Origin of the sequence: Pseudoflavonifractor sp. An44 (genome assembly GCF_002161675.1) — a bacterium.
Classification (GTDB): Bacteria; Bacillota; Clostridia; order Oscillospirales; family Oscillospiraceae; genus Enterenecus; species Enterenecus faecium.
In genome coordinates this window covers 1-56,929 of record NZ_NFIH01000015.1, presented here as the reverse complement: position 1 = coordinate 56,929, position 56,929 = coordinate 1, and the positions used below count along the sequence as shown (strand labels likewise).

General features: G+C 56.2%; 56 protein-coding genes (1 of these 56 cut by a window edge). 39 read left to right on the top strand and 17 right to left on the bottom strand.

Annotated elements, in window-relative coordinates; translation table 11 throughout:
• The 18 genes from pyrH to B5F98_RS08340 form a co-directional block, all read left to right on the top strand.
• On the top strand, positions 1-68 hold the end of the coding sequence (pyrH, locus tag B5F98_RS08425; protein ID WP_087231804.1) for a UMP kinase. The gene continues 649 nt to the left of window position 1, outside the view; the window shows 68 of its 717 coding nt (coding positions 650-717); its start codon lies beyond the left edge, outside the window; its stop codon occupies positions 66-68.
• Between the two features lie 12 nt (positions 69-80).
• Positions 81-635 carry a ribosome recycling factor gene (frr, locus tag B5F98_RS08420; RefSeq protein WP_087231801.1) on the top strand — a complete coding sequence of 185 codons (555 nt, stop codon included), beginning with the start codon at positions 81-83 and terminating at the stop codon, positions 633-635.
• Positions 636-743: 108 nt separating this feature from the next.
• Positions 744-1,487: an isoprenyl transferase gene (locus B5F98_RS08415; RefSeq protein ID WP_087371411.1), complete on the top strand. Its 744-nt coding sequence runs from the start codon at positions 744-746 to the stop codon at positions 1,485-1,487.
• A 3-nt stretch (positions 1,488-1,490) separates the two neighbouring features.
• Complete coding sequence (locus tag B5F98_RS08410) at positions 1,491-2,315, top strand: phosphatidate cytidylyltransferase (protein ID WP_087231794.1); 825 nt, start codon at positions 1,491-1,493, stop codon at positions 2,313-2,315.
• A 37-nt stretch (positions 2,316-2,352) separates the two neighbouring features.
• On the top strand, positions 2,353-3,501 hold the full coding sequence (locus tag B5F98_RS08405) for a 1-deoxy-D-xylulose-5-phosphate reductoisomerase (protein WP_087371408.1): 1,149 nt from the start codon (positions 2,353-2,355) through the stop codon (positions 3,499-3,501).
• Between the two features lie 35 nt (positions 3,502-3,536).
• The gene (locus tag B5F98_RS08400; RefSeq protein WP_242961633.1) at positions 3,537-4,583 is read left to right on the top strand and encodes a M50 family metallopeptidase; all 1,047 of its coding nucleotides are present in this window, start codon (positions 3,537-3,539) and stop codon (positions 4,581-4,583) included.
• A 24-nt stretch (positions 4,584-4,607) separates the two neighbouring features.
• Complete coding sequence (gene ispG / locus B5F98_RS08395; RefSeq protein WP_087371405.1) at positions 4,608-5,645, top strand: flavodoxin-dependent (E)-4-hydroxy-3-methylbut-2-enyl-diphosphate synthase; 1,038 nt, start codon at positions 4,608-4,610, stop codon at positions 5,643-5,645.
• A gap of 15 nt (positions 5,646-5,660) precedes the next feature.
• On the top strand, positions 5,661-9,779 hold the full coding sequence (locus B5F98_RS08390; RefSeq protein ID WP_087371403.1) for a PolC-type DNA polymerase III: 4,119 nt from the start codon (positions 5,661-5,663) through the stop codon (positions 9,777-9,779).
• A gap of 113 nt (positions 9,780-9,892) precedes the next feature.
• On the top strand, positions 9,893-11,059 hold the full coding sequence (gene hisZ / locus B5F98_RS08385) for an ATP phosphoribosyltransferase regulatory subunit (protein WP_087371400.1): 1,167 nt from the start codon (positions 9,893-9,895) through the stop codon (positions 11,057-11,059).
• Positions 11,056-11,694, top strand: coding sequence for an ATP phosphoribosyltransferase (gene hisG / locus B5F98_RS08380; protein WP_087371397.1), 639 nt, complete (start codon positions 11,056-11,058; stop codon positions 11,692-11,694). The genes hisZ and hisG overlap by 4 nt, the downstream gene beginning before the upstream one ends.
• A 19-nt stretch (positions 11,695-11,713) precedes the next feature.
• Complete coding sequence (gene hisD, locus B5F98_RS08375) at positions 11,714-13,009, top strand: histidinol dehydrogenase (RefSeq protein ID WP_087371394.1); 1,296 nt, start codon at positions 11,714-11,716, stop codon at positions 13,007-13,009.
• Positions 13,010-13,012: 3 nt separating this feature from the next.
• Positions 13,013-13,588, top strand: a complete 576-nt coding sequence (gene hisB / locus B5F98_RS08370; RefSeq protein ID WP_087371391.1) for an imidazoleglycerol-phosphate dehydratase HisB — start codon at positions 13,013-13,015, stop codon at positions 13,586-13,588.
• A 17-nt stretch (positions 13,589-13,605) separates the two neighbouring features.
• Positions 13,606-14,214, top strand: a complete 609-nt coding sequence (gene hisH, locus B5F98_RS08365) for an imidazole glycerol phosphate synthase subunit HisH (protein ID WP_087371389.1) — start codon at positions 13,606-13,608, stop codon at positions 14,212-14,214.
• Complete coding sequence (hisA, locus tag B5F98_RS08360) at positions 14,211-14,933, top strand: 1-(5-phosphoribosyl)-5-[(5-phosphoribosylamino)methylideneamino]imidazole-4-carboxamide isomerase (RefSeq protein ID WP_087371386.1); 723 nt, start codon at positions 14,211-14,213, stop codon at positions 14,931-14,933. Before hisH ends, hisA begins: the two co-directional genes overlap by 4 nt.
• Positions 14,927-15,703: an imidazole glycerol phosphate synthase subunit HisF gene (gene hisF / locus B5F98_RS08355; protein ID WP_087371383.1), complete on the top strand. Its 777-nt coding sequence runs from the start codon at positions 14,927-14,929 to the stop codon at positions 15,701-15,703. Before hisA ends, hisF begins: the two co-directional genes overlap by 7 nt.
• The gene (gene hisI, locus B5F98_RS08350) at positions 15,696-16,016 is read left to right on the top strand and encodes a phosphoribosyl-AMP cyclohydrolase (protein ID WP_087231761.1); all 321 of its coding nucleotides are present in this window, start codon (positions 15,696-15,698) and stop codon (positions 16,014-16,016) included. Before hisF ends, hisI begins: the two co-directional genes overlap by 8 nt.
• Before the next feature lie 39 nt (positions 16,017-16,055).
• Positions 16,056-16,382, top strand: a complete 327-nt coding sequence (gene hisE, locus B5F98_RS08345; protein ID WP_087371380.1) for a phosphoribosyl-ATP diphosphatase — start codon at positions 16,056-16,058, stop codon at positions 16,380-16,382.
• Position 16,383: 1 nt separating this feature from the next.
• Positions 16,384-17,112, top strand: coding sequence for a Bax inhibitor-1/YccA family protein (locus B5F98_RS08340; RefSeq protein WP_087371377.1), 729 nt, complete (start codon positions 16,384-16,386; stop codon positions 17,110-17,112).
• A 1-nt stretch (position 17,113) separates the two neighbouring features.
• Here the strand turns inward: B5F98_RS08340 and B5F98_RS08335 are convergent, their stop codons facing one another.
• Genes B5F98_RS08335 through B5F98_RS08310 form a run of 6 tightly spaced genes read right to left on the bottom strand, consistent with a single transcriptional unit; the run spans position 17,114 to position 22,956 of the window.
• Positions 17,114-17,419 (bottom strand): hypothetical protein, encoded by a 306-nt coding sequence (locus B5F98_RS08335; RefSeq protein ID WP_087371374.1) that lies wholly within the window; start codon positions 17,417-17,419, stop codon positions 17,114-17,116.
• Between the two features lie 42 nt (positions 17,420-17,461).
• On the bottom strand, positions 17,462-18,421 hold the full coding sequence (locus tag B5F98_RS08330) for an SGNH/GDSL hydrolase family protein (RefSeq protein WP_087371371.1): 960 nt from the start codon (positions 18,419-18,421) through the stop codon (positions 17,462-17,464).
• A gap of 14 nt (positions 18,422-18,435) precedes the next feature.
• Complete coding sequence (locus B5F98_RS08325) at positions 18,436-20,028, bottom strand: MBOAT family O-acyltransferase (RefSeq protein WP_087371368.1); 1,593 nt, start codon at positions 20,026-20,028, stop codon at positions 18,436-18,438.
• A gap of 1 nt (position 20,029) precedes the next feature.
• A complete protein-coding gene (locus B5F98_RS08320; RefSeq protein ID WP_087231748.1) occupies positions 20,030-20,260 on the bottom strand; it encodes a phosphopantetheine-binding protein in 231 nt (76 codons plus the stop codon).
• A gap of 10 nt (positions 20,261-20,270) precedes the next feature.
• A complete protein-coding gene (locus B5F98_RS08315) occupies positions 20,271-21,449 on the bottom strand; it encodes an alanine racemase (protein ID WP_242961632.1) in 1,179 nt (392 codons plus the stop codon).
• Positions 21,442-22,956, bottom strand: coding sequence for an amino acid adenylation domain-containing protein (locus B5F98_RS08310; RefSeq protein WP_087371365.1), 1,515 nt, complete (start codon positions 22,954-22,956; stop codon positions 21,442-21,444). The genes B5F98_RS08315 and B5F98_RS08310 overlap by 8 nt, the downstream gene beginning before the upstream one ends.
• A gap of 263 nt (positions 22,957-23,219) precedes the next feature.
• Between B5F98_RS08310 and trpS the strand changes: the two genes are divergently transcribed.
• Entirely contained in the window at positions 23,220-24,233 is a 1,014-nt protein-coding gene (gene trpS, locus B5F98_RS08305; RefSeq protein ID WP_087371362.1) for a tryptophan--tRNA ligase, read from the top strand.
• Positions 24,234-24,237: 4 nt separating this feature from the next.
• Here the strand turns inward: trpS and B5F98_RS08300 are convergent, their stop codons facing one another.
• From B5F98_RS08300 to B5F98_RS08290, 3 genes are read right to left on the bottom strand one after another with little or no spacing between them, the layout of a single operon-like run.
• Positions 24,238-24,558, bottom strand: a complete 321-nt coding sequence (locus B5F98_RS08300) for a hypothetical protein (protein WP_087371359.1) — start codon at positions 24,556-24,558, stop codon at positions 24,238-24,240.
• Entirely contained in the window at positions 24,551-24,949 is a 399-nt protein-coding gene (locus B5F98_RS08295; protein ID WP_087231734.1) for a hypothetical protein, read from the bottom strand. The genes B5F98_RS08300 and B5F98_RS08295 overlap by 8 nt, the downstream gene beginning before the upstream one ends.
• 22 nt (positions 24,950-24,971) lie before the next feature.
• On the bottom strand, positions 24,972-25,238 hold the full coding sequence (locus tag B5F98_RS08290) for a hypothetical protein (RefSeq protein WP_087371356.1): 267 nt from the start codon (positions 25,236-25,238) through the stop codon (positions 24,972-24,974).
• Positions 25,239-25,319: 81 nt separating this feature from the next.
• On the opposite strand from B5F98_RS08290, the gene B5F98_RS08285 reads away from it, so the two are divergent.
• Positions 25,320-25,778, top strand: a complete 459-nt coding sequence (locus B5F98_RS08285; protein ID WP_087371353.1) for a YfcE family phosphodiesterase — start codon at positions 25,320-25,322, stop codon at positions 25,776-25,778.
• Positions 25,779-25,828: 50 nt separating this feature from the next.
• Here B5F98_RS08285 and B5F98_RS08280 read toward each other — a convergent pair whose 3' ends face one another.
• From B5F98_RS08280 to B5F98_RS08265, 4 genes are read right to left on the bottom strand one after another with little or no spacing between them, the layout of a single operon-like run.
• Positions 25,829-26,053: a DUF378 domain-containing protein gene (locus tag B5F98_RS08280; protein WP_087231725.1), complete on the bottom strand. Its 225-nt coding sequence runs from the start codon at positions 26,051-26,053 to the stop codon at positions 25,829-25,831.
• Between the two features lie 60 nt (positions 26,054-26,113).
• A complete protein-coding gene (gene cdd, locus B5F98_RS08275; RefSeq protein WP_087371349.1) occupies positions 26,114-26,515 on the bottom strand; it encodes a cytidine deaminase in 402 nt (133 codons plus the stop codon).
• Between the two features lie 17 nt (positions 26,516-26,532).
• Positions 26,533-27,330: a ZIP family metal transporter gene (locus B5F98_RS08270; protein WP_087371346.1), complete on the bottom strand. Its 798-nt coding sequence runs from the start codon at positions 27,328-27,330 to the stop codon at positions 26,533-26,535.
• A 43-nt stretch (positions 27,331-27,373) separates the two neighbouring features.
• Positions 27,374-28,288, bottom strand: a complete 915-nt coding sequence (locus B5F98_RS08265; RefSeq protein WP_087371344.1) for a LysR family transcriptional regulator — start codon at positions 28,286-28,288, stop codon at positions 27,374-27,376.
• Positions 28,289-28,366: 78 nt separating this feature from the next.
• Between B5F98_RS08265 and B5F98_RS08260 the strand changes: the two genes are divergently transcribed.
• Together B5F98_RS08260 and B5F98_RS08255 are read left to right on the top strand one after the other, a co-directional pair.
• Positions 28,367-29,467 (top strand): YeiH family protein, encoded by a 1,101-nt coding sequence (locus B5F98_RS08260; RefSeq protein ID WP_143482134.1) that lies wholly within the window; start codon positions 28,367-28,369, stop codon positions 29,465-29,467.
• Between the two features lie 19 nt (positions 29,468-29,486).
• Positions 29,487-30,386, top strand: coding sequence for an FAD-dependent oxidoreductase (locus B5F98_RS08255; protein WP_087371337.1), 900 nt, complete (start codon positions 29,487-29,489; stop codon positions 30,384-30,386).
• Between the two features lie 122 nt (positions 30,387-30,508).
• Here B5F98_RS08255 and B5F98_RS08250 read toward each other — a convergent pair whose 3' ends face one another.
• Both B5F98_RS08250 and B5F98_RS08245 read right to left on the bottom strand, forming a co-directional pair.
• The gene (locus tag B5F98_RS08250; protein WP_087231707.1) at positions 30,509-30,781 is read right to left on the bottom strand and encodes a DUF6110 family protein; all 273 of its coding nucleotides are present in this window, start codon (positions 30,779-30,781) and stop codon (positions 30,509-30,511) included.
• Positions 30,782-30,956: 175 nt separating this feature from the next.
• Complete coding sequence (locus B5F98_RS08245; protein ID WP_087371333.1) at positions 30,957-31,526, bottom strand: AraC family transcriptional regulator; 570 nt, start codon at positions 31,524-31,526, stop codon at positions 30,957-30,959.
• Positions 31,527-32,414: 888 nt separating this feature from the next.
• Here B5F98_RS08245 and B5F98_RS12995 point away from each other — a divergent pair.
• The 16 genes from B5F98_RS12995 to pflA all read left to right on the top strand — a co-directional run bounded on the left by B5F98_RS12995 (position 32,415) and on the right by pflA (position 55,372).
• On the top strand, positions 32,415-32,606 hold the full coding sequence (locus tag B5F98_RS12995) for a hypothetical protein (protein WP_087371330.1): 192 nt from the start codon (positions 32,415-32,417) through the stop codon (positions 32,604-32,606).
• Positions 32,607-32,802: 196 nt separating this feature from the next.
• Entirely contained in the window at positions 32,803-33,585 is a 783-nt protein-coding gene (locus B5F98_RS08230) for a ZIP family metal transporter (protein ID WP_087371327.1), read from the top strand.
• Positions 33,586-33,613: 28 nt separating this feature from the next.
• Positions 33,614-34,420, top strand: coding sequence for a class I SAM-dependent methyltransferase (locus B5F98_RS08225; RefSeq protein WP_087371325.1), 807 nt, complete (start codon positions 33,614-33,616; stop codon positions 34,418-34,420).
• Positions 34,421-34,678: 258 nt separating this feature from the next.
• Positions 34,679-35,296, top strand: a complete 618-nt coding sequence (locus tag B5F98_RS08220) for a TetR/AcrR family transcriptional regulator (RefSeq protein ID WP_087231692.1) — start codon at positions 34,679-34,681, stop codon at positions 35,294-35,296.
• Between the two features lie 93 nt (positions 35,297-35,389).
• The gene (locus tag B5F98_RS08215; RefSeq protein ID WP_087371323.1) at positions 35,390-37,192 is read left to right on the top strand and encodes an ABC transporter ATP-binding protein; all 1,803 of its coding nucleotides are present in this window, start codon (positions 35,390-35,392) and stop codon (positions 37,190-37,192) included.
• Positions 37,193-38,947 carry an ABC transporter ATP-binding protein gene (locus B5F98_RS08210; protein ID WP_087371321.1) on the top strand — a complete coding sequence of 585 codons (1,755 nt, stop codon included), beginning with the start codon at positions 37,193-37,195 and terminating at the stop codon, positions 38,945-38,947.
• 265 nt (positions 38,948-39,212) lie between these two features.
• Positions 39,213-40,052 carry a hypothetical protein gene (locus B5F98_RS08205; RefSeq protein ID WP_087371319.1) on the top strand — a complete coding sequence of 280 codons (840 nt, stop codon included), beginning with the start codon at positions 39,213-39,215 and terminating at the stop codon, positions 40,050-40,052.
• 475 nt (positions 40,053-40,527) lie between these two features.
• Positions 40,528-43,107, top strand: coding sequence for an NEAT domain-containing protein (locus B5F98_RS08200; protein ID WP_158099818.1), 2,580 nt, complete (start codon positions 40,528-40,530; stop codon positions 43,105-43,107).
• Positions 43,108-43,125: 18 nt separating this feature from the next.
• Positions 43,126-44,028 carry a heme-binding Shp domain-containing protein gene (locus B5F98_RS08195; protein ID WP_087371312.1) on the top strand — a complete coding sequence of 301 codons (903 nt, stop codon included), beginning with the start codon at positions 43,126-43,128 and terminating at the stop codon, positions 44,026-44,028.
• Between the two features lie 15 nt (positions 44,029-44,043).
• Positions 44,044-44,949: a heme ABC transporter substrate-binding protein IsdE gene (gene isdE, locus B5F98_RS08190; protein WP_087371308.1), complete on the top strand. Its 906-nt coding sequence runs from the start codon at positions 44,044-44,046 to the stop codon at positions 44,947-44,949.
• Between the two features lie 13 nt (positions 44,950-44,962).
• Positions 44,963-49,837 carry a chitobiase/beta-hexosaminidase C-terminal domain-containing protein gene (locus tag B5F98_RS08185; RefSeq protein WP_087371305.1) on the top strand — a complete coding sequence of 1,625 codons (4,875 nt, stop codon included), beginning with the start codon at positions 44,963-44,965 and terminating at the stop codon, positions 49,835-49,837.
• 59 nt (positions 49,838-49,896) lie between these two features.
• Positions 49,897-50,910: an iron ABC transporter permease gene (locus B5F98_RS08180; RefSeq protein WP_087371302.1), complete on the top strand. Its 1,014-nt coding sequence runs from the start codon at positions 49,897-49,899 to the stop codon at positions 50,908-50,910.
• Positions 50,900-51,676 carry an ABC transporter ATP-binding protein gene (locus B5F98_RS08175; protein ID WP_087371299.1) on the top strand — a complete coding sequence of 259 codons (777 nt, stop codon included), beginning with the start codon at positions 50,900-50,902 and terminating at the stop codon, positions 51,674-51,676. Before B5F98_RS08180 ends, B5F98_RS08175 begins: the two co-directional genes overlap by 11 nt.
• A gap of 21 nt (positions 51,677-51,697) precedes the next feature.
• A complete protein-coding gene (locus B5F98_RS08170) occupies positions 51,698-52,099 on the top strand; it encodes a YbaN family protein (RefSeq protein ID WP_087371296.1) in 402 nt (133 codons plus the stop codon).
• Between the two features lie 167 nt (positions 52,100-52,266).
• Positions 52,267-54,519 (top strand): formate C-acetyltransferase, encoded by a 2,253-nt coding sequence (gene pflB / locus B5F98_RS08165; RefSeq protein ID WP_087371293.1) that lies wholly within the window; start codon positions 52,267-52,269, stop codon positions 54,517-54,519.
• Positions 54,520-54,604: 85 nt separating this feature from the next.
• Entirely contained in the window at positions 54,605-55,372 is a 768-nt protein-coding gene (gene pflA, locus B5F98_RS08160) for a pyruvate formate-lyase-activating protein (protein WP_087371289.1), read from the top strand.
• Positions 55,373-55,533: 161 nt separating this feature from the next.
• On the opposite strand, the gene B5F98_RS08155 is transcribed toward pflA, so the two are convergent.
• Both B5F98_RS08155 and B5F98_RS08150 read right to left on the bottom strand, forming a co-directional pair.
• A complete protein-coding gene (locus B5F98_RS08155) occupies positions 55,534-55,659 on the bottom strand; it encodes a helix-turn-helix domain-containing protein (RefSeq protein WP_087371286.1) in 126 nt (41 codons plus the stop codon).
• A complete protein-coding gene (locus tag B5F98_RS08150; protein ID WP_158099817.1) occupies positions 55,619-56,212 on the bottom strand; it encodes a zinc ribbon domain-containing protein in 594 nt (197 codons plus the stop codon). The genes B5F98_RS08155 and B5F98_RS08150 overlap by 41 nt, the downstream gene beginning before the upstream one ends.
• Before the next feature lie 212 nt (positions 56,213-56,424).
• Here B5F98_RS08150 and B5F98_RS08145 point away from each other — a divergent pair, with 212 nt between their 5' ends.
• On the top strand, positions 56,425-56,718 hold the full coding sequence (locus B5F98_RS08145; RefSeq protein ID WP_087371280.1) for an NUDIX domain-containing protein: 294 nt from the start codon (positions 56,425-56,427) through the stop codon (positions 56,716-56,718).
• Positions 56,719-56,929: the final 211 nt, after the last annotated feature.

Here is a 56,929-nt window from a genome sequence, read left to right as displayed (position 1 = left end):
TGAAGGACCCGGAGAACATTCTCCGCGTGGCCCGTGGTGAGAAGATTGGTACCATTGTAAAGGATTAAGGAGGAAGAACCATGACGGAACTGTGCAAGCCCTTTGACGGAAAGATGGTCAAGACCATTGAGGTGGTCAAGAGCGATTTCGCCGGTGTCCGCGCTGGCCGTGCCAACGCGGGTGTTCTGGACCGCATCCAGGTGGAATACTATGGTACTCCCACCCCCATTCAGCAGGTGGCCAGCATTTCCACCCCGGACCCCCGCACCCTGGCCATCCAGCCCTGGGACGGCTCCCTGCTTAAGGAGATTGAGCGGGCCATTCTGTGCTCCGATCTGGGCATCAACCCCCAGAACGACGGCCGTGTCATCCGCCTGTCCTTCCCCCAGCTTACCGAGGAGCGCCGTATGGAGTTGACCCGCCAGGTGCGCAAGTATGGCGAGAGCGGTAAGGTTGCCATCCGCAACATCCGCCGGGACGCCATGGAGCACTTCAAGGATTTGAAGAAGAAGTCTGAGATCACCGAGGACCAGTACAAGGACTACGAGGATGAGATTCAGACCATCACCGACAAGCGGTGCAAGGAGATCGACGCTCTCACCGCAGAGAAGGAAAAGGAGCTCATGGCGGTGTAATTGACACCGTTGTACCATACAATACCAGCGGGGCGAAGGTACGCCCCGCTTGTGTTGTATTTTTGGGATGGAATGTCCATACTTTGAAATAGATTAGGATGCGTGAATATGGCGTTATTTAATCGTAAAACCCAGGCGCCCCAGGTAGATATGAGCCATTTGCCCAGGCATATTGCCATCATCATGGACGGCAACGGCCGTTGGGCCAAAAAGCGGGGCCTGCCCCGCAAGGCGGGACACGCCGCCGGGGCGGAGACCTTCCGCACCATTGCCACCTATGCCAAGGAGCTGGGGCTGGAGTACCTGACGGTGTATGCCTTTTCCACGGAGAACTGGAAGCGGCCGGAGGATGAGGTGTCCTCCATCATGGGCCTGTTGGAGCGGTATCTCAAAGAGGCCATTGAGACCATGGCCAAGGACAAGGTGAAAATGGCCTTTTTCGGAGACCTGTCCCCGCTGAGTCCGAAACTCCAAGAGCTGTGTCATCAGACGGAGGAGATTTCCAAGGGCTATGACGGCTGCCAGGTGAACATCTGCTTCAACTACGGCGGCCGGGCGGAGATCATCCGGGCGGCGACGGAGTTTGCCCGTCGGTGCCAGCAGGGGCAGGCGAATCCTGAGGATCTCACCGAGGATGCTCTGGGCGATCTGCTCTATTCGGCTGGCGTGCCCGACCCGGACCTTGTGATTCGTCCCAGCGGCGAGGTGCGCATTTCCAACTTCCTGCTGTGGCAGTCCGCCTACTCTGAGTTTTACTTTACCGACGTGCTGTGGCCCGACTTCACCAAAGAGGAGTTGCTGCGGGCAATTGCCGATTTTCAGAATCGCTCCCGGCGATTTGGAGGGGTGTAAGGGATGCTGGTACGAATTGCGGTTGCAGTGGTGTTGGTCCCTCTGCTGTTGCTGGCCATGCTGCCCAGCTCGCCCCTGATTTGGTCCATTGTGGTGGCAGCCATTGCCGCCGCTGCTTCTTTTGAGCTGCTGCGGGCGGCCGGGGAGGATAAAGTCTCCCCCTGGATGACCTGTGTTGCGGTGCTCTCTGCCGCTCTGATCCCCCTGGGTTGCTGGATGGGGAAGGGAACCACCACAGTAAGCGTGTGTACCTTTGTGGTGATGGCCGTGTCCTTTTGGTGCGCCATTCGGGCCTATGACGAGGGGACGGCACCCATTGGCTTTTACCATGTGATGCTCACCCTGTTCTCCGGTGTCCTCATTCCTCTGGGCCTGTCCGCTCTGGTCTTGCTGAAAATGATGGACCATGGAGAGTATTGGGTGCTCTTTGCGGTGCTTATGGCCTTTGTCACCGATGCAGGGGCCTACTTTGTGGGCGTGTTTTTTGGCAAACACCGGGGCATCACCAAGGTCAGCCCCAACAAGAGTCTGGAGGGCTACATCGGGGGGTTCGTCTTTGGTGTGCTCTATGCGCTGGCCTATGGCGGTGTCATTCAGGCCATCAGCCACAATCCGGTCAACTTCCTGCCCTTGGTGCTCTCTGGACTGGTGGGCGCTCTGGCCACCGAGCTGGGCGACCTGTCCTTCTCCTTCATCAAGCGGGAATTCGGGGTCAAGGACTATGGGCACCTGCTCCCTGGACATGGGGGAATGCTGGACCGGTTTGACAGTATGATTTTCTGTGCCCCTGTGGTGCTCTTCATCCTCCAGGCCATCCCCGTGCTGTGACCATGGCCTGGACCAGATATAGAAATCGAGGGATAACATGAAACGAACCTTATCCATTTTAGGCTCCACCGGCTCCATCGGTCGGCAGACCCTGGACGTGGCCCAGGTCTGCGGCCACCAGGTGGCGGCCCTGACGGTGAATCGCAGCGTGGAGCTGGCCGAGCAGCAGGCCCGGCAGTTCCAACCCCAGCTGGTGGCGGCGGTGGACGAATCCGCCGCTCAGGATTTGAAACAGCGCCTTGCCGATACCTCCATCCGGGTGGTGGGAGGCCGGGAGGGCCTGATGGAGGCTGCCACGCTGCCCCAGGCGGACACCGTGGTCACTGCCGTGGTGGGGATCGCCGGATTGGAGCCCACTCTGGCGGCCATTGACCAGGGCAAACGCATTGCCCTGGCCAATAAGGAGACCTTGGTGTGCGCCGGGGACCTGGTGATGCGCCGGGCAGAGGAGAAGGGGGCGGAGATCGTCCCTGTGGACTCGGAGCACTCCGCCATCTTCCAGTGCCTCCAGGGCTGCAAGGACCGGGGCGAGGTGAAGCGCCTCATCATCACCGCTTCCGGCGGCCCCTTCTTTGGAAAAACACGAGAGGAACTGGAGCATGTGACCCGGGCCCAGGCGCTGCGCCACCCCAACTGGGCCATGGGTGCTAAGATCACCATCGACTCCGCCACGTTGATGAACAAGGGATTGGAGTTTATCGAGGCCATGCGGCTCTACCACATGCCACCCCAGCAGATTCAGGTGGTGGTGCATCGGGAGAGCATCATCCACTCTCTGGTGGAGTTCAACGACGGTGCTATTCTGGCCCAGCTGGGCACAGCAGACATGCGGGTGCCCATCCAGTACGCTTTGACCTGGCCGGAGCGCACCCCCGGCCCTGCCACCCCGCTGGACCTGCTTACCTGTCCGCCCCTGACCTTCGCCAAGCCCGACCCGGACACCTTCCGGTGCCTGGGATTGGCTCTGGAGTGCGCCCAGAAGGGCGGCACCTCGACGGCCATTCTCAACGGGGCCAACGAGGTGGCAGTGGAGCTGTTCCTGGAGGAGAAGATCTCCTTCCTGGACATTGCCCGGCTGGTAGAGGGCGCGTTGGAGCGGGTGGCGTCCAAACCCGCCGACACCCTGGAGGACGTGCTGGAGGCAGACCGTGCCGCCCGGCAGGCAGTCCGTGACTTGTTAATTTGAGGTGAATATCTTTGGAGCGAATCTTCTTTATTCTCTTGGCAATTCTCATCTTCGGCGTGATGATTGCCATTCACGAGTTCGGGCACTTTATCACTGCCAAGCTGTTGGGAATCCGAGTGAATGAATTTGCCATCGGTATGGGTCCGGCGCTGTGGAGCCGTACCCGTGGCGAGACTCAGTACTCCCTGCGGGCCTTCCCCGTCGGCGGCTACTGCGCCATGGAAGGGGAGGACGAGGCCACCGGGGACGAGCGGGCCTTCAGCATCCAGCCCGCCTGGAAAAAGATCATTGTCCTGTGCGCGGGCTCGTTCATGCACTTTCTCATGGGCCTGGTCATCGTCCTGGTGCTGTATATGGGAGTGACCCAAGTGCGGGTGCCTGTCATTACCCAGCTGGCCGACGGATTCCAGCTGGAAGGGGAGTCGGGGCTTATGGTGGGGGATGAAATCCTCTCCGTGGATGGCCACGGTATCTGGGTCTATGAGGATGTGCTCACGTTCCTCTCCCGCAACGACGGCAATGGCATCGATCTGACGGTACGGCGAGACGGGGAGAAGGTGGTACTCAAGGACCTGCCCATGGAGCGCTTTGAATACCAGTACGACGGTCAAGACGCCTATGGGTTTGGCCTGATCTTTGAGCAGGTAGACGATCTGTCCATCTGGGGCAGGGTGAAACTGGCCACCGCCCAGACCTTTGACTTTGTGCGCATCGTCTGGATGAGCCTGGGCGACTTGGTCACCGGCCGCGTGGGCGTGGACCAGATGTCCGGCGTTATCGGCGTGGTGGACGTGGTGTCTGAGGTAGGCACCCAGTCCGACTCCATTTTGGTAGGCGTCCAGAATGTGTTCTATATCATGGCTCTAATCGCTGTAAACCTGGCCGTGATGAACATGCTGCCTATTCCCGCTCTGGATGGCGGGCGAGTGCTGTTTGTGCTGCTCAACGCCATCTCGTACCTCTTTTTCCGGCGGCATATCCCCCAGCGGCTGGAGGGGTATATCCACGCTGTGGCCCTGGTGCTGCTGCTGGTGGTGATGCTTCTCATCGCCTTCCAGGATGTGTGGAAAATTGTGGTGTAAATACTGGAAAGGAAGTGACCTTGCATGACTCGACAAATTCATGTGGGGAACGTCGCCATCGGAGGCGGCGCCCCCGTCTCCATTCAATCCATGACCAACACCCCCACCCATGACGTGGAGGCCACCCTGGCCCAGATTCGGGCCCTGGCGGCAGCTGGCTGTGAGATCGTCCGGGTGGCCGTCCCCGATGAGCGGGCCGCCCAGGCGGTGGCCGCTTTGAAGGCGGGCAGCCCGCTGCCCCTGGTGGCGGACATCCACTTCGACTATCGGCTGGCCCTCACCGCTGTGGAGGGGGGCATTGATAAAATCCGCATCAACCCCGGCAACATTGGCGGGGAAGACCGGGTGGAAGCGGTGGCCAAAGCCTGCAAGGAGCGGGGCATCCCCATCCGCATCGGCGTCAACGGCGGCTCTCTGGAGAAGCCCCTGCTGGAGAAATACGGCGGCCCCACCCCAGAGGCCCTGGTGGAGAGTGCCCTGGGCCACGTGGCCCTGCTGGAGAAGTACGGCTTTGAGGACATCTGCATCTCCATGAAGTCCTCCTCGGTGCCCACCACCATGCGGGCCTATCAGCTCATGGCCCAGAAGTATGACTTCCCCCTGCACCTGGGCGTCACCGAGGCGGGCACTGCCGACATTGGCTCCATCAAGTCCGCCGCTGGCATTGGCGGCCTGCTGGGCCTGGGCATCGGTGACACCTTTCGGGTCACCCTCACCGCCGACCCGGTGGAGGAGATCGTGCTGGCCAAGAAGATTCTCAAGGCGGTGGGCCTGCGTAAGGACGGCCCGGAGCTCATCTCCTGTCCTACCTGTGGCCGGACCCAGATTGACCTCATCCCCATGGCCCACAAGGTGGAGGAGCTTTTGAAGGGCGTGGACAAGCCCATCACCGTGGCTGTGATGGGGTGTGTGGTCAACGGACCTGGAGAGGCCCGCCACGCCGACGTGGGCATCGCCGGAGGCAAGGGGGAGGGCGTGCTCTTCCTCCATGGGGAGATTGTGGACAAGGTCCCGGAGGACCAGCTCATTCCCCGTCTCATGGCCCTTATTGATACCCTGTGACAAGGAGTACATTTCATGTCAGACAAGCAAGTGACATTTCAAGAGACCTTTGGTCAATACCCCTTCCCCGAAGGGGTATTGACTTCTTTTGCAGCCTACCCCACCCGGGTGAAGGTGAATCGCCAGGCCCGCACCATGACGGTGGAGCTGGAGGGGGAGCAATTGGCCCCCAACCTGGTGGATCAGGTCCAGCAGAGCTTGGCCCGGGCGTTCCACCTGCACCAGGCGGCGGTGGAGTTCCATGCCGCACAGGCGGAGGCGCAGCCTGCCCCGGTGGCGGTGGAGACGCCCCCAGTGGCACCTCAGCCCGCCACTAGTGGGGACCTGTACGCCCAGCTGGAGGCCATGCGCCGCAAGGTGCTCAATCAGAGCATACCCGGCGGCGGACACGGCAAGCCCAAGGTCAAGCAGCTCTACGGCAAGATCAATGGCAAGAAAAAGCCGGTGCCCCTGGGAGAGCTGCAATTGGATATGGGCAGCGTGCTGGTGGAGGGCACCGTGTTCAACGTAGAGCACCGGGAACTGCCCAAGCGCAAGGCGTGGGTGATCTGCTTTGATATCACCGACAACACCGGCTCCATCCGGGTCAATCAGTTCCTGGAGGGAGAGGTGGCCAACCCCATCGTCAAGGGCATCAAAAAGGGCCAGCGGGTCCAGGTCCAGGGGCGGCTGAATGTGAGCCGCTTTGAAAACGACATGGTGCTGGAGCCCTACGGCATCAACGAGGTGCCCATGCCCGAGGGGCGCAAGGACACCGCAGAGGAGAAGCGCATTGAGCTCCACCTCCACACCAAGATGTCCATGATGGACGCCCTGTGTGACGGCAAGGCCATTGTCAAGCGGGCCATCGAGTGGGGACATCCCGCCATTGCCATCACCGACCACGGAGTGGTGCAGTCCTTCCCCGATGCCTACAACGCCTCGGGCCGAGGGGAGAAAATTAAGGTGCTCTACGGCGTGGAGGCCTACTATCAAAATGACGTGGACGAGCGGGTGTCGGTGCACGGCCCCGGGGACATGCCTCTGGATGGAGAGTTTATCGCCTTTGACCTGGAGACCACCGGACTGGACCCCAACACGGATGCCATCATTGAAATTGGCGCTGTGCGTATGCGGGGGGAAGAGGTGCTGGAGCACTACTCCACCTTTGCAGACCCCGGCCACCCCTTGAGCCCCAAGACGGTGTCCCTGACCAGCATCACCGACGAGATGGTGCGGGGCGCCCCCAAGCCCGCCCAGGCGGTGGCGGATTTCCTGGCTTGGGCCGGGGACACCCCTCTGGTGGCCCACAATGCGGAGTTTGATACCGGCTTTGTCCGGGCCTACTGCCAGAGAGCGGGCCGGGACTTTGACCCCCTCTATTTTGATACCCTCATTTTGGCCCAGTACCTGTGCCCCCAGCTAAACAACCACAAGCTGGACACCGTGTCCACCCACCTGGGACTGCCTCCCTTCCACCACCACCGGGCAGACGACGACGCCGCCATCTGCGGCCAGATCTTCGCCGCTATGATTCCCATGCTCCGGGAACTAGGGGTGGAGCGGGTATCCCAGATCAACGGAGCCTTGGCTGGGAAGAAGCGGGGCGGACGGGGCCGCCGCAGCGCCAACCACCTCATATTGCTGGCCAAGAACCAGACCGGCCTGCGCAACCTCTACAAGCTGGTGTCCCTGTCCCACCTGGAGCACTTCAATCGCTTTCCCATCATGCCCAAGTCCATCATCAATGAGAACCGGGAAGGGCTCATTGTGGGCTCTGCCTGTGAGGCGGGAGAGCTGTTCCGGGCGGTGGTGGACGGCAAGGACGACCGGGAGTTGGAGCGCATTGCCTCCTGGTATGACTACCTGGAGATTCAGCCCCTGTCCAACAACGCCTACATGCTCCGGCCGGACAAGGAGGGACGACGCATTGCCCAGTCCCTGGAGGACCTGCGCAACTTTAACCGGAAGATTGTGGAGCTGGGCCACAAGCTGGGCAAGCCAGTGTGCGCCACGGGCGACGTCCACTTTACCGACCCGGAGGAGGAAATTTACCGCCACATCCTTCTGGCTGCCAAGGAGTTTGACGACGCCGACAGCGAGAATCCCCTGTATTTCCGCACCACCGACGAGATGCTGAAAGAGTTTGCCTATCTGGGGGTGGAGACCGCCCATGAGGTGGTTATAGAGAGCCCGGCTCTGGTGGCCTCCTGGTGCGACAACGTGCGGCCTCTGCCCGACGGCCTGTTTACCCCCAAGCTGGAAAACTCCGAGGGCGAGCTGAAGGACCTGGTGTGGGGCAAGGCCCACGCCCTGTATGGGGAGAACCCGCCTCAGATTGTGGTGGACCGTATCAACGCTGAGCTGAAAGATATCATCGGCTGTCACTACGACGTCATCTACATGTCCGCCCAGAAGTTGGTGCAGAACTCCCTGGAGCACGGCTACCTGGTTGGCTCACGTGGTTCGGTGGGGTCCTCCCTGGTGGCCTTCATGTCGGGCATCACTGAGGTAAACTCGCTGCCCGCCCACTACCGCTGCCCCAACTGCAAGCACTCCGACTTCGACTACGCCGTGGAGCACGGCTACGGCTGCGGCGCCGATATGCCGGACATGAAGTGCCCGGTGTGCGGGGCGGACTACGCCAAGGACGGCTTCAACATCCCCTTCGAGACCTTCCTGGGCTTCGGCGGCGACAAGGTGCCGGATATCGACCTGAACTTCTCCGGTGAGTATCAGTCCAGCGCCCACAAGTACACCTTTGAGCTCTTCGGCAGCAACCACGTGTTCCGAGCCGGCACCATCGGCACGGTGGCGGAGAAAACCGCCATCGGCTATGTGCGCAAGTACCTGGAGCGGGTGGGCCGCTACAACGTGCCCTTTGCCGAGGTGCTGCGCCTGGCCCGTGGCTGTATGGGGGTCAAGCGCACCACCGGACAACACCCCGGCGGCATGGTGGTTATCCCCCAGGACAAAGAGATTTACGACTTCTGCCCGGTGCAGCATCCGGCAGACGATAAGGACTCGGACATCATCACCACCCATTTCGAATATCACTCCATGGAGTCCAACCTCTTGAAGCTGGACATGCTGGGCCACGATGACCCGTCCATGATTCGTATGCTCCAGGATATCACCAAGGTGGACCCCCAGAAAATTCCTCTGGACGACCCGGACACCATGAGTCTGTTCACTACTTCTGAGAAGCTAGGATTCATGGATGACCCCATCCTGGGCCCCACCGGAGCGGTGGCCATCCCCGAGTTCGGTACCTCCTTCGTGCGCGGCATGCTGGAGGACACACACCCCAACCAGTTCGATATTCTGGTGCGTCTGTCTGGCTTCTCCCACGGCACCGACGTGTGGTTGGGCAACGCCAAGGACCTCATTACGTCTGGCACCGCCCAGGTTAACGAGGCCATCGGCTGTCGTGACGATATTATGATCTTCCTCATCTCCAAGGGCTTTAAGGACACCCGGGCCTTTAAGATCATGGAGTCGGTGCGAAAGGGCAGAGGTCTGCCCGAGGGGGCTGAGGACGAGATGAAGGAGCACGGGGTGCCCCAGTGGTACATTGACTCCTGTAAGAAGATCGCCTACCTGTTCCCCAAGGCCCACGCTGTGGCCTACGTGATGATGGCCTTCCGCATCGCCTGGTATAAGGTGCATCGGCCCCTGGCGTTCTACGCCGCCTACTTTTCCATCCGTGCCAAGGCCTTTGATGAGAAGTACATGTGTCGGGGCATTGAGGTGGTCAAGCAGAAGATGAAGGAGATTCAGGCCAAGAAAAACGCCAAGGATAAGGCGGACCGCCCCTCTGCGGTGGAAGAGGACATGCTGGTGACCTTGGAAGTGTGCTACGAGTTCTACCTCCGTGGCCTCACCTTCGCCCGCATGGATATCTCCCGCTCCCACGCCATCAACTTCCTGGTGGACGAGGAGCGCAACGCCCTTATCCCTCCCTTTACCTCGGTGGCTGGCCTGGGTGAAACCGTGGGCTGGGACATCATGGAGAAGCGGAAGGGGAAGACCTTCATCTCCATTGAAGAGTTCTCCCTGGCCTGTACCAAGGTGTCCAACACCCATCTGCAACAGCTGAAAGAGGCGGGGGCCTTTGGCGACCTGCCGGACAGCAGCCAGTTTTCTTTCTTTTAATCTATGATATAAGCCCCCTGCACAAGGGGGCTTTGTCATACCCCCCGTTGACAATCGGTCGATTCTGTGGTATATTTACTACACTAGCGAGCTAAAGAAAGGCTGGAAACACCATGAACATACACTTCAATACCCCTGAGGGGACCCGGGACCGGCTCTTTGCTGAGTGCCTGGAGCGGCGTCAGGTGCAGAGTGCCCTGGTGGACTTGTTCCGCCGCCGGGGCTATGCGGAGGTCATCACTCCCGAGGTGGAGTTTTATGACCTGTTTGTCCACTCGGGGAGCCCGTTGCCCCAGGAGACCATGCTGAAAATCATTGACCGATCGGGCAAGATCATGGTCATGCGCCCGGACACCACCACCCCCATCGCCCGGCTGGCGGCTACCAAACTGAAAACCCTGCCGCTGCCTCAGCGGCTGTATTACGATCAGACCGTGTTCCGCTCTGGGAACGCCCACGAGGGTGGCAGCAGCGAGATTGCCCAGTGTGGCGTGGAGATGCTGGGTGCTACGGGAATGAAAGCGGACCTGGAGATGATCACCCTGGCGGTGGATGCCCTGCGGGCCTGTGGCCTCAGCGGGTTCCACATCGAGGTGGGCCACGTGGGCTTTTATCAGGACCTGGCCAGCCGGATGAATATGCCCCAGGAGGAGCAGGAGCGGATGCGGCTGCTCATTGAGGGTAAGAACTACGCCGTCCTCAACGACTTCCTGGAGCCCTACTCCGCCCAACCTGACTGTGCCGCCCTCCGCCGCCTACCGTACTTGTTCGGCGGGGCAGAGGTGCTGGAGGAGGCCCGGACGCTGGCCGGGGCGTGTACCAGCCTGGACTATCTGGAGCTTCTGTACCGGGAGTTGTGCCAGGCGGGTTATGGCGACTATGTGCGCTTCGACCTGGGGCTGGTCCACCAGATCGACTATTACACCGGGGTGGTGTTCCGGGGCTATGCCAACGGGGCAGGGGCCCCGGTGCTGTCCGGTGGCAGATACGACAACCTGGTGGAGCTGTTCGGCAGACGGGCAGAGGCCACGGGCTTTGCCGTGGACGTGGACGCTGTGGGTGGCTGCCTGGAGGTGAAGGTGCCCCAACTGCGCACCGTCATCCACTATGAGAGCGGCCTGCTGGGGCGAGCGCTGGAGGTCATGGACCGCCTGCCCGCCGGCACCTGTGAGCTGTCCCCTTGCCGCACCCTGTCCAGCACCATGAATTTGGCCAGTGAGAAGGGTGCCTTGCAAGTGCTGTGCCTGGACAATTCCGGAGAGAGGTGGTTGGAGGTATGAGTCAGCGACTGAGAATCGCCCTGACCAAGGGGCGTCTGCAAGACAAATCGGTGGAGCTATTTGAGAAGATGGGGCTGGACTGCACCCCCATCCGGCACCCAGGGCGGCGGCTCATCCACTCGGTACCCAACTACCCCTTGGATGCGGTGCTGGCCAAGGCCCCCGATGTCATCACCTATGTGGAGCACGGGGTGTGTGATTTGGGTATTGTGGGCAAGGACACCATTCTGGAAAAGGGGGGCGCCTTCTACGAGGTTCTGGACCTGGGCTTTGGGCGGTGTCGGTTTGCCCTGGCCGTGAAAGAGGGCACCGACTTCTACGCCACCTATAAGACCCGCCGAGTGGCCTCCAAGTACCCCGCTGTCACCCGGGCGTTCTTTGAGCGCAAGGGAATGGACGTGGACATGATCAAGATTGAGGGCAGCGTGGAGCTGGCTCCCATCTTGGGGCTGGCTGACGGCATCGTGGATATCGTGGAGACGGGGGCCACCCTGAAAGAGAATGGCCTCACCCCCATCGAGGATGTGGCCCAGGTGTCTGCCCGGCTCATTGTGAATACCGCCAGCATGAAGCTACACAAACAGGAGATTTTAGACTTCATCCAGCAGTGCCAGGCCAACCTGTCCGGCACTTGAGAGAAAAGGGGAGACGGATATGTTGGAATTGGTGGTGGCCGGAGAAGGCCGTGAACAGGAAAAATTGGCGTCCATGCGCTCCCGTGCCGCCCAGACCGGGGCGGAGATTCAGCGCAGTGTGGCGGCCATCATGGAAGATGTGCGGGCCCGGGGCTACGAGGCGGTGGAGGAGTACTCCGTGAAATTTGACCAAAACCCGCCCCGAGAGGTGTCCATGGAGGAGCTGGAGCAGGCGGCGGGGCGGATTGCCCCGGACCTGCTAGCCGCCCTCCAGCGCAGCGCCCAGCACATCCGGGCCTATCAGCAGGAGCTGTTGAGCGAGGTGCAGATGGGCCTTCGTCTGTGGGACAGCCCCAGCGGGGGCAAGGTGGGGCGGCTGGTCCGCCCCTTGCAGCGGGTGGGGGTGTACGTCCCCGGTGGCCGTGCCGCCTACCCCAGCTCGGTGCTCATGAATGTGATTCCTGCCAAGGTGGCGGGGGTGGAAGAGGTTATCATGGTCACCCCGCCCACGGAAAACCTCAGCGACGTGGTGCTGGCCGCCGCCTGGGTGGCAGGTGTGGACCGATGCATCGCTGTGGGCGGCGCTCAGGCGGTGGCCGCCCTCACCTATGGGGCGGGCTTCATCCCCCGGGTGGACAAGCTGGTGGGCCCGGGCAACGCGTTTGTGGCGGAGGCCAAACGCATGGCCTACGGCAACCTGGACATTGACATGGTGGCGGGTCCCTCCGAGGTGCTGGTCATCGCCGATGAAACCGCCAACCCCTGCCACATGGCTGCCGACCTGCTCAGCCAGGCCGAGCACGACCCTCTGGCCTCGGCAGTGCTCCTCACCGACAGCATGGAGCTGGCTCAGGCGGTGCAGAAAGAGATCACCCGCCAGTTGGGCTATTTAAGCCGCCGGGAGATCATGGAGCAGTCCCTGCGGGACTTCGGCTGCGCCATCATCTGCCCCGACTTGGAGACCTGCGCCAGACTGGCCGATCAGGTGGCCCCGGAGCACATGGAGATCGTCACAGAGGACCCCCGCCGAGTGCTGGAGCTGATACATAATGCCGGGGCCATCTTCCTGGGCGGCAATACCCCGGAGCCTCTGGGGGATTACATGGCAGGGCCGGACCACGTGCTACCCACCAGCGGCACCGCCCGGTTCTTCTCCCCCTTGTCGGTGGACTCCTTTGTGAAAAAGACCAGCGTACTGGAGTATGGCCGGGAGGACCTGGAGCGGGTGAAGGATGAGATTATCACTCTGGCCCAGTCCGAGCACCTCACCGCCCACGCCAACTCCATCCAGGTGCGCTTTGCAAAGGAGGGCTGACCCATGAGATGCGCAGAAATCAGCCGAAAGACCAAGGAGACGGACATTTCCCTCTCCCTCTGCCTGGAGGGAGGCGCGGTGTCCGTGTCCACGGGCATCGGATTTTTTGACCATATGCTCACCGCTCTGGCCTTTTACGCCGGGTGGGGGCTCACCCTCCGGGTGGAGGGGGACCTGTACGTGGACGGCCACCACACCGTGGAGGACACGGGCATCGTGCTGGGCCAGGCCTTTCGCCAGGCCCTGGGGGATAAGATGGGCATCCGCCGGTTCGGCACCGCCTATGTGCCCATGGACGAGGCTCTGTGCCGCACGGTGCTGGACTGCTCCAACCGCCCCTATCTGGTGTTCCAGGCGAACATGCCCCAGCCCATGATCGGGGGTTATGACAGCTGTCTGACTAAGGAATTTATGCAGGCCTTCGCCGTCCACGGCGGCATTACCCTCCACCAGACCTGCGAGTACGGGGACAACGCCCATCACATCACCGAGGCCTTGTACAAATCCCTGGGAATGGCCCTGAAGGAGGCCGCCCAGGTGGTGGGCAGCGGTGTGACCTCCACCAAAGGGGTACTCTAAAGAAACGAGGAAGCGTTATGAGCTATACCGCCATTGTAGACTATGGGGTGGGGAACCTGAAAAGCGTCTCCAACGCCCTGACCTACGTGGGCCTTGACAACCGCATCACCGGAGACCCCCAGGAGCTGGAGCGGGCCAATTCCATCCTGCTCCCCGGCGTGGGGGCCTTCCCGGATGCTGCCCGCAAGCTGCGCCAGACCGGGCTGGACCAGGCTATCCTTCGCATGGGACAGGACAAGCCGGTGCTGGGCATCTGCCTGGGGATGCAGCTGCTCTTTGCCCAGGGAGAGGAAGGGGAGACCTGTTCCGGCCTGGGGGTCATCCCCGGCACGGTCCAGCGCATGGAAACCGACTACAAGCTGCCCCACATCGGCTGGAACAGCTTATCCTTTCCCAACCCCTCGCCTTTGTTCCGAGGGCTGAATGAAGGGGCCTGGGTGTACTTTGTCCACTCTTTTTCCGGGCGGGCAGCCAATCCCAGTCAGGTGATTGCCACCACGGACTACGGCATGGAGGTGGTGGCCGCCGTGCAAAATGGCAACTTTTTCGGCACCCAGTTCCACCCGGAGAAGAGCGGGGATGTGGGCCTGGAAATCCTAAAGAATTTTGGAGCGATGAACCCATGATCATATTACCAGCCATTGATTTGAAGGACGGGGCCGTGGTACGGCTCTACAAAGGCAGCTTTGACACGGTGCACCAAGTGGCCACCGACCCGGTGACGGTGGCTCGGGCCTTTCAGGAGGCCGGAGCAACCTGGATTCACATGGTGGACCTGGACGGGGCCCGGGACGGTGTGCGCCGCAATGCCCAGCTGGTGCAGGCGGTGGCAGCCCTGGGGCTCCAGGTGGAGCTGGGGGGCGGCATCCGCTCTATGGAAGACCTGAAAGCCGTGTTTGCCCTGGGGGTGACCCGGGCGGTGATCGGGTCCGCCGCCGTCTCCAACCCGGAGCTGGTGGCCAAGGCCATCGCCACCTATGGGGCCGATCGCATCGCCGTGGGCATTGACGCCCGGGACGGCAAGGTGAAGACCGCCGGCTGGGAGGTGGACTCCGGGCTGGACTATCTGGACTTTGCCCGACAGATGGAGCGCCTGGGGGTTAAAATCATCATTTTCACGGACATTGAGACGGATGGTATGCTGTCCGGCCCCTCTTTTGGCCGCCTGCAACAGCTACAGAAAGCGGTGTCCTGCAAGCTCATTGCCTCTGGTGGGGTGTCCTGCAACCAGGACATCGTGGACCTGGAGCGTATGGGGGTATACGGGGCCATCATTGGAAAAGCCTACTACGCTGGGGCCATCGACCTGGCCCAGGCGGTGAAGGACGGTGGAGCCCAATGCTAGCCAAACGCATCATCCCCTGTCTGGACGTCCGGGACGGACGGGTGGTGAAGGGGGTCAACTTCGTCAACATCCGGGACGCCGGGGACCCGGTGGAGCTGGCCCGGTACTACTCCGACCAGGGGGCGGATGAGATTGTCTTTCTGGACATCACCGCCACCAGCGACGCCCGGGACACCGTGGAGGATGTGGTGGAGCGCACCGCCAGCCAGGTGTTTGTCCCCCTCACTGTGGGGGGCGGCATCCGCACCGTGGAGGATTTCCGCCGCCTGCTGCGTGCAGGGGCGGACAAGATTTCCGTCAACTCCTCGGCGGTGAAGAATCCTCAGCTCATAGCCGACGCCGCTCAGCTTTTCGGCTCTCAGTGCGTGGTGCTGGCCATTGATGCCAAGCGCCGGGAAGAGGGCTGGTTTGAGGTGGTGGTGGCCGGTGGCCGCATTCCCACCGGGCTGGACGCCGTGGAGTGGGCCAAGCGGGGCCAGGAGTTGGGGGCGGGAGAAATCCTCCTCACCTCCATGGACGCCGACGGCACCAAGGCGGGGTTCGACCTGGAGCTGACCCGGGCAGTGACCAGCGCTGTGACCATCCCGGTGATTGCCTCGGGGGGCTGTGGGGAGCTGAGCCACTTCGCCCAGGTCTTTGAGGAGACTGGCTGTGACGCCGCTCTGGCCGCCAGTCTGTTCCACTTTGGGGAGCTTACGGTCCCCCAGGTGAAAGAATACCTCCGGGAGCAGAATATCCCGGTGCGAGAGAGGGGAGAGGGCCATGTTTGATCTGGATTTGCTCTTTCAAAAGTCAGACCTCATTCCGGTGATCATCCAGGATTCGGACAGCCGCCAGGTGCTGATGCTGGGCTTTACCAACCGGGAGGCGGTGGAGAAGACTTTGGAGACCAAAACCGCCTGGTTCTGGAGCCGCAGCCGCCAGAAGCTGTGGAATAAGGGGGAGAGCAGCGGGCACTTCCTCTATGTCAACGAGATTTTTACCGACTGCGATACCGATACCCTGCTGTATCTGTGTACCCCTAAAGGCCCCACCTGTCACACCGGGGCCACTAGTTGTTTTTTCCGGGAAATCGAAGTATAATCAACCTGTACCATGGAATACGATAAGGAGAGGATTCCCATGAACGATACCATGCAGAGCCTGTACTCGGTGGTTCTGGACCGCAAGGCCAATCCCCAGGAGGGCTCCTATACCTGCTACCTGTTTGACAAGGGGCTGGATAAAATTCTCAAAAAGGTGGGGGAGGAGTGTGCGGAGACCATCATCGCAGCCAAAAACGGAGCCAAAGAGGACACTGTGGGCGAGATTTCCGACCTCATCTATCACCTGATGGTGATGATGGCCCAGCAGAACATCCCTCTGGAGGATGTGATGGCCGAGCTGGACCGCCGCAGTTTGAAAATTGGAAATTTGAAAACCATGAAACAAGTGGATCGGGAGACCTGATATGCAACAATATGGTTCTTTTAACCCTGGCGAGTTTGACAGCAGCTACGCTAAGGGAGGAGGGGTGACCCTCAATCTCTATATGTCCCGCACCTTTGGATGGATGTTCTTGGGGCTTATGGTCACCTTTGCGCTGGCCTGGTACATGGCCGCCAGCGGCCTGGTGATTCGGCTGCTGATGACCACGCCCTCCATTTTGATGATCCTGCTGGTGGCGGAAATCGCCGTGGTTTTGGTTTTCTCCGCCCGCCTGCATAAGCAGTCGGTGCTTGTAAGCAGAGGCCTGTTTTTCATCTACTCCATTCTCAATGGTGTGGTGTTCTCCGTCTATTTTGTGGCCTTTGATGTGGCGGCGCTGATTTTGGTCTTTGGGTTGACCGCCCTGTTTTTCGGTGGCTTTGCCCTGTATGGCCGATTCACCCACACGGACCTGTCCCGACTGCGCCCTCTGATTTTTGGCGGGCTCATCTTCCTGGTCATCAGCGGTTTGGTGCTGATGCTCTTTGATATCGGTGCGCTGGATCGACTGGTGTGTATGGTGGGGCTTGTGATTTTCCTGTGTGCCACCGCCTATGACACCCAGAAGATCAAGAAGAACTACGAGTATTTCAGCCATGATGTGGCGCTGCTGGAGCGGGCCTCGATTTACTCCGCCCTCCAACTGTATTTGGATTTCATCAACCTGTTTTTGTATCTCCTTCGCTTTCTGGGTTCCAGAAGCCGACGGTAATTCAAATCCCCTGTCTAAAACGACAGGGGATTTTTGCAAAAAAGGACAGGCTGTCAATAACCTCATATTCATGCAAGAAAAATACATCGTCTTGCACCATAAAAAGCCCTCGGCAGAGTTTTCCCGCCCGGGGGCGGGAAAATAAATCAAAATCTGTTTTTTCGGGGACATGCGCATCGGAAAAAACACTTCTCAGCCCGCCAGTGTGGTCTTGGGTCGCCCTTTGACCCAAGGCTGCATGCAGCGGGCTGCAACTTCTCGAGAAAATGCTGGCATTTTCGAGAAGCGTGTCGAACTTTTTCGACACGCGCAAATGTCCTCCTGCCAATGCAGGAGGACATTTGTGTATTTAGGAAGCTTTGGCCACTTCCGCCTCGTAATCTTGAAGGAGGGTGTTCCAGCTGGCATATTTGCTGTCTCCCCGGCGATCAGAGAACATCTGGGTCCCTTCCAGGTATTTGGCCAGGAATTGAGAGACTTTGACCGTTCCGGTGTGATTCAAGTGATCGCCCCGGTCAAAGGTGTCCTTGGACCAGTCGATGGGGACCTCCTGGGTCTTGGTATTCAGGTCGATGTATTCCAGGCCCAGCTCGTCCGCCAACTGCTGAATGCCGTTGTGGCGCTGGTAGTTCCAGTTGACGGTGCTTGGGGTACTCAGCAACAGCAGCTTGGCGCCGTGCTCCTCACACAGCTCCTGAATCTGCTCCACCAACAGCCGATTGAGCACGGGAATGGATGCAGTTTTATCCGTGTAGGCCATGTAGTTGGTGGCATCTGCACTGCTGGCTGCACTGCTCAGGCGGTATCCCTTATAGGGCGTGGTGTAGCTGTTGCCGTCGGTGGGGCTGAAATCCTCCCGGGTCATGGTCTTCCAGCGGTCGTGGTAGCGGAGGATGGGCAGGTACCGGGATACCTCATCCATCACCACGGTTTTAGCCGGAATTTGACGGTAGATACACAGGGTTTCCAGAATCACCAGCTTGGGGGACTGGGTCTCAAAAGCACGCTCCAACAGGGTCTTGCTGTAGGAGAGATACTGGCGGCCGCTGCCGCATACGTAGCTGGTGTATCCGGTGTCTTTCCAAATGAGCAGGGGGGAGATGGAGAAGTAAGACTCGCTGTCTCCCACCACTACCACGTCAATGGAATTTTCGGGTTCTCCCTGAATGCCGTTGGCGATGACCTCTTCCATACCGGCGTCCTTGGTGTTGTTCTTGGGAATGAAGAGAAAGGACAGGCCGTAGAGGATTACCAGAAGCCCCAGGGCAAAGGCGGCAAGGCCCAAGAGGGTTTTTGCGATTTTTACCATGAGATTACCTCCGATTAAAAGCCTGCATAGATGGGGTCAACAGGGATGTAGCCGATACCGTAGGCACCGAAGATGACCAGGAAGCAGATGGCCGCATAATACACGGCAATGCGCACCGGCCAGGACTTGGACACCAGGGTCTCACCCAACTTGACGCCCCGCTCCTGCATGATGCCCACAACCAGCAGAAATACCAGGAAGAGCGCCACCAGAACGGTGTCGGGGCCGTCAATGCCGTAGGCAAAGAGGTTGCCCTTGAGGATGGGAGAGAAGGACCAGTCGGTCACTATGCGCCAGGCCATTTTCAGGCCGTTCTTCAGGCCCTCCGCCCGGAAGAACAGCTCACCGATGCACACCAGCACACAGGTTCTAAGGGTCTGCATGAGCCGGTAAGCGATGTGGTTGCGGTCAATGTGGAGCCGCTCGGTGACGGTGAGGACCAGAGGTTGCACCAGATTTCCAGCAAAGATCAGGGCGAAATGGTACAGGCCGAAGAAGATGTAGTTCCAGGCCGAACCGTGCCATAGGCCGTTACACAGCCAGACACACAACAGCGCCACGCTGCTGGTGAGGATGGGGCCATAACGGGGGCCGAAGCGCTTTCTGGCCTTGGAGGTGAGCTTCTTCATGGGCTTGGACATGCTCACCGGGTAGAAGATGTAGTCCTTGAACCAGGTGCCCAGGGTGATGTGCCACCGCTGCCAGAACTCCGAGATGGTGCGGGAGAAGAAGGGACGCTGGAAGTTTTCCGGCAGGGCGACCCCGAAGAGCTGGGCGCTGCCCAGAGCCACGTCGATGGTGCCGGAGAAGTCCATGTACAGCTGAATGGTGTAGCAGATGGCGGCCACGGCGATGATGGAGCCGTTGTACTGGTCGTAGTCGGAAAAGACGTTGAGAATGAAGATGTTCAGTCGGTCCGCCACCACCATCTTCTTGATGATGCCCCACAGGATGCGCTGACCACCCAGCAAGAAGTTGTTCCAGCACATGGGGGGCGCCTCCCACAGCCGCTGGGCGGTCTGCTCATAGCGACAAATGGGGCCCTCCATCATCTGAGGGAAGAAGCCCAGGAACAGAGCCAGGCGGAAGAGGTTGTGGTCGGCCTGAATCTTGCCCCGGTACACGTCAATCAGGTAGGACACCGCCTGGAGGGTGTAGAAGGAGATGCCGATGGGGAGCAAGAAGGAGGGCACCGGAAGAATGGCGGGCATGTGGAGGAAGCGCAGCAGGGCGTTTCCGTTGCTGAGGAAGAAGTGGCTGTACTTGAGGGTGAGGAGCAGGCCGATGTGAATGACCACCGCCAGCAGGATGATGCCCCGCTGTTGCCGCTGAATGCCAGCACGGATGGCTTTCCGTTGGTCCGACTCCGCCAGTGCCAGCCTTTCCTTCCCGTTGCGTGCGGTCAGTTCCAGCCACAGCCCCAGGTGGTGAATGGACAGAGTGGAAAAGAGTAAGTAGACAATCAGCGACCCGCTCACCGCCCAGAAGAACGCATAGCTGGCCAGCAGCAGGATCACGCGGCGCGCCCGTTGCGGTGTGATGGCATAGAGCCCCACCGTAGCAGGGAGCAGGACGGCCAGGTACTGGGGGGAGAAGTAGGAGGCCATGTTATCCCTCCTCTTGGAGACGTTGAATCATAGCCCAGAGGTTTTGGGCGGAGTTGAAGTTGTGGGGAATGACTTCCACGGTGGGAACGGTGATATCAAAGGCGTCCTCCAGCTCGGCCACGATAGAGATAATGTCCAGAGAGTTCAGGTGGTGCCCATCAATGAGGTCCTGGCAGTTAGCAAAGTCCAGGTCGGGGCGAATTTCCTCCAAGATTTCCAGCAGTTGTTCCATGATGATTACCTCATTTCTGTAGATTTGATGTATTGAGATGGTAGGTTTCAAAGTGGGAGCGCAGCTCGTCCACCTGTCCGTCTGGGTGGCGGTACAGGACAGCGGGCAGGTCCCGGCTGAGGAATAGGGAAATACCCTCGGTCATGCAGTAGGCCCCCGTGCGCTCAAAGGCCAGCACATCTCCCGCGTGGAGAGAGGGGAGGGGCAGCTGCTTGACCAGAATGTCATTGATGGTGCATAGAGAGCCACAGATGTTCCACGGCTCCACATTTCCCGGGGAATGGTGGGTGTAGTGGCGGATGGGGGGCAGCTTCATGGCCATGGACTGGCCGTAGTACACCAGTTGGTGCATGCCGCCGTCTACAATGGCATAGTTCTGCTTGTGGTTGCACTTGGCATCCACCACCCGGGTGAAGTAGGTGCCACAGTGGGCGGCCAGGCTCCGGCCCAGCTCCAGGGTGATGGTGCCGGAGAAGGTCATATTTTGCAGCAGCTGGGCAAATTGCTCCAGGTACTCGTCTTCCGGGAAGTCATCCTCGGCGTAATAGCTCACCGGGAAGCCGGGGCCAAACTCCAACTCTTCCATGGGGTGACCCAGCAGCTGCTCCAGAGTCTGCAAAAACTCGTCCACCGTGGACAGTTCCCGGGTCAGACGCTTCACCGAGGTCTTCTGGGTGCCGGAGAAGTACTGGATACCCTTAAAGTGGAGCAGCGGATCATTCTGGTGCTGGGTGAGAATCTCGATGATCTCGTCCTTTTCCAGACCAAATTGATTTCCACTGGTCAGCCGCAGCAGCAGGGACACCGGGGAGCCGCTGTCCTGGGCGGTGCAGTGGATGAGATCAAACTGCTCCATGGACTCCACCGTAAAGATGGCCGGAGAGTTGGGCAGGATTTCCTGGATGAACTCTGGGGTCTTGTACACCCCAGATACCACAAACTGGGACAGGGGCAGGCCCTGTTGGGCACAGATGCGGTACTCACCGGGGGAGCACAGCTCCAGCCGCTCCACCAGAGGAGAGAGGTACCCGGCCAGGAAGGGATTTGCCTTGATGGCGTAGCACAGACCTACTCCGGAAGGCAGTTTGGAACGCAGGTAGGAAACCCGCTGTTGCAGCGTTTCCCCGTCAAACAGGTACAGGGGGGTGGCATATTGCGTGAGCAGGGATTGCACAGCGATATCATCCACGGCTACCAGCTCCTTTCATCAGTAATGTGCGGTCAATTTTGCCGTTCTTGTTCAGGGGGAACTGGTCCACCTGACGGAACACATTGGGAATCATATACGGGGGAAGGGTGGGGAGCAGCTGCAAGCGCAGTTCCTTGGAGGTGAGCTCTCCTTGATAGAAGGCATACAGCCGATGTTTTTCGCTGTGGAACACGCAGCAGCACCGATGCACACCGGGGAGATTGGACACAGCCCGCTCAATTTCCTCCAACTCAATACGGTGGCCCATGTGCTTGATCTGGAAGTCCTTGCGACCACAGAAGTGCAGCTCTCCCAGGGTGGAGTATCGGGCCAAGTCTCCGGTGCGATAGATGCGCTCGGGATAGCATGGGTTGAGGGGATTGTTGGGAAAGGCAGCGGCCGTCTGGTCCGGGTTTCGGTAGTAGCCCAAGGCCAGGGCCGAGCCTCGCACACACACCTCGCCCACTACGTTGGGAGAAGTGACCAGCTGGTCGTCTCCGTCCAGCAGGAACACATCCTCGTTGGGAAACGCTTGTCCCATGGGAATGCCGTCGGGATAGGACCGTTCCCGGTCGATGATGTGGTAAGTACAGTTGCAGGTGATCTCAGTGGGGCCGTACAGATTGACAAATTGGGCGCGGGGCAAGTGCTCCATCCAGATCTTTAGGTGCTTGGCGGGCATCACCTCGCCGCTGAACAGCACCTTGTTCACCGTCTCTGGTGTGCGATAGTCCAGACCGTGGACGGTGGTGATCAAGCACAGAGCCGATACCGCCCAGATCAAGGTGGTGGCCCGGTGTTCACACAGGAAATCCAGCAACTGCTGGGGCTGGGAGAACAAGGGGCGGGGTACCAACACCAGGGTGGCGCCGGTGGCCAGGGCGGAGTAGATGTCCTTCACCGATACGTCAAAGTCAAAGGGAGCCTGGTTTGCAATGACGTCCTTCTGCGTAATGGAGAAGATGGGGCAGAAGTGGTCAATGAAATCCAGGGTGGAGCGATGGCCCACCACCACAGCCTTGGGCACCCCGGTAGAGCCGGAGGTGAAGTTGGCGTAGAGGGGGGCGGTGTCCACGTGGCGCTGCCGGATTTGGGCCAGCAGGGCACGGTCCACAGCGCTTTTCACCAGGTCCTGATAGAGCAGGATGCGGTGAGGCGGAAATACCTCTTCCAGAGCTGCCCGGTGCTCCTCGTCGGTGATGACAAAGGGCGCCTGCAACACCGCCTGCATCTGCTGGAGCCGGGAAGTGGGAAGCTGGGTATTAAAGGATACGTAAAAACCGCCGGCATACACAATGCCCCAGAAGGCGCAGAGGTTTTTCACGCTCTTTTCCATATAGACAGCCACAGGCTGTCCTTTGGCCAGGGAGAGGGCCAGGGAGGAACCCACCCGTCGGCTGTCCTCCAGCGCTTGGGCGAAGGTAATCGACTGCCGCTCGTCCACCAGAGCCGGTTTTTCAGGGAACAGCTGTGCGCTGCGTTCCAGGTATTCCAAAATATTCGTCATAGCGTATCTGTCTCCTATGAGGTGTCAGGGGGAACAGTCCCCTACATGTGTCATAGTATGGGGGATAAATTTTAACACTGCCATGTGTCTTTTCTTAAGAATTCTTAAGGATGTGGAAACAAATTGTAGTAATTACACCCGCTGGTTGCAGGCCTTACAGGGATGTGGTATAATGTGTGGAAAACAGCGAAGGGCTGAAATTTGGCCCATTTATGCCCAATACGGGCGGCTGATTGGGAAAAATAGCAAAGGTTGTGAAGCATATGCAACAGCAAACGGAAAAGAAAGTCATGCTCTCCGGTATTAAGCCCAGCGGGGATTTGACCCTGGGCTCCTATTTGGGCGCCATTAAGAATTGGGCAGCCAGAGCTGAAGAATATGATTGTTACTACTTCATGGCAGACCTGCACTCCATCACCGTGCGTCAGAACCCCGCTGATCTGCGTCGGCGCACTCTGGAGCAGCTGGCCCAGTATATCGCCTGTGGTCTGGACCCGGAGAAGAACACCCTGTTCATCCAGTCCCACGTCCACCAGCATGCCGAGCTGGGCTGGGTGCTCAACTGCTATGCCATGTTTGGCGAGCTGTCCCGCATGACCCAGTTTAAGGATAAGTCTGCCAAGAATGCGGACAATATCAACGGTGGCCTCTTCACCTATCCCTCTCTCATGGCTGCGGACATTCTCCTCTATCAGCCCGACTACGTGCCCGTGGGAGAGGACCAGAAGCAGCACGTGGAGCTGACCCGCAACATCGTCCAGCGCTTCAATGGCATTTATGGAGACGTGTTCAAGATGCCCGAGCCCTATATTCCCAAGGTGGGCGCCCGCATCATGTCCCTGACCAACCCCGACTCCAAAATGTCCAAGTCGGAGAATGAGGACACCGGACGGGTGTGCCTGATGGATGACCCCACCGTCATTATGAAGCAGTTTAAGCGTGCCATCACCGACAGCGACCGGGAGAACTGTGTGCGCTATGATCCCGAGCACAAGCCCGGTGTGGCCAACCTGATGACCATTTACTCCTCCGTGACGGGCAAGACCTTCCAGGAGATCGAGCAGGAGTTTGACGGCCAGGGCTACGGCGTCTTTAAACCCGCCGTGGGTGAGGCCGTGGTGGAGTGCCTGCGTCCCATCCGAGAGGAGGCCTCCCGCATCATGAAGGACAAGGCGTATCTGGAGAGCGTCTACCGTGACGGCGCAGAAAAAGCCTCCCGCGTGGCCCAGAAGACCCTGCGGAAGGTGTATAAAAAGGTGGGCTTTGTGGCCCCCTAAAGGGTTATGTTTTTTCTTCGTCGCCCCCCAGACCCAACAGCAGCATGAGTCCTAAGGTGATGACCAGTTCCAGGTTATCCCCCTCTAAAAAGAGAAACAGCAGAATGAGCACCAGGAGAATGTCGCCCGTGTCGATGTTTTCCAGGGAGAAATGCTTTCCAAGCCCGTCTAATAGCTGTGTCAGGCCCCCGGACACCTCCCGAAAGATGGCGTTGTTGGCCGGGGGCGTTGGCTGGCTGTGGGGCCGCTCCCGGCGGGGCGGCTCCTGGGCAGGCTGATCGTCCAACACCATCCAATCGTCATCGTGTAAGTAGTGGCTATACATGGTCATCCTCCTTTGCCCGGAATAGCTCCAGTCCGCTGCGGATGAGCACCGAGAGTTTGGCGATTTGGATGGCTTTGTCCAGCTTGGCGTACCGCTCCGGTTTCACAAAGGGCCGCAGGGCCTGGAGCAGAGCGGTGCGCCGATCGTCCTGTCTACCCATTTGAGAGAAGAGTTTGGCGGCTGTGGACAAGATTTTAGGGTCCAGCTGCCCCACACTCCCCAAGAACCCGGACAAGTCAGAGGGGGCAGAGGGCGGGGAAGGGGCCGGAGCGGAAGCGGATGGAGAGGCGGAATTCTCGCCCCCTTCCAGAGATTTGGCCAGAGACATGATCTGTTCCATGGCCTGGGGATTGGACAAAATCCCCTCCAGTTTTTCTTCCCACTCCGCCATTGGCTTCCCCTCCTGTTTATGGCTATTGGTTGAGATGTTGTTTCATCTTCTCCATGAGTTTGGCCCCTTCCGGGTCCCGCATCAGCTTGCGAATGGCAGAGACCAGGGAAGCGGAATCCCCCTGAGCGGCATGGTTGGCCGCCTGTTCCAGGTCGCCGCTGGTGCTCTTTTGCAGCATGGAGAATAGCTGTTGCGTCTCCGGGGCGTTACGCAGCTCTTCCAGCTTTTTTTGGTCGGACAGCAGCTGTGCGGCCTGCGGATTGTGGAGCAGACCATTCAAGTTTGCCATGGCAATTCCTCCTCTACGGCAGGAGAGCCCTTCTGGCTCGCCTGCTCTATTATATGAGTAAACAAAGAAAAGGTGACTACCATGAAAATACTTGTATTCTCCGACTCCCACGGCGCCATGGGTAAGATGGTGGAGGCCATGGAGCACGAACGGCCCCACCATGTCTTCTTTCTGGGCGACCACTACCGGGACGGCATCGAGCTGTCCCAGCTGTACCCGGATATTCCCATGGACATTGTCCGGGGCAACTGCGACTGGGGCAAGGGTCCAGACCTGCGGGTGGTGGAGCTGGAAGGAGTGCGGTTCCTCCTCACTCACGGACACCTGCAATACGTAAAAAGCGGGCTGGATGAGTTGCTCCAGGAGGCAAAAAACCGTCAGGTGCAGGTGGCCTGCTTTGGACACACCCACCTGGCCAAGGTGGTATACCGGGATGGGATTTACCTGATGAATCCCGGCTCTGTGGGCGGCTGCCACGCTCGCGAAGGGTACGGCGTCATCGAAGCCCTGGGTGGTTCCGTGAATTTGTTGTTAAAATAAGATACCCATAAAAAATCCCCGACTTGGAGAAGTCGGGGATTTTTACGGACTTATCCGTGATAGGTCTGTCGGTTGTCATGGTGTTCCATGGGACGGAACAGCAGGGTGATGCACCACACAGCGGCCAGACCCACCAGCGCATAGATGGTGCGGGCCAGCCAGTTGCCGGATCCACCACAGATCAGGGCCACCAAGTCAAAGTTGAACAAACCGATGGCGCCCCAGTTCAGACCACCGATAATGGCCAGGGACAAGGCTAATTTGTCTAAAAACACGTGAAAAACCTCCTTTTCTCTGCCACTGGTAGTATGGGCAGGGGAAAGGAGGTTTATTCATCAAACATCGTTGAGCTGTTGAGGGCCAAAGCCGTGGGGCATCAGTTGCTCCAAGGTTACTTCCTGATAGCTTTGGTCTCCTCGGGCCACTAAAATACGTAAATTTGGTTTGAATTCATACAACATTTGACGACAGGCGCCGCAGGGCCAGCAGTAATCTTCTCCCCGGGAGATCACAGCCAGGGTCTCCCAGTCGTGGGTGTGTCCCTCGCTCACCGCCTTAACTAGCGCCGTGCGTTCGGCACATAGGCACTGTCCATAGGCCGCGTTTTCCACGTTGCAGCCAGTAAATACCGTCCCGTCCGAGCACAGCAGCGCCGCCCCAACCGGGAAGTGAGAGTAGGGGGCATAGGCCCGGTCCAGCATGACGTGGGCCAGAGCGACCAGTTCACGGTCTGTCATAGTTGTACCACCTTTCATTAGTGGGGATGTACGTGGATGTGCAGATGGCTGGAGATGAGGAGCAGACCCAGGGCAAAGCCAATGATGGTGGCCAGAATGGCCCACTTGGACCGCCACTGCTGATAGGCCTCGGGGAGTAGTTCAAAGAACACTACATACAGCATGGCGCCGCCTGCAATGCTCATGGCTACGGACAGGGCCAGGGGGGTCTGGTTGCCGATGAAGTAGCCCAGCAGAGCGCCCAGCACCGTGGGAGCGCCGCTGAGAGCGGCCACACCGATGGCAGACCAGGGCTTGGTGCCATCGTGGAGGAGGGGGACCGCAATGCTCATGCCCTCGGGGATATTGTGAAAGGCGATGGTGACAGCGGTGAGCAGGCTGGCATAGCAGATACCCTGTACCGCCACGGTGGTGCCCACCGCCATACCCACCGGCATGTTGTGCAGGGCCACGGCGGCAGCCAGCACAAACCCGGCGGTCTTCAGGTCATGGTGGCCACAGGCACAGTGGTGGGGGTGGTGGTGATCTTCGTGGTGCATGCTCTTGTCAATCCAGGCGTTGAGGGCGAAGGTAATGAGAAAGCCCAGCACCAGGCATACAGGGGGGAGGTAGAGCTGGTCCACCTGCTCCATGGCCTCGGGAATCATGTCGAAGCAGACAATACACAGCATCAGCCCGGCAGTGAAACTCAAGAGCAGGCTGGTGCCCTTGGGGGACTCCCGCTTGAGCAGCAGAGCCAGCAGGCCACCCAGGGCCAGGCCGCCCACACCGGTGACCGCAGAGAGAAGAATGAGATAGATGAGTTGGGAATGCATGGTGAAACTCCTTTGCAGTTTGGTTGCGCTAACTCCAATGGTATCACTGGACGGGGACTTCGTCAAGGGGGCGTTGACAGTTGCTGTGAAGTTGCTGGCAGATCTCCCGGTATTCCTGGGCAAAACAGCTGTTTTTGCTCCAGATGAAGGTGAACTCGTGGTGCATCTGAAAGTCGGAGATGGGAATCACCTTCACTTTCCCCTCTTTTAATAGGTCTTGCACAGCGGCCTGGTAGACAAAGGCGATGCCGCAGTCCTGGAGCAGCAGCCCCACAATGCTGTGCATGTTCTCCACCTGGGCATAGTGGGAGAAGTCTGACACACTCAGGTTGAAGGCCGAGAGGTATTTCTCCAGAATTTCACGGGTGCCCGACCCCTTCTCTCGGATGAGCAGTCGCTCCCCCAGCAAATCCCGCAGGGAGGACACCGGCTTTTGAAAGACGTGGCCTTTGGCACATACCGGAAGATATGGCTCCACCCGGTCTACCAAAATGTCGAAGTCGTCCAGGGAGACATAGCCCTCCACCAGGGCGAAGTCGATCTCCCCGGCGTGGAGCAGGTCCACCAGCATTTGGGTGTTGCCATACCGCACCTGGACATTCACGTCTGGGTGCTGTTTGAGATACTGGGACAGAGCGGGGAGGATGGCGTACTCTCCGATGGTACGGGTGGCGCCGAACACCAGAGTTTTCCCCTGGGACCCCGCCTCTTGCATCCGCCGGACCAGGGCTTTCTCGTCGTTGCGCAGGGAACCCATGGTGCGCAGCAGCACCTTACCGGCCGGAGTAAGGGCAATTCGTTTCCCATCCCGGAGAAAGAGCGGACAGCCATAGGTCTTCTCCAGAAAACGAATGTGTTGGGAGACGGCGGGCTGGGTGATGTGCAGTTCCTCCGAGGCGGCGGTGAAGCTCATATGCCGACATACACTTAAAAAGGTTTCAATGCGAAAGTCCAGCATGGGGAGACCCTCCTCGTCAATCATCCCCTATATCATAACGGAAATTTATCTATATATCAATATAAATAATTTTATTTTTTGGAAGAGCCGTATTATAATGCACTTGAACAACAAGAGAGACCAAAATCAGAGAAAGGTGGAATAACGTTGCAGTTCGTGAAAAAGAATGGATATGGAATTTTGCTGTGCCTGGCCATAGCGGTTCCATCTTGGTTTGCAGGGAAAGCATTCCCGATTATTGGTGGGGCGGTCATCGCCATTTTGGCCGGCATGGTAATCACCTTAGTTTGGAAGTGGCGGGAGCCAGTGGACAGCGGCATCAAGTTCGTCTCTAAGAAAGTGCTGCAGTGGGCGGTGGTGCTTCTGGGATTTGGAATGGACCTGAACGTGGTCATTCAGACCGGACGCCAATCGCTGCCCATCATCGTGTGTACCATTACGGTGTCCCTGGTGGTGGCGGTTCTCCTCAGCCGATGGATGAACATCCCCGGCAAAGTGGCCACCTTGGTGGGTGTGGGGTCTTCCATTTGCGGCGGCTCCGCCATCGCTGCCACCGCTCCTGTCATTGACGCCGACGAAAACGAAGTGGCCCAGGCCATCTCCGTGATTTTCTTCTTCAATGTCTTGGCCGCCTTGCTTTTCCCTGCGCTGGGCCAGCTGGTGGGCTTTGATACCACGTCCGGCGAGGCCTTCGGTATCTTTGCCGGGACGGCGGTGAATGATACCTCTTCGGTCACGGCCACCGCTGCCACCTGGGACAGCATGTGGAATCTGGGTACCCAGACTCTGGACAAGGCGGTGACTGTGAAGCTGACCCGAACCCTGGCCATCATTCCCATCACTTTGGTGCTGGCACTGATGCGCACCCGGAAGGAGCGGGGCAACGGCGAGGCCAAAATTCAGATGTCTAAAATCTTTCCCTTCTTCATTCTGTTTTTCATCGCCGCATCGGTGATTACCACCGTGTCCGTGAGCAATGGGATTCCCGCTGCGGTGTTTGATCCCCTGAAGGAGCTGAGTAAGTTCATGATCGTGTTGGCCATGGCTGCCATCGGTTTGAACACCAACATCATCCAATTGGTCAAAAGTGGCGGTAAGCCCATTGCCATGGGGGCCTGCTGCTGGGTGGCCATTACCGTTGTGAGTTTGGTCCTGCAATTTGCCTTGGGCCTGATGTAAATAGAGAGGAGTATGCGATATGTATGATATCATTGTGGTGGGCGCTGGCCCCGCTGGGATTAGTGCTGGTATTTACGGTGTCAGCCGTGGCAAGAAGGTTTTGGTTCTGGAGAAAGGCGAGGTAGGCGGCCTCATCGGGAAGGTCTCTACGGTCACTCACTATGCAGGCATTGTCCCTGGAGAGACGGGAGACTCCTTTGCCGCCCGGATGCGGGAACAGGCGGAGAGCGCTGGAGTGGAAATCCGCCAGGAGACGGTGGAGCAGGTCCAGATGCAAGGAGACGTGAAGACGGTGGTCACAGACCAGGGACAGCATACCTGCAAGAAGCTCATCCTGGCCAATGGTACCACTGGGCGCAAGCTGGGGATTCCCGGAGAAATGGAGTTGGCAGGAAAGGGAATGGGCATGAACGCTGCCAAGCACGGGGCCAACTACGCAGGAAAGCATGTGTACGTGGTCGGTGGTGCTGACGGCGCTGTGAAAGAAGCCCTGTACCTGGCCAGCCTGGCAGAGAAGGTGACCATCATCCACTTCGAGCCCCAACTGGGCTGCATTGCGGAGTTCCGAGACAAGGTGAAGAAGACCCGCAACATCCAGTTGATGCTCAACACACGCCTGCACGCCGTCCGCGGGGAGAACCAAGTGGAGCAGCTGGACCTTCGCAGTGAGGTGGACGGCTCCATCACCACCGTGGACGATCCCGGGTGCGGCATCTTTGTCTATGCCGGGACGGTACCCAATACCCAGCTGTATACGGAGCTGGAGCTGCAAGACGGCTACATCCCTGTCAACGACTGGATGGAGACCAGCATTCCCGGTGTCTACGCCGCGGGAGATATTCGCGTCAAGCAGGTGCGTCAGGTGGCCACGGCGGTGGCAGATGGAGCTACTGCCGCAGTTCATGCCTGCATAGGTTGAGCAAAAGTCAACGAGGAGCAAGCATACGCTTGCTCCTCGCAGCCTGTCGAAAAAGGCCACCAAAAGGTGACCTTTTTCGACAGGCAGAGGGAGCCGCCCATGCGGCTCCCTCTGCTGTTTTCTTAGGCGTCCACCTCGTCCAGCTTGGAGGCAGCAGTTTCCTCTGCCTCCTTGGCAGCGCGAGCTTCATTCAAGTCTTTGGCAGAGGCAAGAATGTCAGCAGCATTCTCCTGTACCGTGGTTACGGTCTCCATTACAGAATCCTTCATGCGCAGTCCTACGGCAGTGGCATGAACGTAGGCTTTTTTTGCGTCCTTGCTGGACAGCAGTTTGATCCCGAAGGATCCAAACAAGGCTCCGCCTGCAAAGCAGGCCAATTTGCTATAAATACTCATGGTAACCCATCCTTTCCCTTACTTTCTCTTGTAGCCTGTCACCATGACCATGATCATACAGATGACGGCCCCCCAGGCCCAAAATCGATGCTGCTTCATTGGCGTCACTCCTTTTGTTCCAGGCTTCTTTGGAATATCTCATCATTATAGCAGCAAAGTAGGACACTTGTCGTTGTCAAATCGGACGCGAGATTGCGGTTTCTGACATTTTTCTCAGTCGGCTTGGGGTCATACCGTAGAATCGTTTGAATGTTGCATTGAATTGACTGATTCCGGTGTAGCCTACAGCTTGTGCGATTTGGTGGATAGGGAGTTTGGGTGTGCAAATCAGTTTATTGGCCTGTTTCATGCGCTGTTCTACCAACCAGCTATGGACGGAAACCCCATACGCACGGTGAAACCATTCCTTCAAAAATGTGGGGGAAACAGAGCATTGTTTGCAGATGTGGGGGATGGTGAGTTTCTCCCCCAAATGGGCCTGCATATACGATGTGGCCTCCAAAATGCTCTGGGGGACATAGCGATGGACATTGGTACCTGGTGTATGAGAAACTGGTACTTTGGAGCAGAGCAAATATAACAATTCCACAGCCTTAAATACGCAATACCGATCCTGAGCTTCTTTCGACAGGTTCAGAAGATCCTGAAATAGTGCTTGGGACCAGGAGGTTCCGGATATGACCATATGACCCCTGCTTGAAATCATCTTTTCTCTGACGATTTTAGTGTCGAGTTCCATTCCCATTGTGGTACAGATAGAGGAAAAACTGTCCTTTGCCAGCTTTGCATCTACCGCCACCAGTACACCACACAGGTCTGGGCTACACTGGCAGGAGAGAAGCCATGAGGGGTCTGAGAGAAGAAGAATATCTGACGTTTCCACGGTATAGGGCTCTGCCTAATCAGGATGAAGGAAAAGCCGACCACCGAAACAAAAGAAGGCTTCAAAATGCAGAGGCTTCCCACCACCGGAATGGGCAGTTGTCCATTTCTGCTGGACCTTGTCAGGGGAAAGTGACAGATCTGGACTCCAGGCATACTGACACTCCATGAAATTTGGTGAATCCGTTGACTTTGTAGATATTCTCGCAACATGTTCTCATCCCGCCTCATGATAAAACAGACCTTTTCCGAGAGGAAACGCCAGTGGTTAGCGCACACTAACTGGATGATACATCATAATACGACAAGATGCAAGAATTTTCTGAATACAGGGAACAGAGGAGATGGAATCATATTTGTCATAGCGAGTTTTGCTTCCAGCCAAGGAGAAGCGCCGAGTTGATAATGACCAGGACGGAACCCGCATTATGTACCAGCGCTCCCACAACCGGCCTTAATACATCGGTGGTGGCAAGGACGGTGGCCAAAAAATTTAATCCCATGGAGAAGGTAAGATTTCGCTATGCAAATGGTCTTATGATTGACATGGATAGAGTCGTGTGGTAGAATTCAATGCAGTTAGCAATAGCTAACTGCAAGCGTTCTATGTTCTGATCATTCTCGGAACACAAATAATACAAACTACAATGAAGGAGTGTTTTTATGCTGGAACACAAGAATACCAACGTCATGAATACTAAGGTTTCCGTCGAGAAAGTTGATTTACTGCATTTTGATCCCTTCAACCCCAATGGCCATTGTTGCTGCGGCGGGCACGGTGGGCACCACTGTTGCGGAAAACATCATCAAAATCATGACAACAGACCGGATGAAATATCTGATTTATGCCGAATGGATGCTATTACTGATTCATGATTTTTACGCTCGACTTTTCTTGATGGGTCGTTTTTTGATGATACATGAGTCATATAAGCGCAAGTAAAAGTGAAAATGGGAGCGTACTCATCAGAGCTGTCCGATGGGGACGCTCCCGTTTTACCTTCGAACAGTTAGAGCACTTTTGGAGCGGCAGGTAAGCAGCCTGTTGCTGACGCTCGGCGCACTGGAGGTGTCCATGCATATCCAGATTGTCCAGGTAAACTTTGCGAACAAATACCATGACCAGATTGGAGGATCGTATGTCAATGGAACTATGGCAAGGCCTGCTGATTCCTTTTGTTGGGACAACGCTGGGTGCGGCCTGTGTCTTTTTTATGCGAAACAATTTGAGCGAGCTGGTACAGCGTGCGCTTACCGGCTTTGCGGCAGGAGTGATGGTGGCCGCTTCCATCTGGAGTCTGCTGTTACCTGCGATGGAGCAGGCAGCAGATATGGGCCGATGGTCCTTTGTACCTGCCGTTGCGGGTTTCTGGCTTGGTGTTCTATTTCTGCTGGGGCTGGATCGGCTGATTCCTCATCTGCACCGCGGCAGTTCGGAGGCAGAAGGGCTCAAAAGCAGTCTTGGAAGGACAACCATGCTCACTTTGGCCGTGGCACTGCACAATATCCCAGAAGGAATGGCAGTAGGCGCGGTCTACGCCGGGTGGCTTTATGGAGACAGTGGGATCACGCTGGCGGGGGCGTTAGCTCTTTCTTTGGGAATCGCCATTCAGAACTTCCCGGAAGGCGCTATCATATCCATGCCTTTGAAGGCGGAAGGGTTCTCAAAATTCCGCTCCTTCCTGTATGGGGCGTTGTCCGGTGCGGTGGAGCCGTTAGGCGCCATCCTGACCATCCTTCTGGCTGGAATTTTAGTCCCGGTACTGCCCTACGCCCTGAGCTTTGCCGCAGGAGCGATGATCTATGTGGTGGTGGAGGAATTGATCCCGGAAATGTCAGTGGGAAAGCACTCTAATGTGGGAACCATTCTGTTTGCAGTTGGATTTACACTCATGATGACACTGGATGTGGCGCTGGGCTGAGGCTGGTTGCTTGGAAGGAGGATAACGAATGTCTCATTTAGGCGTTGTGGAAGATACGCTGTTTGTCCCTATGCTGGGTAGGCTCTATGCCAGCGAACATTGCCCGCAAATCTTATATGATAAAAAGGCGCTGGAGTTGAAGGAGAAGCTGCCGGCTGGTCTGCGGAAGCCGGGTGACCAGAACCAGTACACCTTGCTGGCCTCCGCCGTTCGGTCAGCCAATATGGATCGGTTCATCCGGTCATTTCTGGGACGCAGGCGGGACGGGGTCATCGTCCAGCTTGGATGCGGTCTGGAAACCACATATCATCGCTGCGACAACGGCTGCACTCGCTGGTATGCTGTGGATTTGCCTCATGTGGTGGAGTATCGGCGGGAGTTGCTGCCGGAGCCGGAGCGGGAAACCTATGTTGCTGCCGATGCCTTTGATGACGACTGGATCAGGCGGATCCGTGCCAATGTGCCGGATGCTCCCATCTTGGTCACCGCTGGTGGGCTGTTCCACTATTTTGAGGAAGCCAAGGTTATGGGGCTGCTTCGAATGCTGCAGCAATTCGGAGAGATAGAACTTGTCTTTGATGCTGTGAGCAAAAGCGGCATGGCCATGATGCGGAAAAAGTACATGAGGCAGGTAGGCCACGGCGATGCCCGGATGTTTTTCTATGTGGATGAAGCCTCGGAACTGACCGGGAAAATCGGCGGCGGGGTCGAGATTCTTGCCCAGGAAGCTTATTATCGCCATATCCCCAGAGATGGTTTGCGATTCTCCACAAAGGTCAGTATGGCAGTTTCTGATCGATGGTGCATGGTGAAGATGATACATCTGAAGTTATAAAACGACCATTTTGCCTATATTTTATCGCAGAACTTTCTGGTAGCGTATAGGTGAGCAGTATACTATGTTTTGGTGGACACGGAGTGGTAGAAGTTTATACAAAAGGATAGAAACTACGTTCGGTATGATATAAAGGGATTGCTGTGTTAATTTTATACAGCAATCCCTTTTGCAATATTTCTTCCACTGCCTCTTGACAAAAAATGCTCACCGCTTTATTATAACAGTGTTATATGTCACTGTTATATGAGGTTGTATATGGAAGAAAAATCGACTGCCACGCTGGAGAGAATCCAGCAGGCCGCTATGGAGGAATTTACAGAGAAGGGCTTTCAGGGTGCCTCTCTGCGGCAGATTGTGAAGCAGGCTGGTGTCACCACCGGCGCATTTTACGGCTATTTCTCCAGCAAAGAGGCGCTCTTTGCATCCATCGTGGAGCCCCACGCCGCTGCGCTGATGGGCCGGTTCATGGAAGCCCAGACCTCCTTTGCCGAGCTGCCGGAGCAGGAACAGCCGGAACACATGGGACTGGAGTCCAGCCAATGCGTCCATTGGATGGTGGACTACATCTGCGACCACCGAGAGCCGGTGAAGCTGCTGCTGTGCAAGGCCGAGGGCACCAGCTATGAGCATTTCGTCCATAATATGGTGGAGGTCGAAGTGGAATACACCCTCCAATACCTGGAGGTACTCCACCGTCTGGGGCATGAATGCCCCCAGCTGGATGCACAGCTATGCCACATCATTGCCAGCGGAATGTTTAACGGCATTTTCGAGATCGTCGTCCACGACATGCCCAAGGAGCAGGCCATGCGGTATGTGGACCAGCTGCGGGATTTCTACACTGCCGGGTGGTTGCAGCTGATCGGCCAGTAACATACCGCCAATCTTTTTCGTAAGATCGGGGCTTTGCCCCTTTCTTTTTACACAAAAGGTTAGCGATAGCTAACCATAAAAGGAGGAATATTTGTGAAGGAAAAGAAGCAAAACGCTCTGACCGTTCTGCTGGGATATGCGGGCAGCCACAGGCGGCTTACCTTCCTGGGGCTGGGACTGTCAGCAATATCCATGGTGTGCAGTATGATTCCCTATCTCTGTATCTGGCTGGCGGCCCGAGATTTGATTGCCGTGGCGCCGGATTGGACGCAGGCCCAGAGCGTGACGCGCTATGGCTGGATCGCCTTTGCTTTCGCGGTGGGCGGCATCCTCATCTACTTCCTGGGTCTGATGTGCACCCATCTGGCGGCGTTCCGCACGGCGTCCAACATCCGCAAACAGGGCATGGCACATGTGATGCAGGCTCCGTTGGGCTATTTTGATGCCAATGCTTCCGGTTTGATCCGCAGCCGCCTGGACGCAGCGGCCGCCGATACAGAAACCCTGCTGGCTCACAATCTGGCGGACATCGTGGGCACAATCACCCTGTTTCTTGCCATGCTGGTGCTGATGTTCGTGTTTGATTGGCGTATGGGTGCGGCATGCCTGCTGTCAGCGGTGATCTCCATCCTTGCCATGTTCAGTATGATGGGCGGCAAAAACGCCGAGCTTATGGCGGAATACCAGGCGGCTCAGGACCGCATGACCAAATCCGGCACCGAGTATGTGCGCGGCATCCCGGTGGTCAAAATTTTTCAGCAGACCGTCTACTCCTTCAAGGCCTTTCAGCAGGCCATTGAGGAGTACAGCGCTAAGGCGGAGTACTATCAAGGTGATGTGTGCCGCGTTCCGCAGTCCATCAATCTGACCTTCACCGAGGGCGCCTTTCTGTTTCTGGTTCCGGTGGTGCTGTTCCTGGCTCCCGGCGCACTGGCTTCGGGTGATTTTGCGGGACTTGTCACAAACTTCGCCTTCTACGCCGTATTCTCTGCCATCATTTCCACGGCACTGGCCAAGATTATGTTTGCGGCTTCCGGTATGATGCTGGCCAACACCGCTCTGGGGCGTATCCAGCCGGTCATGGACGCACCGATGCTGCCGGTGCCGAATCATCCCCAGACTCCCAGGGACAACCGGGTGGTATTCCGGGATGTGAGCTTTACCTACGACGGCGCGCAGTCTCCCGCCCTGTCCCAGGTCTCCTTCACCGCCGAGCCCGGAGAGACCGTGGCGCTAGTGGGGCCTTCAGGCGGGGGCAAGACCACCGCCGCCAGTCTAATTCCCCGGTTTTGGGACGTGGACACCGGTGCCGTGGAAGTGGGCGGCGTGGATGTACGCCAGATCGATCCCCATGTGCTGATGGATCAGGTCGCTTTTGTGTTTCAAAACAACCGCCTGTTCAAGGCCAGCATTCTGGAAAATGTTCGGGCGGCCCGTCCCAATGCCAGCCGGGAGCAGGTGCTGGCCGCCCTGGAGGCCGCCCAGTGCGGCGACATTCTGGAAAAGCTGCCTCAAGGGCTGGATACTGTGATCGGAACCGAGGGGACCTATCTTTCCGGCGGCGAGGCGCAGCGCATTGCGCTGGCACGGGCCATTTTGAAGGATGCCTCTATTGTGGTGCTGGATGAAGCCACCGCTTTCGCGGATCCGGAAAATGAAGCCTTGATCCAGAAAGCCTTCGCTCGGCTGACAAAGGACCGCACCGTCATTATGATCGCCCACCGACTCTCCACCGTGGTGGGCGCGGATAAGATCCTGGTGCTGGAGGGTGGCCGGGTGACAGAGCAGGGCGCCCACGGGGAGCTGATTGCGGCAGGCGGATTGTACACCCGGATGTGGGCCGACTACAATCGGGCGATCCAATGGAAAATGGAAAGCGGCAAGGAGGGAAAATAAATGTTCGGAGCAAAATTTCAACGGAAATATGCCCTGACGGATCAGGGCGTACAGAATACCAAAAAGGGCACCTTTTGGACGGTGGTCGTCAATCTGGTGGTCATGGGCGGGGTCAGCATCCTGTACCTTGTGATGTCCGGCCTGATGGCATCTCTGACCGACAGTGCCTCCTTGACCGCCTCTCTGCCTGTACTGGCCGGTCTTGTGGTGTTTGCGCTTCTCTCTTTTCTCACCCATTTCCAGCAGTATAAGGCCACTTACGGTCTTGTGTACGGCGAAGTCAAAGCCACCCGGCTGGGTTTGGCGGAACGGCTGCGCAAGCTGCCCCTCGGCTTTTTCGGTAAGCGGGATCTGGCCGACCTGACGGAGACCCTGATGGGTGATGTCAACCGCATGGAACATGTCTGGAGCCATGTGCTGGGCTACCTGTACGGCTCCTACATTTCCACCGCCGTGATTGCGGTCTGCCTGCTCTGGTATGACTGGCGGCTGACCATTGCCTGTCTTTGGGGAGTTCCGGTCGCGTTTGGCCTGCTGTTTGGAAGCCGGAAGCTCACCGAGCGCCGGGCTGAGCAGACCAAGCACGCCGCCGTGCGGGTTTCAGATGGGATGCAGGAGGCGCTGGAACATGTGCGGGAGATCCGTGCCACCAATCAGGAGGAGCGTTATCTTGCGGGGCTGTACCGGAAGATCGACGACCATGAACGGATCATGATCCGCGGCGAGCTGGTTACCGGCCTGTTCGTCAACGGAGCCAGCGTCATCATGCGGCTGGGCGTGGCGACCACGATCCTTACGGGCGCGGGGCTGATCCTGTCCGGACAGATCGACTTCATGCTGCTGTTCCTGTTCCTCATGGTCATTACCCGTATCTATGCCCCCTTTGACCAGAGCCTTGCTCTGATCGCCGAGCTATTTGTCTCCCAGGTGTCGGCAGACCGGATGAACGCTCTGTTCGACACGCCTATCGCAGAGGGGGCGGAAGTTTTTCAGCCCAAGGGACACGACATCGTCTTTGACCATGTGGAGTTTGCCTATGACCAAAAGGGCGTCCTGCACGATGTCAGTTTTACCGCCAAAGAAGGCGAGATCACTGCACTGGTCGGTCCTTCTGGCTCCGGTAAAAGTACCTGCGCCCGGCTTGCGGCGCGTCTGTGGGATGTCACCGGGGGCGCCATCAAAGTGGGCGGGGTGGATATTGCCACGGTGGACCCAGAGGTGCTGCTGACCGATTATTCCATGGTTTTTCAGGATGTGGTGCTGTTTGACGACACGGTGATGGAAAACATCCGCCTGGGCAGGCGCGGCGCCTCTGACGCGGAGGTGATGGCCGCAGCCAAAGCCGCCAATTGCGAGGAGTTTGTCAGCAAACTGCCCCAGAGCTACCAAACGCCCATCGGAGAAAACGGCGCAAAGCTATCCGGCGGCGAGCGACAGCGCATCTCCATCGCCCGTGCGCTGCTCAAAGACGCGCCCATCGTATTGCTGGACGAAGCCACCGCCTCTCTGGACGTGGAAAATGAGACCAAGGTACAGGGGGCGCTCTCGAAGCTTCTCACCGGAAAGACGGTACTGGTCATCGCCCACCGGATGCGTACTGTGGCCGGGGCAGACCATATTGTTGTTCTGAAAGACGGTTGTGTGGACCAACAGGGAACCCCGCAAGAGCTGATGGAAGAAGGTGGCCTGTTCCGACACATGGTGGAGCTTCAGAACGAAAGTGCTCTGTGGCAGTTGAATCGGGCAGGCTCATAATTCTTTGTGCAATCAGGAAATGAGAGAAGCCCACAGTTCGAAAGGAGCTGTGGGTCTCTCTCTCTTGCAGCAATTCTGTTGTCCGGTAGATCCAAAGCCTGTTTCTGCGTACATACAGAAAGCACTTCCTTGACAAGTGGGAAAAACAGGCGTATAGTTAACTCGAAAGTTAGCATAAGCTAACCTCGGTTGAAAGCCTAAGTTATTCGCCCATGCGCATTCCGTTTTTGCAGCATGAAGGGATGAGAGAGAAGGGAAGATTGGTATGTCAGAAGCATTGACGCCATTTCAAATTCAGCTGTTGCTGTACTATCTGGAGGCAGAGCCGTCCAAGCGTACGGTCACCGATTCTGCCAGAAGCCTGGGGGTAGGGAAATGGGCCATTACCCGTGCCATGGATGCCATGGAGAAACAGGGAATTGTAGAACGGCTGGAACACCGCAAAACGGCCCTCACCGTACCTGGAATCAAGCTGGCGGAGCAATACAGACGTAAATTCTGTGTTTTTCATCGATATATGCAGTACCTAGATGTCCCATTAAGTCAAATTCGAGAAAATGCGCTGCAGGGGCTGGCAGCGGGGTTTTCTGACGCATTTATGGATCGGCTCTCCGAACAGGAGAGCCGTATGGAAATCAAAGAACACTTTACAGGCCGTCAACGATTTCATGGCGGCGAAATTTGTGACCTTCTGGAAGACGGAAGCTACCACTTTCCGTTTATCATCTATCGAGAGCAGATGAAAAATCACAGCAATATCTCTATGGCAAATCAAGGTTTCGAGCATCCCTGCGAGCTGATGGTAAAGGATCACCAGGGATTGGTATATCTGACCATCAAAACGGTGTCCGCTCAGTCTATATCCAGCGGGAAACAGATGGAGGGACGGATTCAGAAGCTGCAATATCTATGCGACGGGGAATTTCGGGACGGTGGAATGGACGGACGCTACATATATTTCCCAGCAACTGCGCTACAGTTTATCTCTATGGGGAAAGGTCGTGACACGTTGCTTCATGGGAGCGTGTGCCTGAAGATGCAGTGCAGTGTGGGGGAAATGCATATGCCAGAGAGTACAGCAGTATTCACTGTGTTCATCCATTAAACACGGTGTTGCCCGAAAGATAGAAATTTTCTGTTGCACAGTTGCTCCAATCTTGATTTCTTTGTGGCTAAAGGATTTCAGGCGTTTTCTAATGGGGAAAAGATAGGTTTGTAGCAGAAGTGCAACAAAATATTCATTGACTACACTGGAAACAATGGATATACTATGCGTGCTTTAGGAAATGTTTGAGGTCCAAAGAGAAGAATATATATGGCGATTTACAGATCGACGAAATCCGGCTCCTTGTGGAGTTATTTTTTGGCCTGGCAGTTAGTTTCGGCTAATCGATTGCCTGGTGAACAGTCTAACATACCTAAGGTGGAAGGTGCTGTATCATGTGAATAGAAATAGGAGGTGGTTTGATCCCGAATTGCCGTGTCAGCGGCTTTCTTTTTGTATAGTGGTTAGCGATTGCTAACAAGAGATCGTCAGTTTTTTCTTAGGAAAGAGAGGGGTTGCTTCTATGTGGATTGGAATGCGTATGGCCAAGCAGGGCACATCTGCCGTTTTGGCAGCAGCTATGGTAGCCAGCCTGGGTAGCAATTATGGATTTGCGGACACTGTCCATGAGATAACCTACCCAGAAGGCTCCAGAGTTGTTCAGCGACTGGATGCGCCTGTGGAAGACGGGGTATACACCGCTTCCTTGAACTTAATGAATGCAAACAGTAGTGGACAGTACTCGATGGGAAACGCAGCACTTCGAGGCAGTGAATCGTTTCTGCAAAAACATCCCGACGACACCCAATACCAGGCGCTCTTGGTAGTGGAGCAGGGTACAGCCACTGCAATCGTAGAGTTTATGCCTATGGGGTATATTGGGCAGTATGGCTTTATGATGGAGTTGGAATCTGTCCAGGCAGAAGTTTTAACGAAATACGGGTATCCCGACGACAATTTCTGTACATACACTTCTGCAGAGCTGTTGACCCAACACCGAACACAAGATGGGAGCGTCGTGTATGATGCCTATAACAATCCAGAATCTGAAATGGTGTATGATGGGTCTAATCCTGATACCATGACACGACCGGCTGGATTTGGGCATGATGAACCTCGATTGATTGACATTGACAACCTGCCCTATCAGCATATGATGGCCTTGGATGTGACTCCCGTTGTGGTGGCCAATCAGTCCGGTGAGTTTGACATTCCGCAGACTAGCAGCGAGTTCACAGTCAACAATGCAGCCTATGTGCACGTATTTGTTCCCATTATGTTCTCTATCAGTCCCACATCTGGAGACCAGTATGCCAGACTACAAGTGGATTGGAGCAGTCTTACTGAGGTGGAAAATGCTCAGGAAAATGTAAGTTATCAGCTTTGGAAGGCTAAGAATATTGCCAAAGGGAATTATACGGAAAGCTCCTATCAGGCTTTGCAGGAAACCATCGAAGATGTGAGTGGTAAACTCACCAATATATGGCCCGATTCCACGCTGGAGATGTCGGGAGCTGGCTTCCAGGCAGTTCCTGTGCTGAATCAGAAGGAATTTACGGTTCAGGAGCAGCAGGACATGGCCTCTGCTATTGCTGCTGCTATAAGCGAATTGGAAGAAAAAGGAGATAAGACATCCCTCCGTGCCCTCATCGAGAAAGCGGATGTTTGCCAAGAGTCTCAATATACCCCTGAAACATGGGAACCCTTCCAGGTTGCGCTGGCTGCAGCAAAACAAGTGGAGCGGGACGACAATGCAGGTGTCTCCGAAGTTACGCGTGCTGTGAGTGAGCTAGGAAACGCGTTGGAGGCTTTGGTGAAGCGCGCCAATACTGACGAGTTGAAAACTATTCTGGAACAGGCGAGTGTTCTGAAGAATGAAGGATATACGCAGGCTACTTGGAGCGCATTGCAACAGGCCATTGACCACGCTCAGCGTGTGCTGGACAACGCCAATGCCACACAAAGTGAGGTGGATGCCCAAGTTCAGGCACTGCAAACCGCTATGGATAACCTGAGAAAAGAGGGGGAGTTGGATCGACATACCCTGGAGGATGGGGTCTACTCTGTTTACGGTGAAATGTTCAAGACAAACCAAACGGATTACTCCATGTCCAATGATGCCATCCACCATACCTTGAAGCTCACCGTGGAAGACGGTAAGTACTATCTGACAATGGATTTTCAAGGTCTTTCTTATCTGAATCAATATGGGTATCTGGCGGAACTGGCCTATTATGAAAATGGCTATCAATACGGCGCTTATGGTGATTTGCAGGGAACTGTGGTGCCTGCAACCGTGTTGTCCACACAGAAAAATCCAGATGGAACGGATATTGTGGATGAATTCAATCAGGCGGGTGGGATTTATGCTGGAAAACTTTATCCAGATCAAATCAAATTCCCCCTGGTATCGGATGCTCTGGAGGATGAGCAGGGATTCGTGCCGCTTCAGGTATTTGTTCCGGTCATGGAGGACATCTCCGCTGGATCTGGTACTCAGGATGTATTACTGAAGTTGGACTGGTCTACCTTGAAAAAGACCACCGAGGATGATCCTAACTTCCAGCCGGAAGAACCTGTGGAACAGTCCCCCGCCGTCAACGTCACCGACACCACCACCGGCATCAAGGTAGAGGCTGACAAAGGTGTGTTTCCTGAGGGCGTCCAGCAGGTGGTGACCCAGATTACCTCCGGGGAAGTCTACGAAAAGGCTGCTGAGCTGCTTGCCGATGTGGGCAAGAAGTTCCGCCTGTTCGAGATCCATTTTGAGCTGAATGGTGTTGAGGTTCAGCCCAACGGTGTGGTCACCGTGTACTACCCCATTCCCGAAGGATATGATGCTGACAAGGTGGTTTTGTATCGAATCAATGAGGACGGAACCAAGACCCTGGTTAAGGGTACTGTGGAGAATGGCTACTATAAGGTGCTGACCAAGACCTTCATCACCTACGCGCTGGTGGAGCAGGGCAGCACCATCACGGATGCGGAAAACAGCGCAAATGTGAATGGCAATCCCGACACCGGTGATCGTGCAAACGTAGCTCCCTTTGTAGTGTTGACTCTGTCCTGTGTCGGACTGATGGGGATTCTGCTTGCCAGAAAAAAAGAACAATGATATAGGGAGATTGATGTTATGAAGAATACCGCGAGAAAAGCTGTTCGAGGGCTTTGCGGTATGGTGGCAATGCTCGCCCTTGCGGCGAGCATTGTTTCCATGCCTGCATCGGCAGCTTCCCACGGCATATATACTGCCACCGCTACCGCCCACTACCGGCATCCAACCACAGGAGTCATCGAAGACTCTGGCGGAGAGAATTCTGCAGTACTAGGTCAGTCCATGACAGAAAGTGCTACCAATAAAAAGGCTCTGGTAGAGGTAGATGCAAGTGGTAACACATGGATCACCGTTCGCTTAAATCTAATGGACAACATTCAATCACCCAAGTTTCAGGTGGATGGACATTCCGTTTCTGCCAGTCTGATGCAAGAAGACTATGGCAGCAATACTGCAGATTTTCGCTTGAGAGCCAACAGCGAGAAATCTATCATCCGCTGCAATATGTATGTGACCCCCATGGGCCGTGAGGTCATCTTTTACATTACCGTGGGCAATCTGAAGTCCGGTTCTGGGGATTTTGTTACCAGCATCTCGGTGGAACAGCCCAAACCGACCCCTGCCCCTGCAGCAACCCCGGTGCCCACCAAGGCTCCGGTGGCATCCACGCCTGCGCCCGCCAAGACCCCGGTGACGACACAATCGCCTGCGTCTGAGGCTACAGCTGTACCTTCCGCTACCCCGGAGCCGTCTCCCACTACAGACCCAGAGGCCCAGTCCAGTGCCAGCGGCCTGGAGGAATTTGACGCCTCGGGCAACGCTGTGGAGGAAACCCAGGCTCCTGAAAACACCGACTCCTCCTCCGGCTCTCCCGTTCTCTGGTGGGTCATTGGAGGGCTGGTGGTCATCGCAGCTGTGGGCGGCGGCGTGTGGTACGTCTTCTTTGTAAGAAAGGGCAAGCATCCCTTTGGTAAGAAGTGAGGGAAGGAGCCGAGTATGAAACCAAGAAGACTTCTGTCTCTCTGCTTGGCGGGAATGCTGGCCCTGTCCGCCATCGGCTGTGTCAACCAACATCCGGAGCAGACTGCAGATGACGGTTCAGACCAGGTACGTATTGTAGCAACCTCACCCGCTGCGGTGGACATCTGCGACAAGCTGGAACTGGATCTGGTGGGTGTGTGCTCCTCCACTCTGAGTACCATTCCCGAACGATATCAGGATGTGACCACTGTAGGGACGGCTATGAGTCCGGATTTGGAAATTCTCAAATCTTTGAACCCGGACTATGTGATTTCCCCCAACAGCCTGCAAAGCGATTTGCAGCCCAAATATGCCTCCATTGAAGTCAACTCCCTGTTTCTCAATCTGCGCAGCGTGGAGGGAATGTATGCCTCCATCGAGGGACTGGGGGAGAAGTTTGACCGGGAGGAACAGGCCCAGGCTCTGGTGGAGGAATACCAGCAGTTTATGGAGGAGTACCGAAGCCAAAATGAGGGGAAAGAATCCCCCACGGTGCTGGTGCTCATGGGTCTGCCTGGCTCCTACATTGTGGCCACGGAAAGTAGCTATGTGGGCAACCTGGTCAAACTGGCCGGTGGGGTCAACGTCTATGGAGATGGGGACGGCCAGGAATTCCTCACCGCCAACACCGAGGACATGAAGACCAAGGAACCAGATATCATTCTCCGGGCAGCCCATGCTCTGCCCGAAGACGTGGTGGAGATGTTCCAGGATGAATTTGAAACCAACGATATCTGGAAGCACTTTGAGGCGGTGCAGGAGGGGCGTGTCTACGACTTGCCCTATGACCTGTTCGGCATGAGTGCCAAGTTCAACTACCCCGATGCGCTGGAAGAGCTGCAGCCGCTGCTCTACGGCGAGGGAATAAAGCAAAATCCATAAGGGAGGCAAGATCATGACAACAACCAAACAGACGTGGTTCAAGCGTGGCTTGGCCATGTCCTTGGCTTCGGCCCTCACGTTGGGCCTGGCCACACCTCCGGTGTGGGCGGCTTCTCCGTCCACTCCAGAATTTGAAACCAATGCCACTTACCAGGTGGATGTCCAGATGCGCAAGCCTGACGAGGAAGGCGGATGGAACAGCAGTTTCTACAGCCATCTTCAGCGCACGGCCACTGTGACCACAGATTCCGATGGCAATCCCACCTTGGAGCTCCGGTTCCCTGAAGTGGTCGTCTGGGCAGACGACTATGAGACATCGGAGACCCAGTGGGTTACTGGCGTGCAGGTTTATGAAAAGGATAGCACCGACCCTGTTGCACTGGAATTTAATGAGGTGTCCTTCACGGAAGGATATTATACCATTCGTGGCGAAGCCACATTTGTGCTGCCCTACTGGGACAGTAATGAGTACACAGGTACTGTGACCCTCAACAACGAGACCCAGAGTGACATGGTGCTCACGGTGGACTGGTCCACGCTGGAGCAGGTGCTGCCTGAGGCAGCAGTTCCGGAGATCACCCCCAGTGGAGCAGATTTTGAAACCTCCCAGGAGGTCACCATTACCTGTGACACTCCGGGGGCAACCATTCTCTACACCACCGACGGCAGTGACCCGTCCTATTCTTCCGGCTATCAGACGGGAGAGGTGTACAGCGAGCCCTTTACAGTAACCAGAACCACCACCGTCAAGGCGATTGCCTACGTTCCGGGTGAATATGATCCCAGCGCTGTAGCTTCTGCCACCTTTACCCGTACCACCATGCCTGAACTGGTGCCTGGCCAAGAGTATGCGGTAACCATCTCGGTGGACGACCCTCAATGGGAGCTGACCAGCTATGTACACACTCAGGCTGTGGTCACTGCAGACCAGAATGGAAGTCTGACCATGAAACTGACCTATCTCCAGGATTGGCAGGGGAACAAGGTCTCTGCTCTGAGCATGTATCAGGTAGAGAATTCGGACGACCCACAAGACCTAACAGCTTTGGAGATTGTTCCCGCGTCTGGAGAAGTGGGATATAAAACCATCAGCGGCATTTCCAACATTGTACTGCCCTATTATGGTGTAAAGCAGAACTATTCCGGAACTTATCAGCTGAGTAATGGAACTTACGGCACATACACATTGTCTGTGCAGTGGGACACTGCCCACCAACAGACTGCCTCTGTGGCCACACCGGTCATCTCCCCCAACGAAGGCTCTATTTATGAGGAGACAGAGGTGACCATCACCTGTGATACCCCGGATGCCACCATCTACTACACCCTGGACGGCACCACACCCACCCAGGAGAGCACCCAGTACACTGGCCCCTTTACCATTAACCAGACGACCACGGTCAAAGCCATTGCAGTAAAAGATGGTATGGGAAGTAGCTTTGAGGCTACTGCTACCTACACCTGGAGTTTGCTGGGCCAGTTCACCGGTGCCGAGATCCAGCCCAAGGATGGATACACCACCCTCACCCTGAATACTGAGGATACCCGTTACGGTGATGCCATTTGGAGTGACCAGATGTCCAGCCCTCAGTATTTTGTCCGGGTTACCCAGGGGGACCGGGAGGAGAAGTTTGTCTATAACGGCGGCGTGGGCGGCTTTGCCCTCAAGCGGGTTGATGATGGCGTGCAGATGCTGCTCAACTTCGATTCTGAGACTTGGGATCTTTCCCAGCCCATTGCCCTGGACGTAGTGATGGAGGGTTCCAGCACCAAGCACGTGGTGCTGGATGCCAGCAACCTCGACGAAGTTACCTTGACTCAAGAGGATCAGTCTGCCGATGCAACTGGTGGTGCGCAAATTTCTGCCAGTGAAATGAAGCCGGGGCAGACGTACACCGCCACCTTCCAAGCCTTCCGCATTGACGATGGGGTCACTGAGTCCATGCTGGCTGGCTTCTTTGATCCCTATGTGGAAATCAAGGTGGCCCAGGACGGTACTCTCACCGCCTCCTTTTACAACACCGTGTTCGCTCACTCCATGCTGGACTTTGCCATTCAGAGCAGTGATGGCACCTGGAAGGGCGCCATCACCGACGGCTCCCGTGTCCCTGAGACGGACGCTTCCGGGAAAGTGGTAGCCGCTGTGTACACCTTGCCCATCTCCGCATTGGACAGTGGTTATATGGTGGGTGCAGTCAATGTACAGGCTATGGGCGGCTCTGAGGCTATGAACGGCATGTATGATCGATACACCCAGGTGAAGCTGGTATTTGACACCACCGTCACCGAGGGCTTTGAGGGCTTCCAGATCAAAAACTCCGGCTTCACCCAGGCTAAGCTTATCAACCGGGCGCTGATGACCGTGACTGGTCTGGACATGGACGGAGATGGCTATGTCACCACGCAAGAGCTCAACGACTTCCGATTTGCGGAAGGTAGGAAGAGCCTGGATTTGAGTTCCAGCACCCTGATGAACGCCTACGGCGTCTTTGATCCGTTCAAGATTCAAGATATTTCATGGCTTGCTGATTTGGGGGACAAGTCCCTGGAAAGCATTAACTTTAACGGCAACAGCATTTCTGAAATTCATGATGAGTTCCTGGGCTTTACCCAGCTCACCAGCCTAAACCTGTCCGCCAACTGTATTTCCACCATTGATGACGATGCCTTCTCCCAGCTTTCCTCCCTGAAGGATATGAAGCTGGCCAGCAACCTGCTTACTGTCATCAACGACAAACTATTTGACGGCCTCAGCCAGGTAGGTGCCGGGGAAGACGAGTACATTCTGGATTTGGAGAATAACCGGATCTCCTCCATTGCTGCCGGTGCCTTTGATGATATGGAACATGTCACTGGTCTGTATCTGGCTCGCAACCAGCTGGTGAAGCTCAACGCCAATGCACTGCCTCAGCGGGAGACCTTTACCTGGCTGTCTCTCACCGACAACCAACTCATCCAGGTTCCTGAGGGGATCAACCAGATGTCTGGCATTACCGACTTGTACCTCAACCAAAATGATATTGCTCAGTTGGGCAGCGATTTGGATGGGATGCTTGCCCTGGAGACCCTGAATCTCAGCGATAACCTGCTGGAGGAGGTCCCGGCCAGTCTGGTAGAGACCAATCCCGCCCTCTCCTCTCTGGATCTGTCTAAGAATAGTTTGCGTACCCTGCCTACTCCGTTGCTGGCCAAGGTAGCGGAAGGAGGCTATGGATTTGCCAGCGCCTTTGAGTACAACTCTGTGGACCTGTCTACCTGTGATCTCAGCGGCTTTACCCAGGAGCAGATTGCAACCATTCAAGAGGCCGCAGGAGAATATCCCTCCAAGCATCACCTGGGGCTCACCCTGGAGGTGGGGGAGGGCACCTTGAGCTATCAGTCTCAGTTGTCCGCCTTCGATTATTACTATTGGGCTTTGTGCAAGGGCGGCTATGTGTCTTGGGAAATCGAAGACAAGCTGCAAGAAGTGTTGGGCAAAACCTCCATTGACACCGTGGAGGAGCTGCTAAAGTTCCAGGCTGTGGATTTGCCCGACTTCTCTCAAGAGTCTATCAAGGGCTCCATTCTCACAGATAAGACCGGTACTGTGGATGCCTTCACCGTGCGCACCGATGTACAGGAGCTTCGCAACGGCACCTGGTACACCCTCAGCACCACACAGGTCAGCCAGGATGAGGATGCTTGCTCCGGCACCTTCCAGCAGGAGGGAATTACCCCTGAAGGCCGTTACCGTTTGGTCAAGACAGTGACTGGCACCAAGGCAGAACATCGCATTGTGGTTTATTCCGGCACCGGAACCGGGGAAACTCCGGATCAGGATGTGCTGGAGGATGGCATCTATTCTGTAAAGGTGGACATGTACCAGACTGACCGCAGCAAGCTGTCCATGTCCAACAATGCCATCAACCACACTGTAAAGCTGGAAGTGGTAGACGGTGTCTATTATGTGACCCTGGACTTCAAGGGCATGGCCATTGATAATCGCTTTGGCTACCTGTCCACCCTGTCCTACTACGATGAGGGCTATGTGTACAGCCAGTATGGCAGACCCCAGGGAGATCTGGTGTTGGCCGAGGTGCTCTCCACACAGAAGAATGCCGACGGCAGTGATGTCATCGACCAATACAACGATGCCAACCACCTATATCCCGACCAGGTGCGCATTCGCCTGGTGTCCACCGCCATTGCTGACCGGGACGGCTTTGTGCCCCTGCATGTCTTCGTGCCCATTATGGAGGCCATCAGCGCCGGTACTGGTGATCAGGATGTGTTGATGAAAGTTGACTGGTCTAGTCTGGAGAAGACCACGGAGGATGACCCTGACTTCCAGCCGGAAGAGCCGGTGGAGCAGTCTCCTGCTGTGAATTATACGGATGAGAAGACCGGTGTCACCGTCTGGGCTGACAAGGGAGTGTTCCCTGCAGGCGTGGGCTTTGAGATTACGCCCATAACCTCCGGCAGCGAGTATTCTTCCGCTGCCTACGCTCTCCAGGAGGTTGGGAAGAAGTTCAAGCTCTACCAGGTGAAATTTGTGGATGCCAATGGGGAGCAGGTGGTACCCAATGGAACGGTCTCCATTGGTTTCCCCATTCCGAATGGATATGCGGACCAACAAGTAGCTGTGTATCGCATGGCAACGGACAATAAAGTGCTGGTTCGTGGTAGTTTGAGAGATGACTATTATACGGTCATAACCAAATCTGCCGGAGCCTATGCACTGGTGGAAAAAGGCAGCACCATCACCGATGCGGAAAACACTGCTCAGGTGGGTGACGTCCCCCAGACCGGAGATTCCGCCCAGTTGCTTCCTCTGGTGGGAGTGATGATGAGCTGCGGCCTAGCTCTGGCAGGATGCACCGTATACGCTGCCCGTAAACGCAAGGGCTGATACCACAGTAAAGGCCGGGATGCCGTACTTCGACATCCCGGCCCTGCCTGCTTTATCTCATGGAAGGAGGTCTACTCGTCTTGATCAGCCGAAAAAAGATCATCGGCTCTTTTGTGGGAACGGCTGTGCTGCTGGTTGGGCTGTTTCTCTTTGCAGTCAACACCGGCAGCTTGAAGGTCACCCCTGTGGAGCTGTTCCGAGGACTCTTTGTGGCCTACAATGAAAACGTGGCCACCATTTTTGACTTGCGATTTCCCCGTATTTTCATTGCCATGTTCGGCGGAGCTGTTATGGCGGTGTCCGGCGTGCTGCTGCAGGCGGTGCTGAAAAACCCGCTGGCGGACCCCGGCATCATTGGCATCAGCTCCGGTGCCAGCCTGGTGGCGGTGCTCATCACCGCCTTTTTCCCCGCACTCTACTTTTTTACTCCGCTGTTTGCCTTTCTGGGGGGGATGCTTGCCTTTTTCCTGGTGTACTCCCTGTCCTGGAAGGGCGGGCTGTCCCCGCTGCGTATCATTTTGGTGGGCGTGGCGGTGAATGCCATGTTCTCCGGCCTCATGAGTGCCTTCAACTCCGGCACCGGAAGCAACTATTCCGGGGTGGCCAGCATTGTCAACGCCAATATTACCATGAAGACATGGAGCGACCTGCAAACCCTGCTCCTCTACGGGTTGGTGGGGCTGATTGCCTCGTTCTTTGTGCTGGGGCAGTGCAACCTGCTGGCCCTGGAAGATAAAACCGCCCGAAGCCTGGGGGTCAATGTGAATCGGAGCCGAATCATGATCTCAGTCATTGCCGTGTTGCTGGCGGGGATTGCTACCGCTGTCATCGGCCCCATCAGCTTCCTGGGTTTGATTGTCCCCCACATTGCCCGGCTTCTGGTGGGCAGCAACCATAAAATTCTGGTGCCCTACACCATCCTGTTGGGAGCATTCACCCTGCTGCTGGCTGACACGGTGGGGCGTACCATTGCCGCACCCTATGAGATCAGTGCATCGGTGATCATGTCTGTGGTGGGTGGCCCGTTCTTTATCATTTTGCTGAGGAGGTCCAGACAGAGCTATGGTCAGTGATATTTTTACCGTCAAAAACCTATCCTTTGCATACGGAAAGCACCAAGTGCTCCAGGGACTGGACATTTCCCTCCGTGAGGGGAAAATTACCACTCTGATTGGCGCTAATGGCTGTGGCAAATCCACCCTGTTCAACCTGATGACCAAAAATCTGAAACCAGACCAGGGGGAAATCCAGTTCCGGGGGCAGGACATCGCCCATCTTCGTCTGAAGGACTTTGCCAAAGAGGTGGCCATCGTCCACCAGTACAACACCGCACCCCCAGACCTGACTGTGGAGAAGCTGGTGGGGTATGGTCGCACCCCCTATCATACCCTGGGTCTGTCCGGCGACCCCCAGCAGGACGAGGAGAAGATCCGCTGGGCTCTGGAGATCACCCACACGGTCAAACACAAGGACAAGCCGGTGGCAGAGCTGTCCGGCGGCCAGAAGCAGCGGGTGTGGATTGCCATGGCCCTGGCCCAGGATACCAAGGTGCTTTTTTTGGACGAGCCCACCACCTATCTGGATGTGCGCTACCAGCTCCAAATCCTCAAACTGATTCAAAAATTAAATCGGGAGTACGGCATTACCATTGTGATGGTGCTCCACGACATCAACCAGTCCCTCTATTACAGCGATGAAATTGTGGCCATGAAGGGCGGAAAAATCATGGCTCAGGGGGTACCGGAGTGCATTTTGACCGGAGAACTGGTCAAAGAGGTGTATGACGTGGACTTGACCATCCAGAGCGTGGACGGAAAGCCCTTTGTGATTCCGGTGTAGGGAGGAAAGGGGAGGCCTTCTATGAAAGTGAAACGACTGTTTTTTCTGGTGCTGGGCTGTGTCTGTCTGGGGCTGGGGTGCATTGGCGTTGTGCTGCCCATACTGCCCACAGTGCCGTTTTTCCTGGTCACCGTATTCTGCTTTGCAAAAAGCTCCCAGAGACTTCATAGCTGGTTTGTGGGGACGCAGCTTTATCAAAAGCATCTGGACTCCTTTGTGAAGAAAAAGGGCATGACAGTACAGACAAAGGTTGGCATCATGGTGCCTGTGACCCTGCTGATGGGGGTTGGTATCTTTATGATGCTACGAGGTGGAATTGTGATTCCCAGTATTATTTTGGCCATTGTCTGGGTGTGCCATGTTATCTACTTTGTCTTTGGAGTGAAAACCATCGTGTCAAAATCAGATAGTAGGGTCAAATGAATTCATCTGTGCAACGCCTTGACAATCTATAATGCGATGTGGTAATGTATTTCCTGTGGTTAGCGGTGGCTAACCCACTTGCAGGCAATAGCGTTACACCGTACAGCGGATTCATATAGATTCTTTTCCGCTTTGATGTAGTCCGCATTTTGTGAAAGGAGAACGTCATGACAAATTATAAGCAGTGGGAAGGTTTTGAAGGCCGTATCTGGAAGGAAGAGGTCAATACCCGTGACTTTATCCAGAAAAACTATAAGCCTTATGATGGGGACGAGGCTTTTCTTGTTGGCCCTACTGAGGCGACAAACAAGTTGTGGGATGCCTTGCAGGCCTTGCAGAAACAAGAGCGAGCCAAGGGTGGCGTGCTGGATATGGAGACCGAGGTTGTCTCTGGCCTGACTGCATATGGCCCCGGGTACATTGATCCTGAACTCAAGGACTTGGAGCAGGTGGTTGGTTTGCAAACTGACAAACCACTCAAGCGTGCATTTATGCCTTATGGTGGCATCAAGATGGCAGAACAGGCTTGTACCACCTACGGCTATACCCCCAGCGAAAAGCTGCATGAGATTTTCACCCAGTATGCCCGTACCCATAACCAGGCGGTGTTTGATGCATATACCCCTGAAATGAAGAAGGCCCGGCATAGCCACATCGTCACGGGTTTGCCTGACACCTACGGCCGTGGCCGTATTGTGGGAGATTACCGCCGTGTGGCGCTGTATGGCATTGATTTCTTGGTCCAGGAAAAGCAAAAAGATCTGGCCAACTGCGGCGACGGCACGATGTTGGATGACGTGATCCGGCAGCGTGAGGAGATTGCACTGCAAATCCATGCGCTGAAGGGTATGAAAGACATGGCCGCCGCATACGGCTATGACATCTCCCAGCCTGCCGCCAATGCCAAAGAGGCCGTCCAATGGCTGTATTTCGGCTATCTGGCCGCAATCAAAACGCAGAATGGTGCGGCTATGAGTGTGGGCCGTATCTCTACGTTCTTGGATATTTACATTCAGCGGGACATGGAGCGGGGCGTTCTCACGGAACGTGAGGCCCAGGAACTCATTGATCATCTGGTTATGAAGTTCCGTATGGTCAAGTTTGCACGGATTCCCAGCTACAATCAGCTGTTTAGTGGTGATCCGGTGTGGGCCACTCTGGAAGTGGGTGGCATTGGCATGGATGGCCGTTCCATGGTCACCAAGACAGACTTCCGTTTCCTGCATACGCTGGAAAACATGGGGCCTGCTCCCGAGCCCAACATGACGGTCCTGTACTCTTCTGCATTGCCCAAAGCATTCAAAGATTATGCTGCTCGTGTCTCCATTGATACCTCCTCGGTCCAGTACGAGAATGACGACGTGATGAAGCCGGTTTGGGGAGACGACTACTCCATCTGCTGCTGTGTGTCTGCCACGCAGACTGGCAAGGAGATGCAGTTCTTTGGGGCTCGTGCCAACTTGGCCAAGTGCCTGCTGTACGCCATCAACGGTGGCATGGACGAAAAGCTGGAGGAACAGGTGGGCCCGGCCTACGCCCCCATCACCAGTGAGTATCTGGACTATCAAGAGGTCATGCAGAAATACGACGTGATGATGGACTGGTTGGCTGGTCTGTACGTCAACATTCTCAATCTCATTCAGTACATGCATGATAAGTATTACTATGAAGCGGCTGAGATGGCCCTCATTGACACAGAAGTGCGCCGTACCTTTGCCACGGGCATTGCTGGTTTCAGTCATGTGGTTGATTCCCTGAGTGCGATTAAGTATGCCAAGGTCAAGTGTATCCGCAATGAAAAGGGATTGGTGACCGACTACGAGGTGGAGGGTGACTTCCCCAAGTACGGCAACGACGATGACCGTGCGGATGACATTGCCGTTGAGCTGCTGCGTAGCTTCCTGGAGAAGATCAAGCGCCGCCACACCTATCGCAATTCTGAGGCAACTACCTCCATTCTGACCATCACCTCCAATGTGGTGTACGGCAAAGCTACCGGTGCCATGCCGGACGGACGCAAGGCCTACACGCCCTTTGCTCCCGGAGGCAACCCCAGCTATGGGGCTGAAACCAATGGCCTGCTGGCCTCCTTGAACTCGGTGGCTAAGCTGCCCTACCACTGGGCGTTGGATGGAATCTCCAACACCCAGACCATCAGCCCTGAGGCGCTGGGTCACAGTGAGCAGGAGCGGGTGGAGAATCTGGTTCAGGTCATGGATGGATATTTTGACCAAGGTGCCCATCACTTGAACGTCAATGTGTTCGGTGTGGAAAAGCTGATGGATGCCATGGAGCATCCTGAGAAGGAAGAGTACAGCAACTTCACCATCCGGGTATCGGGATATGCAGTCAAGTTCATCGATCTGACCCGTGAGCAACAGATGGATGTGATTGCCCGCACTTGCCACAAGGTCATGTAATCTGATAAAATGATTTTGAAACCCGCGGCTGCTTGTGCGGCCGCGGGTTTTTCACACAACGATGTATAGGAAGGAGTGGACTACTATGGCACAAGATGAACGGATTGGATATGTCCATTCTGTTGAAACATTTGGTTTGGTGGATGGGCCAGGAGTTCGATATGTGATTTTTATGCAAGGATGTGCCATGCGCTGCCAATACTGTCATAATCCTGAAACCTGGACCTTTACCCAAAGCAATGGGAAAACGCCCCAGGAAGCCTTTGATGCGGCATACCGTTATCGGAATTACTGGCGTAACAACGGTGGCCTGACTATCAGCGGAGGTGAACCTCTCTTGCAGATGGACTTTGTCAGCGAGGTGTTCCGTTTAGCCCATGACAAAGGGATTCACACGGCACTGGACACCAGCGGACAGCCGTTTTCTCCTGACAATGCCCGTTGGATGGCCCGGTTCGATGCATTGTTGGAGCATACAAGCCTGGTGATTTTGGATTTGAAGGAAATGGACAACCAAAAGCATCGTGCCCTGACCGGTCACGACAACACGAATATTCTGGAAATGGCACAATACATTGCCAGAAAAGGAATTCCCCTTTGGATTCGCCATGTACTGGTTCCCGGCCTGACAGATGATACCGAAGGCCTTCGTCGTCTGAATGCGTTTATCAGGGCATTGCCTACCGTGCGACGGGTAGAAATTTTGCCTTACCACACCTTGGGTACGTTTAAATGGCAGAACCTAAACATCCCATATTCTTTGGATGGTGTCCGGGTCCCAACTGAAGAAGAAATTCAGGCCGCTGAGGAACTTTTGCATGTGAGAGAATACCAGGATGCACCCAAACGGTGAGCTTGAAATGGGTTGATGCGTAGACGTGTACCGTGTAAATGCATCCTCTGAACTAATACTCAGTTAGAATGAGTTCTTCTGGGCGGTCCACCATGAACCACCCCTGGGTCCAGCAGATGAGCGCAGCTCCCCCTTGGTGGAGAGCTGCGCTTTTTGCGGCCTTATCGGACGGTGTATAGATTGGAGGTAGAGCTACCGTTGGCTCGATGCCTAGGCGTCTTCTCCAGATATCCGTGCTGCTCCAAATCATGAAGCGCCCGCTTCACCGTGGAGCGGGACAGCTTCATGTCCGAAGCAAGGGTGTTGATACCCGGCCAGCATTTGCTTTGCGGCACGGAGTTCTTGGGTCAACTCGTTACTCTGGGATATAAAAATGTCAGGATCAATGAGGCCCTGTTCCTTCAGCGTGGCCAACATTTGATTCTGACTGGAAAGTTCGGATATTTGATGGTTAAGTTCCATGATATTTTCACTCCAGAGCATACGACGCTGGAGGATAGACTGGAGGGAGTTGAGCATCGGCGTAAGGATGATATCTCTGTGATGGTTCAGCTTGTAGTAGAACCGGAGAAATGCTTCACGGATTTCCGTATCAGGAACCTGTGTTACCGGACAGCTCTGGGCATCCCTGCTATGCTTTCTGCATGTCCAAAATAGTTTCCCATGGCTGACCTTTTTCCGGAAGGATGTTCCGCATAGGCCACAGAAGATCTTTTGATCAAAGGGGGAAGTATTGCGGGGCAGAGCTTCTCGTTTGGCCCGCTGTTGAAGGAGTGCCTGAGCTGCGTGAAAAACTTCCTTTGCAATGATTGCGGGGTGTGTGGACTCTGCATAGTACATATCTTTTTCTCCGTGATTTCGTACTACCACGGGAGGAAAGGTGTCTGTCATGTATTTCTTTTGCCATATCCATCAAATGGTTTTGACACGAAATGACAGCAAGAGGAGGCGAACTGCCTTACTGCATGGGGAATAGATTCGTAGTTAGATACAATCAATTCGCTTGCTGGGGCCCCGAGACTTTGGTACAATAAAGATTAAATTGAGAGACTATGAGATACTCAAAAATAAATTGCGAGGTACCCCATGTGAAAGTAAATTTCTATGAACAAGTCGATGACGAACTGCTACGGTTTGCGGTGATCATAGCCCGACACAACGGGAAGTGGGTGTTTTGTAAACACCGGGAGAGAGACACCTATGAACTTCCTGGTGGCCACCGAGAACCGGGAGAGCAAATTCTGGACACTGCCAGAAGAGAGTTGCAGGAGGAGACGGGAGCCATCGAGTTTTCCTTACACCCTGTCTGTGTGTATTCGGTAATCGGCAAAAATCGAGTGAATTGAGCCCTTCCCGAAAAAACGGACAGGAAAATACCAGAAAAAACAGAATGAATCTCTGAGTTTCTGCGGGATACTCGTTTATGCTGCCTGAGGCGAGGAGGCTTGCCTCAAACTGCGTTGGAGACAGCCAACCCAGTGCAGAATGTGGCCGGACAGTGTTGTAGAAGGCCTCCATATAGGCGAATACATCAGCCTGGGCGCTGGCCCGGGTGGG

What these genes read in the sequence shown, in the direction of transcription:
- B5F98_RS08405 (WP_087371408.1), top strand. Translation starts at nt 2,353, where the DNA reads ATGAAACGAACCTTATCCATTTTAGGCTCCACCGGCTCCATCGGTCGG.
- B5F98_RS08170 (WP_087371296.1), top strand. Translation starts at nt 51,698, where the DNA reads ATGAAAGTGAAACGACTGTTTTTTCTGGTGCTGGGCTGTGTCTGTCTG.
- B5F98_RS08225 (WP_087371325.1), top strand. Translation starts at nt 33,614, where the DNA reads ATGTCTCATTTAGGCGTTGTGGAAGATACGCTGTTTGTCCCTATGCTG.
- frr (WP_087231801.1), top strand. Translation starts at nt 81, where the DNA reads ATGACGGAACTGTGCAAGCCCTTTGACGGAAAGATGGTCAAGACCATT.
- B5F98_RS08415 (WP_087371411.1), top strand. Translation starts at nt 744, where the DNA reads ATGGCGTTATTTAATCGTAAAACCCAGGCGCCCCAGGTAGATATGAGC.
- B5F98_RS08155 (WP_087371286.1), bottom strand. Translation starts at nt 55,659, where the DNA reads ATGAAGCTGTCCCGCTCCACGGTGAAGCGGGCGCTTCATGATTTGGAG.
- B5F98_RS08205 (WP_087371319.1), top strand. Translation starts at nt 39,213, where the DNA reads ATGTCAGAAGCATTGACGCCATTTCAAATTCAGCTGTTGCTGTACTAT.
- hisF (WP_087371383.1), top strand. Translation starts at nt 14,927, where the DNA reads ATGCTAGCCAAACGCATCATCCCCTGTCTGGACGTCCGGGACGGACGG.
- hisA (WP_087371386.1), top strand. Translation starts at nt 14,211, where the DNA reads ATGATCATATTACCAGCCATTGATTTGAAGGACGGGGCCGTGGTACGG.
- B5F98_RS08340 (WP_087371377.1), top strand. Translation starts at nt 16,384, where the DNA reads ATGCAACAATATGGTTCTTTTAACCCTGGCGAGTTTGACAGCAGCTAC.
- B5F98_RS08265 (WP_087371344.1), bottom strand. Translation starts at nt 28,288, where the DNA reads ATGCTGGACTTTCGCATTGAAACCTTTTTAAGTGTATGTCGGCATATG.
- B5F98_RS08300 (WP_087371359.1), bottom strand. Translation starts at nt 24,558, where the DNA reads ATGTATAGCCACTACTTACACGATGACGATTGGATGGTGTTGGACGAT.
- B5F98_RS12995 (WP_087371330.1), top strand. Translation starts at nt 32,415, where the DNA reads ATGGCCATTGTTGCTGCGGCGGGCACGGTGGGCACCACTGTTGCGGAA.
- hisB (WP_087371391.1), top strand. Translation starts at nt 13,013, where the DNA reads ATGAGATGCGCAGAAATCAGCCGAAAGACCAAGGAGACGGACATTTCC.
- B5F98_RS08180 (WP_087371302.1), top strand. Translation starts at nt 49,897, where the DNA reads ATGGAAGGAGGTCTACTCGTCTTGATCAGCCGAAAAAAGATCATCGGC.
- isdE (WP_087371308.1), top strand. Translation starts at nt 44,044, where the DNA reads ATGAAACCAAGAAGACTTCTGTCTCTCTGCTTGGCGGGAATGCTGGCC.
- hisH (WP_087371389.1), top strand. Translation starts at nt 13,606, where the DNA reads ATGAGCTATACCGCCATTGTAGACTATGGGGTGGGGAACCTGAAAAGC.
- B5F98_RS08310 (WP_087371365.1), bottom strand. Translation starts at nt 22,956, where the DNA reads ATGACGAATATTTTGGAATACCTGGAACGCAGCGCACAGCTGTTCCCT.
- hisE (WP_087371380.1), top strand. Translation starts at nt 16,056, where the DNA reads ATGAACGATACCATGCAGAGCCTGTACTCGGTGGTTCTGGACCGCAAG.
- pflB (WP_087371293.1), top strand. Translation starts at nt 52,267, where the DNA reads ATGACAAATTATAAGCAGTGGGAAGGTTTTGAAGGCCGTATCTGGAAG.
- B5F98_RS08320 (WP_087231748.1), bottom strand. Translation starts at nt 20,260, where the DNA reads ATGGAACAACTGCTGGAAATCTTGGAGGAAATTCGCCCCGACCTGGAC.
- B5F98_RS08200 (WP_158099818.1), top strand. Translation starts at nt 40,528, where the DNA reads ATGCGTATGGCCAAGCAGGGCACATCTGCCGTTTTGGCAGCAGCTATG.
- B5F98_RS08185 (WP_087371305.1), top strand. Translation starts at nt 44,963, where the DNA reads ATGACAACAACCAAACAGACGTGGTTCAAGCGTGGCTTGGCCATGTCC.
- B5F98_RS08210 (WP_087371321.1), top strand. Translation starts at nt 37,193, where the DNA reads ATGTTCGGAGCAAAATTTCAACGGAAATATGCCCTGACGGATCAGGGC.
- B5F98_RS08230 (WP_087371327.1), top strand. Translation starts at nt 32,803, where the DNA reads ATGTCAATGGAACTATGGCAAGGCCTGCTGATTCCTTTTGTTGGGACA.
- B5F98_RS08325 (WP_087371368.1), bottom strand. Translation starts at nt 20,028, where the DNA reads ATGGCCTCCTACTTCTCCCCCCAGTACCTGGCCGTCCTGCTCCCTGCT.
- B5F98_RS08285 (WP_087371353.1), top strand. Translation starts at nt 25,320, where the DNA reads ATGAAAATACTTGTATTCTCCGACTCCCACGGCGCCATGGGTAAGATG.
- B5F98_RS08250 (WP_087231707.1), bottom strand. Translation starts at nt 30,781, where the DNA reads ATGAGTATTTATAGCAAATTGGCCTGCTTTGCAGGCGGAGCCTTGTTT.
- B5F98_RS08145 (WP_087371280.1), top strand. Translation starts at nt 56,425, where the DNA reads ATGAGATACTCAAAAATAAATTGCGAGGTACCCCATGTGAAAGTAAAT.
- B5F98_RS08290 (WP_087371356.1), bottom strand. Translation starts at nt 25,238, where the DNA reads ATGGCAAACTTGAATGGTCTGCTCCACAATCCGCAGGCCGCACAGCTG.
- pflA (WP_087371289.1), top strand. Translation starts at nt 54,605, where the DNA reads ATGGCACAAGATGAACGGATTGGATATGTCCATTCTGTTGAAACATTT.
- B5F98_RS08195 (WP_087371312.1), top strand. Translation starts at nt 43,126, where the DNA reads ATGAAGAATACCGCGAGAAAAGCTGTTCGAGGGCTTTGCGGTATGGTG.
- B5F98_RS08255 (WP_087371337.1), top strand. Translation starts at nt 29,487, where the DNA reads ATGTATGATATCATTGTGGTGGGCGCTGGCCCCGCTGGGATTAGTGCT.
- trpS (WP_087371362.1), top strand. Translation starts at nt 23,220, where the DNA reads ATGCAACAGCAAACGGAAAAGAAAGTCATGCTCTCCGGTATTAAGCCC.
- B5F98_RS08295 (WP_087231734.1), bottom strand. Translation starts at nt 24,949, where the DNA reads ATGGCGGAGTGGGAAGAAAAACTGGAGGGGATTTTGTCCAATCCCCAG.
- B5F98_RS08220 (WP_087231692.1), top strand. Translation starts at nt 34,679, where the DNA reads ATGGAAGAAAAATCGACTGCCACGCTGGAGAGAATCCAGCAGGCCGCT.
- B5F98_RS08270 (WP_087371346.1), bottom strand. Translation starts at nt 27,330, where the DNA reads ATGCATTCCCAACTCATCTATCTCATTCTTCTCTCTGCGGTCACCGGT.
- hisI (WP_087231761.1), top strand. Translation starts at nt 15,696, where the DNA reads ATGTTTGATCTGGATTTGCTCTTTCAAAAGTCAGACCTCATTCCGGTG.
- hisZ (WP_087371400.1), top strand. Translation starts at nt 9,893, where the DNA reads ATGAACATACACTTCAATACCCCTGAGGGGACCCGGGACCGGCTCTTT.
- hisD (WP_087371394.1), top strand. Translation starts at nt 11,714, where the DNA reads ATGTTGGAATTGGTGGTGGCCGGAGAAGGCCGTGAACAGGAAAAATTG.
- cdd (WP_087371349.1), bottom strand. Translation starts at nt 26,515, where the DNA reads ATGACAGACCGTGAACTGGTCGCTCTGGCCCACGTCATGCTGGACCGG.
- B5F98_RS08410 (WP_087231794.1), top strand. Translation starts at nt 1,491, where the DNA reads ATGCTGGTACGAATTGCGGTTGCAGTGGTGTTGGTCCCTCTGCTGTTG.
- B5F98_RS08245 (WP_087371333.1), bottom strand. Translation starts at nt 31,526, where the DNA reads ATGGGAATGGAACTCGACACTAAAATCGTCAGAGAAAAGATGATTTCA.
- B5F98_RS08175 (WP_087371299.1), top strand. Translation starts at nt 50,900, where the DNA reads ATGGTCAGTGATATTTTTACCGTCAAAAACCTATCCTTTGCATACGGA.
- B5F98_RS08390 (WP_087371403.1), top strand. Translation starts at nt 5,661, where the DNA reads ATGTCAGACAAGCAAGTGACATTTCAAGAGACCTTTGGTCAATACCCC.
- ispG (WP_087371405.1), top strand. Translation starts at nt 4,608, where the DNA reads ATGACTCGACAAATTCATGTGGGGAACGTCGCCATCGGAGGCGGCGCC.
- hisG (WP_087371397.1), top strand. Translation starts at nt 11,056, where the DNA reads ATGAGTCAGCGACTGAGAATCGCCCTGACCAAGGGGCGTCTGCAAGAC.
- B5F98_RS08150 (WP_158099817.1), bottom strand. Translation starts at nt 56,212, where the DNA reads ATGTACTATGCAGAGTCCACACACCCCGCAATCATTGCAAAGGAAGTT.
- B5F98_RS08330 (WP_087371371.1), bottom strand. Translation starts at nt 18,421, where the DNA reads ATGGTAAAAATCGCAAAAACCCTCTTGGGCCTTGCCGCCTTTGCCCTG.